Source organism: Achromobacter sp. FW305-C-28 (assembly GCF_058783235.1).
In genome coordinates this window covers 505,707-561,410 of sequence record NZ_JBYSYL010000003.1, presented here as the reverse complement: position 1 = coordinate 561,410, position 55,704 = coordinate 505,707, and the positions used below count along the sequence as shown (strand labels likewise).

Annotated in this window: 54 protein-coding genes (2 of these 54 running past the window's edge); 33 read left to right on the top strand and 21 right to left on the bottom strand. The window is 66.9% G+C overall.

Translation table 11 applies throughout. The annotated features are described in order from the left end of the window. The 6 genes from AC3WMR_RS11410 to AC3WMR_RS11385 form a co-directional block, all read left to right on the top strand. Positions 1-934, top strand: the 3' portion of a protein-coding gene (locus AC3WMR_RS11410) for an amino acid ABC transporter permease (RefSeq protein ID WP_492263181.1). It extends 254 nt beyond the left edge of the window; 934 of the gene's 1,188 nt are visible here — the last part of the coding sequence; its start codon lies off the left edge, out of view; the stop codon is at positions 932-934. A 13-nt stretch (positions 935-947) separates the two neighbouring features. Continuing rightward, a complete protein-coding gene (locus AC3WMR_RS11405) occupies positions 948-2,051 on the top strand; it encodes an amino acid ABC transporter permease (protein WP_492263180.1) in 1,104 nt (367 codons plus the stop codon). A gap of 74 nt (positions 2,052-2,125) precedes the next feature. Further along, a complete protein-coding gene (locus AC3WMR_RS11400; protein WP_492263179.1) occupies positions 2,126-2,866 on the top strand; it encodes an amino acid ABC transporter ATP-binding protein in 741 nt (246 codons plus the stop codon). 252 nt (positions 2,867-3,118) lie between these two features. Continuing rightward, entirely contained in the window at positions 3,119-5,446 is a 2,328-nt protein-coding gene (locus AC3WMR_RS11395; protein ID WP_492263178.1) for a TonB-dependent receptor, read from the top strand. Between the two features lie 168 nt (positions 5,447-5,614). Continuing rightward, entirely contained in the window at positions 5,615-6,058 is a 444-nt protein-coding gene (locus AC3WMR_RS11390; protein ID WP_492263177.1) for a hypothetical protein, read from the top strand. A 99-nt stretch (positions 6,059-6,157) separates the two neighbouring features. Further along, positions 6,158-6,928: a hypothetical protein gene (locus AC3WMR_RS11385; protein ID WP_492263176.1), complete on the top strand. Its 771-nt coding sequence runs from the start codon at positions 6,158-6,160 to the stop codon at positions 6,926-6,928. A 27-nt stretch (positions 6,929-6,955) separates the two neighbouring features. On the opposite strand, the gene AC3WMR_RS11380 is transcribed toward AC3WMR_RS11385, so the two are convergent. Both AC3WMR_RS11380 and AC3WMR_RS11375 read right to left on the bottom strand, forming a co-directional pair. After that, positions 6,956-8,242 carry a sensor histidine kinase gene (locus tag AC3WMR_RS11380; protein WP_492263175.1) on the bottom strand — a complete coding sequence of 429 codons (1,287 nt, stop codon included), beginning with the start codon at positions 8,240-8,242 and terminating at the stop codon, positions 6,956-6,958. Continuing rightward, a complete protein-coding gene (locus AC3WMR_RS11375) occupies positions 8,235-8,915 on the bottom strand; it encodes a response regulator transcription factor (RefSeq protein WP_492263174.1) in 681 nt (226 codons plus the stop codon). Before AC3WMR_RS11375 ends, AC3WMR_RS11380 begins: the two co-directional genes overlap by 8 nt. Positions 8,916-9,126: 211 nt before the next feature. Here AC3WMR_RS11375 and AC3WMR_RS11370 point away from each other — a divergent pair, with 211 nt between their 5' ends. The 5 genes from AC3WMR_RS11370 (at position 9,127) to AC3WMR_RS11350 (ending at position 13,708) form a co-directional block, all read left to right on the top strand. Continuing rightward, entirely contained in the window at positions 9,127-10,251 is a 1,125-nt protein-coding gene (locus AC3WMR_RS11370) for an ABC transporter substrate-binding protein (protein ID WP_492263173.1), read from the top strand. Positions 10,252-10,272: 21 nt separating this feature from the next. Next, positions 10,273-11,352, top strand: a complete 1,080-nt coding sequence (locus tag AC3WMR_RS11365; RefSeq protein WP_492263172.1) for a FecCD family ABC transporter permease — start codon at positions 10,273-10,275, stop codon at positions 11,350-11,352. A 32-nt stretch (positions 11,353-11,384) separates the two neighbouring features. Beyond that, positions 11,385-11,861, top strand: coding sequence for an azurin (gene azu, locus AC3WMR_RS11360; RefSeq protein ID WP_492263171.1), 477 nt, complete (start codon positions 11,385-11,387; stop codon positions 11,859-11,861). 4 nt (positions 11,862-11,865) lie between these two features. Further along, positions 11,866-12,687: an ABC transporter ATP-binding protein gene (locus AC3WMR_RS11355; RefSeq protein ID WP_492263170.1), complete on the top strand. Its 822-nt coding sequence runs from the start codon at positions 11,866-11,868 to the stop codon at positions 12,685-12,687. Between the two features lie 70 nt (positions 12,688-12,757). Next, on the top strand, positions 12,758-13,708 hold the full coding sequence (locus AC3WMR_RS11350) for a hypothetical protein (protein ID WP_492263169.1): 951 nt from the start codon (positions 12,758-12,760) through the stop codon (positions 13,706-13,708). Between the two features lie 68 nt (positions 13,709-13,776). Here AC3WMR_RS11350 and ilvA read toward each other — a convergent pair whose 3' ends face one another. Next, on the bottom strand, positions 13,777-15,357 hold the full coding sequence (gene ilvA / locus AC3WMR_RS11345; protein ID WP_492263168.1) for a threonine ammonia-lyase, biosynthetic: 1,581 nt from the start codon (positions 15,355-15,357) through the stop codon (positions 13,777-13,779). A 236-nt stretch (positions 15,358-15,593) separates the two neighbouring features. Then, positions 15,594-17,141 carry a winged helix-turn-helix domain-containing protein gene (locus tag AC3WMR_RS11340; RefSeq protein ID WP_492263167.1) on the bottom strand — a complete coding sequence of 516 codons (1,548 nt, stop codon included), beginning with the start codon at positions 17,139-17,141 and terminating at the stop codon, positions 15,594-15,596. A gap of 467 nt (positions 17,142-17,608) precedes the next feature. Between AC3WMR_RS11340 and AC3WMR_RS11335 the strand changes: the two genes are divergently transcribed. After that, positions 17,609-19,837, top strand: a complete 2,229-nt coding sequence (locus tag AC3WMR_RS11335; protein ID WP_492263166.1) for an NADP-dependent isocitrate dehydrogenase — start codon at positions 17,609-17,611, stop codon at positions 19,835-19,837. A gap of 89 nt (positions 19,838-19,926) precedes the next feature. On the opposite strand, the gene AC3WMR_RS11330 is transcribed toward AC3WMR_RS11335, so the two are convergent. Both AC3WMR_RS11330 and AC3WMR_RS11325 read right to left on the bottom strand, forming a co-directional pair. Next, positions 19,927-20,649 (bottom strand): LysR family transcriptional regulator, encoded by a 723-nt coding sequence (locus AC3WMR_RS11330; RefSeq protein WP_492263165.1) that lies wholly within the window; start codon positions 20,647-20,649, stop codon positions 19,927-19,929. 7 nt (positions 20,650-20,656) lie between these two features. After that, positions 20,657-21,163, bottom strand: coding sequence for a restriction endonuclease fold toxin 5 domain-containing protein (locus AC3WMR_RS11325; RefSeq protein ID WP_492263314.1), 507 nt, complete (start codon positions 21,161-21,163; stop codon positions 20,657-20,659). Here AC3WMR_RS11325 and AC3WMR_RS11320 point away from each other — a divergent pair. Beyond that, positions 21,113-21,589: a hypothetical protein gene (locus AC3WMR_RS11320; RefSeq protein WP_492263317.1), complete on the top strand. Its 477-nt coding sequence runs from the start codon at positions 21,113-21,115 to the stop codon at positions 21,587-21,589. The two genes, AC3WMR_RS11325 and AC3WMR_RS11320, sit on opposite strands and share 51 nt — an antisense overlap. Before the next feature lie 25 nt (positions 21,590-21,614). On the opposite strand, the gene AC3WMR_RS11315 is transcribed toward AC3WMR_RS11320, so the two are convergent. From AC3WMR_RS11315 to AC3WMR_RS11305, 3 genes are all read right to left on the bottom strand, one after another. Further along, positions 21,615-22,121, bottom strand: coding sequence for a DUF4123 domain-containing protein (locus AC3WMR_RS11315; protein WP_492263164.1), 507 nt, complete (start codon positions 22,119-22,121; stop codon positions 21,615-21,617). Between the two features lie 4 nt (positions 22,122-22,125). Then, positions 22,126-22,509 (bottom strand): PAAR domain-containing protein, encoded by a 384-nt coding sequence (locus tag AC3WMR_RS11310; protein WP_492263163.1) that lies wholly within the window; start codon positions 22,507-22,509, stop codon positions 22,126-22,128. 287 nt (positions 22,510-22,796) lie between these two features. Next, entirely contained in the window at positions 22,797-23,156 is a 360-nt protein-coding gene (locus AC3WMR_RS11305) for a winged helix-turn-helix transcriptional regulator (protein WP_492263162.1), read from the bottom strand. A 119-nt stretch (positions 23,157-23,275) separates the two neighbouring features. Here AC3WMR_RS11305 and AC3WMR_RS11300 point away from each other — a divergent pair, with 119 nt between their 5' ends. Next, the gene (locus AC3WMR_RS11300; protein ID WP_492263161.1) at positions 23,276-24,139 is read left to right on the top strand and encodes an enoyl-CoA hydratase/isomerase family protein; all 864 of its coding nucleotides are present in this window, start codon (positions 23,276-23,278) and stop codon (positions 24,137-24,139) included. A gap of 16 nt (positions 24,140-24,155) precedes the next feature. Here AC3WMR_RS11300 and AC3WMR_RS11295 read toward each other — a convergent pair whose 3' ends face one another. The 3 genes from AC3WMR_RS11295 to AC3WMR_RS11285 all read right to left on the bottom strand — a co-directional run bounded on the left by AC3WMR_RS11295 (position 24,156) and on the right by AC3WMR_RS11285 (position 26,378). Continuing rightward, positions 24,156-24,800 carry a VTT domain-containing protein gene (locus AC3WMR_RS11295; RefSeq protein ID WP_492263160.1) on the bottom strand — a complete coding sequence of 215 codons (645 nt, stop codon included), beginning with the start codon at positions 24,798-24,800 and terminating at the stop codon, positions 24,156-24,158. Positions 24,801-24,972: 172 nt separating this feature from the next. Next, the gene (locus AC3WMR_RS11290) at positions 24,973-25,773 is read right to left on the bottom strand and encodes an ABC transporter permease (protein WP_492263159.1); all 801 of its coding nucleotides are present in this window, start codon (positions 25,771-25,773) and stop codon (positions 24,973-24,975) included. Next, entirely contained in the window at positions 25,764-26,378 is a 615-nt protein-coding gene (locus AC3WMR_RS11285; RefSeq protein ID WP_492263158.1) for an ABC transporter ATP-binding protein, read from the bottom strand. The genes AC3WMR_RS11290 and AC3WMR_RS11285 overlap by 10 nt, the downstream gene beginning before the upstream one ends. Before the next feature lie 394 nt (positions 26,379-26,772). On the opposite strand from AC3WMR_RS11285, the gene AC3WMR_RS11280 reads away from it, so the two are divergent. The 12 genes from AC3WMR_RS11280 to AC3WMR_RS11225 all read left to right on the top strand — a co-directional run bounded on the left by AC3WMR_RS11280 (position 26,773) and on the right by AC3WMR_RS11225 (position 41,468). Continuing rightward, entirely contained in the window at positions 26,773-28,170 is a 1,398-nt protein-coding gene (locus AC3WMR_RS11280; RefSeq protein WP_492263157.1) for a lysine N(6)-hydroxylase/L-ornithine N(5)-oxygenase family protein, read from the top strand. 13 nt (positions 28,171-28,183) lie between these two features. Further along, entirely contained in the window at positions 28,184-28,789 is a 606-nt protein-coding gene (locus tag AC3WMR_RS11275; RefSeq protein WP_492263156.1) for a GNAT family N-acetyltransferase, read from the top strand. Then, on the top strand, positions 28,786-30,639 hold the full coding sequence (locus tag AC3WMR_RS11270) for an IucA/IucC family protein (RefSeq protein ID WP_492263155.1): 1,854 nt from the start codon (positions 28,786-28,788) through the stop codon (positions 30,637-30,639). Before AC3WMR_RS11275 ends, AC3WMR_RS11270 begins: the two co-directional genes overlap by 4 nt. After that, positions 30,636-31,385 (top strand): siderophore ferric iron reductase, encoded by a 750-nt coding sequence (locus tag AC3WMR_RS11265; RefSeq protein ID WP_492263154.1) that lies wholly within the window; start codon positions 30,636-30,638, stop codon positions 31,383-31,385. Before AC3WMR_RS11270 ends, AC3WMR_RS11265 begins: the two co-directional genes overlap by 4 nt. Positions 31,386-31,425: 40 nt before the next feature. Beyond that, complete coding sequence (locus tag AC3WMR_RS11260) at positions 31,426-32,592, top strand: aromatic ring-hydroxylating oxygenase subunit alpha (RefSeq protein WP_492263153.1); 1,167 nt, start codon at positions 31,426-31,428, stop codon at positions 32,590-32,592. 79 nt (positions 32,593-32,671) lie between these two features. Next, positions 32,672-33,712 carry a helix-turn-helix transcriptional regulator gene (locus AC3WMR_RS11255; RefSeq protein WP_492263152.1) on the top strand — a complete coding sequence of 347 codons (1,041 nt, stop codon included), beginning with the start codon at positions 32,672-32,674 and terminating at the stop codon, positions 33,710-33,712. Positions 33,713-33,892: 180 nt separating this feature from the next. Further along, positions 33,893-35,116, top strand: coding sequence for a multidrug effflux MFS transporter (locus tag AC3WMR_RS11250; protein WP_492263313.1), 1,224 nt, complete (start codon positions 33,893-33,895; stop codon positions 35,114-35,116). A 116-nt stretch (positions 35,117-35,232) separates the two neighbouring features. Then, the gene (fauA, locus tag AC3WMR_RS11245) at positions 35,233-37,455 is read left to right on the top strand and encodes a TonB-dependent alcaligin siderophore receptor FauA (RefSeq protein ID WP_492263312.1); all 2,223 of its coding nucleotides are present in this window, start codon (positions 35,233-35,235) and stop codon (positions 37,453-37,455) included. 32 nt (positions 37,456-37,487) lie between these two features. Beyond that, positions 37,488-38,558, top strand: coding sequence for an iron-siderophore ABC transporter substrate-binding protein (locus tag AC3WMR_RS11240; protein ID WP_492263151.1), 1,071 nt, complete (start codon positions 37,488-37,490; stop codon positions 38,556-38,558). Continuing rightward, positions 38,555-39,610, top strand: coding sequence for a FecCD family ABC transporter permease (locus AC3WMR_RS11235; RefSeq protein WP_492263150.1), 1,056 nt, complete (start codon positions 38,555-38,557; stop codon positions 39,608-39,610). The genes AC3WMR_RS11240 and AC3WMR_RS11235 overlap by 4 nt, the downstream gene beginning before the upstream one ends. Then, on the top strand, positions 39,607-40,665 hold the full coding sequence (locus AC3WMR_RS11230; RefSeq protein WP_492263149.1) for a FecCD family ABC transporter permease: 1,059 nt from the start codon (positions 39,607-39,609) through the stop codon (positions 40,663-40,665). Before AC3WMR_RS11235 ends, AC3WMR_RS11230 begins: the two co-directional genes overlap by 4 nt. After that, positions 40,662-41,468 carry an ABC transporter ATP-binding protein gene (locus AC3WMR_RS11225; RefSeq protein ID WP_492263148.1) on the top strand — a complete coding sequence of 269 codons (807 nt, stop codon included), beginning with the start codon at positions 40,662-40,664 and terminating at the stop codon, positions 41,466-41,468. The genes AC3WMR_RS11230 and AC3WMR_RS11225 overlap by 4 nt, the downstream gene beginning before the upstream one ends. Before the next feature lie 13 nt (positions 41,469-41,481). On the opposite strand, the gene AC3WMR_RS11220 is transcribed toward AC3WMR_RS11225, so the two are convergent. The 4 genes from AC3WMR_RS11220 to AC3WMR_RS11205 form a co-directional block, all read right to left on the bottom strand. After that, positions 41,482-42,234 (bottom strand): amino acid ABC transporter ATP-binding protein, encoded by a 753-nt coding sequence (locus AC3WMR_RS11220; protein WP_025136524.1) that lies wholly within the window; start codon positions 42,232-42,234, stop codon positions 41,482-41,484. Between the two features lie 25 nt (positions 42,235-42,259). After that, the gene (locus tag AC3WMR_RS11215; RefSeq protein WP_025136523.1) at positions 42,260-42,913 is read right to left on the bottom strand and encodes an amino acid ABC transporter permease; all 654 of its coding nucleotides are present in this window, start codon (positions 42,911-42,913) and stop codon (positions 42,260-42,262) included. A 70-nt stretch (positions 42,914-42,983) separates the two neighbouring features. Further along, positions 42,984-43,778: an amino acid ABC transporter substrate-binding protein gene (locus AC3WMR_RS11210; RefSeq protein WP_492263147.1), complete on the bottom strand. Its 795-nt coding sequence runs from the start codon at positions 43,776-43,778 to the stop codon at positions 42,984-42,986. 127 nt (positions 43,779-43,905) lie between these two features. After that, the gene (locus AC3WMR_RS11205) at positions 43,906-44,817 is read right to left on the bottom strand and encodes a LysR family transcriptional regulator (protein WP_492263146.1); all 912 of its coding nucleotides are present in this window, start codon (positions 44,815-44,817) and stop codon (positions 43,906-43,908) included. 147 nt (positions 44,818-44,964) lie between these two features. On the opposite strand from AC3WMR_RS11205, the gene AC3WMR_RS11200 reads away from it, so the two are divergent. Genes AC3WMR_RS11200 through AC3WMR_RS11175 form a run of 6 tightly spaced genes read left to right on the top strand, consistent with a single transcriptional unit; the run spans position 44,965 to position 49,351 of the window. Continuing rightward, entirely contained in the window at positions 44,965-45,816 is an 852-nt protein-coding gene (locus AC3WMR_RS11200) for a transporter substrate-binding domain-containing protein (protein WP_492263145.1), read from the top strand. Between the two features lie 13 nt (positions 45,817-45,829). Beyond that, positions 45,830-46,510: an amino acid ABC transporter permease gene (locus tag AC3WMR_RS11195; RefSeq protein ID WP_492263144.1), complete on the top strand. Its 681-nt coding sequence runs from the start codon at positions 45,830-45,832 to the stop codon at positions 46,508-46,510. Next, complete coding sequence (locus tag AC3WMR_RS11190) at positions 46,500-47,162, top strand: amino acid ABC transporter permease (RefSeq protein WP_263915097.1); 663 nt, start codon at positions 46,500-46,502, stop codon at positions 47,160-47,162. Before AC3WMR_RS11195 ends, AC3WMR_RS11190 begins: the two co-directional genes overlap by 11 nt. A 26-nt stretch (positions 47,163-47,188) precedes the next feature. Further along, on the top strand, positions 47,189-48,148 hold the full coding sequence (locus AC3WMR_RS11185) for an agmatinase (RefSeq protein WP_175193704.1): 960 nt from the start codon (positions 47,189-47,191) through the stop codon (positions 48,146-48,148). Positions 48,149-48,162: 14 nt separating this feature from the next. Further along, positions 48,163-48,888 (top strand): amino acid ABC transporter ATP-binding protein, encoded by a 726-nt coding sequence (locus tag AC3WMR_RS11180; protein ID WP_492263311.1) that lies wholly within the window; start codon positions 48,163-48,165, stop codon positions 48,886-48,888. A 40-nt stretch (positions 48,889-48,928) separates the two neighbouring features. Continuing rightward, positions 48,929-49,351, top strand: coding sequence for a RidA family protein (locus tag AC3WMR_RS11175; RefSeq protein ID WP_175193705.1), 423 nt, complete (start codon positions 48,929-48,931; stop codon positions 49,349-49,351). Positions 49,352-49,358: 7 nt separating this feature from the next. Here AC3WMR_RS11175 and AC3WMR_RS11170 read toward each other — a convergent pair whose 3' ends face one another. Next, positions 49,359-50,435, bottom strand: a complete 1,077-nt coding sequence (locus AC3WMR_RS11170; protein WP_492263143.1) for an NAD(P)H-dependent flavin oxidoreductase — start codon at positions 50,433-50,435, stop codon at positions 49,359-49,361. Positions 50,436-50,642: 207 nt separating this feature from the next. On the opposite strand from AC3WMR_RS11170, the gene AC3WMR_RS11165 reads away from it, so the two are divergent. After that, positions 50,643-51,464 (top strand): TlpA family protein disulfide reductase, encoded by an 822-nt coding sequence (locus AC3WMR_RS11165; protein WP_492263142.1) that lies wholly within the window; start codon positions 50,643-50,645, stop codon positions 51,462-51,464. Between the two features lie 157 nt (positions 51,465-51,621). Here AC3WMR_RS11165 and AC3WMR_RS11160 read toward each other — a convergent pair whose 3' ends face one another. The 4 genes in view from AC3WMR_RS11160 to AC3WMR_RS11145 are tightly spaced (at most 21 nt apart) and all read right to left on the bottom strand, a layout consistent with a single transcriptional unit that may run on beyond the window. Next, positions 51,622-51,936 (bottom strand): PhlB family protein, encoded by a 315-nt coding sequence (locus AC3WMR_RS11160; protein WP_492263141.1) that lies wholly within the window; start codon positions 51,934-51,936, stop codon positions 51,622-51,624. Beyond that, a complete protein-coding gene (locus AC3WMR_RS11155; protein ID WP_492263140.1) occupies positions 51,933-53,084 on the bottom strand; it encodes a thiolase family protein in 1,152 nt (383 codons plus the stop codon). Before AC3WMR_RS11155 ends, AC3WMR_RS11160 begins: the two co-directional genes overlap by 4 nt. Next, positions 53,081-54,394: an MFS transporter gene (locus tag AC3WMR_RS11150; protein ID WP_492263139.1), complete on the bottom strand. Its 1,314-nt coding sequence runs from the start codon at positions 54,392-54,394 to the stop codon at positions 53,081-53,083. The genes AC3WMR_RS11155 and AC3WMR_RS11150 overlap by 4 nt, the downstream gene beginning before the upstream one ends. Positions 54,395-54,415: 21 nt before the next feature. Further along, positions 54,416-55,704, bottom strand: the 3' portion of a protein-coding gene (locus AC3WMR_RS11145) for an ATP-dependent acyl-CoA ligase (RefSeq protein ID WP_492263138.1). Its footprint extends 352 nt past the window's final position; the window shows 1,289 of its 1,641 coding nt (coding positions 353-1,641); the start codon falls outside the window, past its right edge; its stop codon occupies positions 54,416-54,418.

Here is a 55,704-nt window from a genome sequence, read left to right as displayed (position 1 = left end):
CCGCGCCATCGCGGTCGGCATTCTGAACACGCTGCGCGTCGGCCTGATCGCCCTGGTCGCCGCCACCGTGCTGGGCGTGCTGATCGGCGTGGGCCGGTTGTCCAGGAACTGGCTGATCGCGCGCCTGGCCTCGATCTACGTCGAAGTGATGCGCAACGTGCCGCTGCTGTTGCAGCTGTTCTTCTGGTACGCGCTCATCACCGAGAACATGCCCGGCCCGCGCCAGGCGCACCATCCGCTGCCGGGCGTATTCATTTCCAACCGCGGCCTGAAGGTGCCAGGGCTGGAAGGCGCCTCGCTGGATTGGGCGCTGGGCGGACTGGGCCTGGCGATTGTCGCCATCCTGTGCCTGGGCCACTGGGGCAAGAAGCGCCAGGAAGCCACCGGCCACGTGTTCCCGCTGGGCCGCGCCGCCCTCGGCCTGTTGATCGGCCTGCCGCTCATGGGCTGGCTGGTCAGCGGCGCCTCGCTGACGCTGGATATGCCCGAATTGAAGGGCTTCAACTTCACCGGCGGACTGACCCTGACGCCGGAATTCGCCGCCCTGCTGCTGGGCCTGGTGATCTACACCGCCGCCTTCATCGCCGAAGTGGTGCGCTCGGGCATCCAGGCAGTCGGCAACGGCCAATGGGAAGCCGCGGGCGCGCTGGGCCTGCGCCGGCCCCTGGCGCTGCGCCTGGTGGTGTTGCCGCAGGCGCTGCGCGTCATCATCCCGCCCATGACCAGCCAGTATCTGAACCTGTTGAAAAACAGTTCCCTGGCGGTGGCCATCGGCTATCCGGACATCGTGTCCGTGGTGAACACCACGCTGAACCAGACCGGCCAGGCCATCGAGGGCATTCTCATCATCATGGGCGCCTACCTGACGGTCAGCCTGTCGATCTCGATATTCATGAACGGGTACAACAAGCGCATCGCGCTGGTGGAGCGTTGATATGAGCAGTCATATGAGCCCCCCCGCGCAACTCCCCACCGAAGGGCTGCCGCCGCCCAAGGCCCACGTCGGTGCGTGGGCCTGGGTGCGCGAGCGCCTGTTTTCCTCGCCCCTGAACATCCTGATCACCGTACTGGTGGCGTGGTTCCTGTTGATGTCGGTGCCGGCGTTGGTGGAGTGGGCCGTTATCCGCGCCAACTACACCGCCGCCAACGCGCAGGAATGCCGGGCATCCGTCGGCGGCGCCTGCTGGGCCTTCATCATCGAGAAGCATCGCCTGATCCTGTTCGGCACGTATCCGTACGACGAGCAATGGCGTCCGCTGATCGCGACCCTGATCCTGATCGCGGTCATCGTCTGCAGCGGCATCCGCCGTTTCTGGAACGGCAAGCTCGCTGTCATCTGGACCGTCGGCCTGACCGCCGTGGCCCTGTTGATGTGGGGCGGCGTGTTCGGCCTGACCTACGTGGAAAACGCACGCTGGGGCGGCCTGCCGCTCACGCTGATCCTGTCCACGTTCGGCATCGCCTTCGCCTTCCCGATCGGCGTGCTGCTGGCCCTGGGCCGGCGCTCGAAGATGCCCGCGATCAAGGCGCTGTGCGTCGTGTACATCGAGCTGATCCGCGGCGTGCCGCTGATCAGCCTGCTGTTCATGTCGTCGGTGATGCTGCCGCTGTTCCTGCCCGAAGGCTTTTCCATCGACAAGCTGTTGCGCGCGCAGATCGCGATCATCATGTTCGCGGCCGCGTATATCGCCGAAACGGTGCGCGGCGGCCTGCAGGCGATTCCCAAGGGGCAGTACGAAGGCGCCGATTCGCTGGGCCTGAACTACTGGCAGCAGATGCGCAAGATCATCCTGCCGCAGGCCCTGAAGATCGTCATCCCGCCGCTGGTCAGCATCTTCATCGCGCTGTTCAAGGACACCTCGCTGGTGGTCATCATCGGCATCTTCGACCTGACGCTGGCAGCCAAGGCGGCGCTGTCCGACGCGGCTTGGCGCGGATTCGGGGTAGAGGCGTACCTGTTCATCTCGCTGATCTACTTCGTCTTCTGCTTCTCCATGTCCAAATACAGCCAGGCACTGGAAAAACGCCTGGCCACGGGTCATGAACGCTAGGGTCAACGGCCCCACACTTTTGCCGCGCGTCCGCCCAAAGCGGGCGCGCACCGCGATACTTAGGGAGTACAGGCATGTCTGATGCCATCATTGAACTGCAGGACGTGAACAAGTGGTACGGCCAGTTCCACGTGCTGCGCAACATCAACCTGGACGTGGCGCCGGGTGAGCGCATCGTGGTGTGCGGGCCGTCCGGTTCGGGCAAGTCCACCATGATCCGCTGCATCAACCGGCTCGAAGAGCACCAGAAAGGCCACATCATCGTGGACGGCACGGACCTCACCAACGACTTGAAGCACATCGAGACCATCCGCAAGGACGTCGGCATGGTGTTCCAGCACTTCAACCTGTTCCCGCACCTGACGGTGCTGGAAAACCTGACGCTGGGCCCCATGTGGGTGCTGAAAAAGCCGCGTGCCGAAGCCGAAGCCACGGCCATGAAGTACCTGGAACGCGTGCGCATTCCGGATCAGGCCAAGAAATTCCCCGGCCAGCTGTCCGGCGGCCAGCAGCAGCGCGTGGCGATTGCCCGGTCGCTGTGCATGAGCCCCAAGATCATGCTGTTCGATGAGCCGACCTCGGCCCTGGACCCGGAAATGGTCAAGGAAGTGCTGGACGTGATGGTCAACCTGGCCCAGGAAAGCGGCATGACGATGCTGTGCGTGACCCACGAAATGGGCTTTGCGCGCAAGGTCGCCAACCGCGTCATCTTCATGGACCGCGGCGAGATCATCGAGCAGAACAGCCCGGACGAGTTCTTCGACAACCCGCAGAACGAACGCACCAAGCTGTTCCTGAGCCAGATCCTGCATTGATCCGAATCGCGGGCGCTGCACCGTCGATCCCAGGCCGCCTTCCCGCGAAGGCGGCTTTTCTTTTGGGCGAGACCTTTTCAACCCCCTTCCCCGTGATCTTCAGGACCTGCGGATCAAGTCGGCGCTCCGGTTCATACCGCCCAAGCGTCACATGCTGGCCCATCCGTTCCCACCCGCGCCTTAACAAGATATTGAGACTCGCCTACCTAGAATCGCCAACGATTCTCATTGGCACTTCTCTTGGAACTTCTCATGGCGCAGTCCTTCTCCCCTCCCCGCGGCGCGTTCGCGCTCAAAACCCTGGGCATCGCGCTAGGCGCCGCCGCCAGCGCCCAGGCCCAGCCGGCCGACACCGCCGTGCAACTGGCCCCCGTCACGGTACAAGGCGACGCGCCCCCCTACAAGGCCGACCGCGTCCAGTCCGGCAAATTCACCGAGCCGCTGCTAGACACCCCGCAAAGCATCACCGTCGTGCCCCGCGCCGTGCTGGAAGAACAGCAGGCCCAGAGCCTGCAGGACGTGCTGCGCAACGTGCCTGGCATCACCTTCAGTTCCGGCGAAGGCAACCTGGGCTGGGGCGACATGTTCACCATCCGCGGGTTCTCGGCCGAACAAAGCATCACCGTCGACGGCATCCGCGACGCCGGCCTGTCCAGCCGCACCGACATATTCAATCTGGAACAGGCCGAAGTCTTCAAGGGCACCGGGTCCATTGAATCCGGCGTGTCCGCCGTGGGCGGCAGCGTCAACCTGGCCAGCAAGCAAGCCCGCCTGGGATCGTTCTACAAGGCCTCGGGCGGCCTGGGCACCGACCACTACCGGCGCATCACCGCAGACCTGAACCAGGAGCTGACCGACAGCTCGGCCCTGCGCATCAACCTGATGCGCCACCACAACGGCGTGGCCGAGCGCGACGTGACCGAGTTCGACCGCTCCGGCATCGCCGCATCGCTGGCCATGGGCTTGGGCACGCCCACCCGCGTCACCTTCAACTACCTGCACCAGGAAGACAACAACATCCCCGACGGCGGTGTGCCCATCCAGCGCGGCACCGGCGGCCAGCGCATGCCCAACGTCGCGCGCAACGCCTGGTATGGCGATCCGTCGCTCTACACCGAGCAGACCCGCACCGACCAGGCCACCCTGAAAGTCGAACACGACTTCAACCAGGGCGTGCGCCTGTCCAACATCAGCCGCTGGCAGCAAACCGACCGCATCGGCGTCCTGTCGCCCGCGCGTTTCAACAGCACGTCACGCACGTCCTACGGCTATGTCGGCGCCGGCCCGCTGGTCACCAGCGCCGATGGCATTGCGTCCTACAGCGGCTACACCGCGCTGGACAACCCCAGCCCCTACGCCCAGCTGCGCGGTAACGACTTCGGCACCTCCAAGCGCTACACCATCCTGGCCAACCAGAGCAACCTGAACCTGGACTTCAAGACGGGCGGCATCAAGCACCAGGTCGTTACCGGCATCGAGTTCTACCAGGAAACCTACGGCGACCACGAACGCACCATCAAGGCCCCGTCCACCAACCCCACCATCGACCTGCGCAACACCGGCGGCGTCGACATGGGCGGGGTCGACACCGTCAAGGGCAACAGCGGCAACGAAGCTCGCGTATTCAATACCGGCCTGTACGTCGCCGACACCCTGACCCTGACGCCCCAATGGCTGGTGCAAGGCGCGCTGCGCTATGACCGCTACCGCGTCACCCAGGTATCCGGATCGGCCGGCAACCACACCACCAACCGCATCGAAGACGGCGCCTGGAGCGGCCGCGTCGGCCTGACCTACAAGCCCGTCGAACAAGCCAGCCTCTACGCCGCCTACAGCCAGGCTGCCCAACCGTCGGCACTGGGCGCCTCGACCAACAACAACATCTACGGCGCCACCGGTGGCGACAGCTACAAACCCGCCGTCTCCAAGACCTGGGAACTGGGCGCCAAATGGGACGCCGCCGGCGGCGACCTGTCGCTGACCAGCGCCCTGTTCCGCACCGAGCTGTCCGATTCCTGGGAATACGGCGACGACGCCACCGACGTCGTGCGCGCCCTGCCCGCCAAGCGCGTCGACGGCATCGAACTGGGCCTGTCCGGCAACATCACCCCGCGCTGGTCCGCCTTTGCCGGCGTCAGCGCCATGAAAAGCCGCATCACCAAAGGCGCCAACAGCGGCGAAGAAGCCAAGAACGTCCCCGACCTGACCTTCAACCTGTGGACCACCTACGCCGCCACCGACCGCCTCTCGCTCAGCTACGGTGCGCAATACGTCGGCAAGCGCCGCTACACCGACAACAAGTATGTCGGCGGCAAGAACAACAACAGCGCCACCGTCGCCGGGCCGTCGGGCACCCATCCAATCTGGGTTCGTGATGATGAGAAGGCCCCGTCGTACTGGCTGCATTCCGTGGCGGCGCGCTATCGCGTGGACAAAGCGCTGACCGTGGGGATGAACGTCGAGAACCTGTTCAATAAGTTCTATTACAGCCGGGTAGGTGCGTCGCTGGATGGGTTCCAGCTGTATGGGGTTCCGGGGGCTGGGCGGACGGTGACGTTTACGGCGGAGTTGTCATTCTAGAAACGTCCTGAAAATTAAGAATCTTCCAATTCTCTTTTGCGTCCGGAATGCGTAGCTTGGGTGCGCATCCCGGATTTTTTCTTTTTACGGATGCCCCTTCGAGCCTCAGCAGACAACCCATCAGAATTGCGTGCCGGCATCTCACTGACAACCATAGACGAGAGAAAAATGAGCGAAGCCGCGATTCAACTTGATTTACTTGAAGAGAATATCGACCTGAAGGCCATCCCTTTTGACGAATCCGCCCTGATCCTGTCCAAGTTTCTCCAGCAACTCGCAACGGAAATGTGCGAGAAACGACAATTTTCGAGGGCGTTCTTGCGGCGGACGACCGAGACGCTGGGGCTGCGACTCACTCTCGGAAAAATTCCTGCCGTGGCCGAGCTACGGCAAGCAAGGGCGAACACGTGGAAGCTGTACCACGCCGAGCCAGAGTCCCCCAAGAAATACTTTCTCAGAGCCGTGATCTGCTGCCTCTACGATAAAGACACCGACAACACCACCGAGCTTGAGACCCCGGAAATGGTTGAGTTGTTCTTCTTTGTGCTCTCGGATGTCGGGTCGGGAATCTGCGAACGGTTTCGGGTGTTCTTTGAGTCGCAGGCCCAATAGCAGGGCATCATCCGGCCCTGTCAAAGTCCCTGTACAAGCGTCGTCCCGGGCGGCCTGTACACTGCCCCTCAAGCCCACCACCCGGAGCGCAAGACCACCATGGAGATCACCCCCGTCGACTACCGCGAGCAGTACGCATTTCAGCCTGTCGACACCCTCAGCCATCGCCGGCTGTCCGGCGCCCTGTCGCTGCAAAAGGTTCTGGACTGCCTGGACGAGTTGCGCCGGGCCGACCCTGGCCACCGGTACTTCTGCACGCTCGACGACATCAACCAGTGTTGCTACACCAGCGGCCACGCGGGCAATGACGATCGCATCGACATGGACTACGGCGACACCGACTTCGACGACCCGGAATCGGTGCACGCCTTCGAGGTGCGCCGCGCGGCTCACGTGGCGGTGCGATTGCAGGACGCGGCGTTGCGTCAGTCCTGGGAAGACGTGTGCGGCACGCTGATGACCACCCAGGAAGACGTGGACGTCCTGGTAGCCACCAACCGCGATCCAGACCGGCTGATCGATAGCGTGGTCTATATCCAGCGCGTCACCGTGCCCGACGACACCTTCATGATCGCCGCCCTGCCGAATGGCTACTTCTCCTGCGACTGGGATGTGTTTCAGAACCATGCGGTGATTCGGCGCATGCATGAGCGGCATGGCTACCGCTTTGTCGGGCTTGGTGCGTCGTGGTTGGGGTTCGCGCGGGATACGCCGCTGCAGCCGGCGGCGGCCGATGCATTGGTGGCGGACCTGGCGGACTTGTATGGCTGCGCCCGCGACGAGCACCAAGCCGCTTGGCGTGAGCTTGCCGGGATTGCGGCTAGCGGGAACGTACTGCTGCTGGGGTACACGGAGAATTTCGCCGAGTAGCGATTCAGGATCGGCCGACGCGCAGCCTCACTGTCGCATGGCGCCTTCAAGTTCCACCCGAAACACGCTCCCCTGCCCCGGCGCCGATTCCAGCGAGACCGTCCACCCCTGGTGCTCGCAAATCCGCTGCACCAGCGACAGGCCCAACCCGAGATTGCCGTTGTCCGGCTGCGTGCCCCGCACGAAGGGGCTGAAGATGGCTTCCTGGCGTTCGGCGGGAATACCGGGGCCGTCGTCGGCGACTCGCAGGTAGCCGCCGCCCGCCTGGATGGTGACGCGTGCCCCCGGGCCGGCGTACTGCAAGGCATTGCGGATCAGGTTGGACAGGACCGCGCGCAGCAATGGGGCGGGAAACGTCGGGCAGGCCTTGGCCGCGCCACGATCCGCATCCCCCTCGAACACCAACGTCATGCCGCGCCGCTGTGCGACGGCGGTCCATGTGGCCAGTTGCTCGCGCGCCGCCTCGGGCGCGCTTTCCCGCACGAATTGCCCGCCTGCGTCGCGGCCGCGGGCCAGCATCAGGTAGGTGTCCAGCCGCTCGCCCATATCCGTTGCGGCAGCGGCAATGCGTTTGACGCGGGCCGCGCCGTCTTCATCCAGCCCCGGCTCTTCCAGCAGCAATTCGCACGAACTGGAAATGACCATGAGCGGCGTGCGCAGCTCGTGGCCGACGTCGGCGGTGAAGAGCTGTTCGCGGCGCAAGGCCTGTTCGAGCTGGTTGTAGGTGGCGTCGAAGGCGGCGGCGAGGCGGCCGATTTCGTCGGGGGGATAGTCTTCGGCCAGGCGGGTCTGGGGCGGTTGCGCGCCGCGCGCGGTGACTTGCGCGGCCAGGCGCGCCAGCGGGCGCAGCATGCGGCGCGTGGCCAGGGTACCCAGCACGAAGGCCAGGACCAGGCTGGCGGCGAGCCCCGTGACGACGGTCCAGTGGGAGGTGGCCTGGTTGCGTTCGTATTCGGTGTAGTCGCGCAGCAGCATGTAGCGCTGGCCGTCTTTGTCGTCGACCATGGCGTGCCACACGCGGCCGTCGCGCTCGATCTTGTGAAAGCCGGGGCCCAGGCGCCGCAGCCAGTCCGGAAACGCCGAGCCTCCAGGGTCGCCATGAAAGAAGCGATGTGGCCGGCCCGGGTCGATGCCGGCCAGGAAGTCGCCGCGCACGCGGTCCACGGCCATGCCCATGTCGATGCGTTGCAGGTGGACTTCGAGCTTGTTGACGCTCCAGATGGACACCCAGGTCAGCGCGCCGCCGACCAGCAGGGCCAGCAGTACGTAGGTCAGCACCAGGTGGCGGGCCAGGCCGCGCCGCGCGCTACGCATCGGCAGCCCGTAGCTGGTAGCCGATGCCGTGCACCGTGACCAGCAAGGGGGTGTCGAACGGCTTGTCGACCACCTGGCGGATCTGGTGGATGTGGGTGCGCAGGCTGTCGCTGTCGGGCGGCGAGTCGCGCCACAGGGCTTCCTCCAGGCGGCCGCGATGCACCACGGCCGGGCTGGCGCGCATCAGCAGCATCAGCAGTTGCAGGGGCGATGGCGGCAGGCGCAGGGGCTGGCCGGCGCGGGTCAGCGCCAGCGTGCCGGTATCCAGCGTCAGGTCGCCCACACGCAGCACGCGCGCAGCGCCCGCGCCGCTGGCCCGGTGCAACAAAGCCTTGGCGCGGGCGGCCAGTTCGGCCAGGGCGAAGGGCTTGACCAGGTAGTCGTCGGCGCCGGCATCAAAGCCGGCCAGCCGGTTGTCCAGGGTGTCGCGCGCGGTGACCATGATGACGGGGGTGTCGCAGGCGGCCTCGGTGCGCAGGCGGCGGCACAGGTCGTAGCCATCCAGCCGGGGCAGCATCAGGTCCAGCACGATCAGGTCGAAGCCGCCGGTGGCCGCCATGGCGTAGCCGCGCAAGCCGTCTTCGGCGCAGTCGACGATGTAGCCGCGGCGCGTGAGGTGGTGCGTGATGTTGGCCAGGATGTCGGGGTCGTCTTCGATGACAAGAACGCGCATGTCGGGCAGTGCCGGAAATGGAAATCAGTCTCATATTGTAAGCGCCGCCTCCGCCCGGCCATCCGCTGGCCTGGCGCTTGCGGCCCCGGCGCCACAGCGGCGACGCGTCTTAACGCTTTCTTGAGACGGGATGGCGGAGACTGCACGGCGATAGGAATGGTTCGCGTTACCCGCATCCCCGCGGCGCACGTCGTGGCCACAGGATCCCTCCATGCGTTTGAAAGCTATGTTCCCCGCGGCGCTGGCCGTCGCCGCTACCCTTTTCGCCGCCGCGCCCACCGCCCAGGCCCGCCAGGTGACCGACCTGGCCGGGCGCGTGGTGACGGTGCCCGACCACCCGCAGCGGGTGCTGCTGGGCGAAGGCCGTTTTGTGTTCGCGATGGCGTTGCTGGACCGCGCCGACCCGGTGGCCCGAGTGGTTGGCTGGCAAGGCGAACTGAAGCAGCAGGACCCGTATTCGTGGCAGCAATTGGTGAAGCGCTTTCCGAAGGCGGCCGACGTGCCGCTGATCGGCAAGACGTCTGAAGCCAGCGTGAGCCCCGAGAAGATCGTGTCGCTCAAGCCGGACGTGGCGGTCTTCAGCCTGAGCGGCCACGGCCCGGGCCGCAACAATCCGATGATTGCGTCGTTGCAGGACGCCGGCATTCCGATCGTGTTCATCGATTTCCGGCAGCATCCGGTGCAGAACACCGTGCCCAGCCTGCGCATCCTGGGTCAGGCGCTGGACCGCCAGGACGCGGCCGAGCGCTATATCGGGTTCTATGAATCGCACATGGCGCGGGTGCGCCAGATCGTGCAGCCGGTGCCGCAGGCCGAGCGGCCGCGCGTGTTCGTGGAAATGCTGGCGGGCGTGTGGCCGGCGTGCTGCCACACCACGGGCAACGGCAGTTTTGGCGACCTGCTGGAAGCGGCGGGCGGCGTGAACGTGGCCGCGCCGGTACTGCCGGGGGCCATTGGCGATGTCAGCATGGAATTCCTGCTGCAGGCCCAGCCCCAGGTGTATATCGCCACGGGCAGCCGGTCCGAACCCGGCCGCGCAGGCCTGTTGGCGGGCCCCGGCGCCGCGGCGGACGTGTCGGCCGCCAGCCTGTCCACGTTGCTCGAGCGTGACGGCATTCGCGACCTGGATGCGGTCAAGAAGGGCCGCGCCTTCGGCCTCTGGCACGCGTTCTACAACTCGCCCTACAACGTGGCGGCGGTGGAAGCGATGGCCAAGTGGCTGTATCCGGAACGCGCCGCCGCGCTGGACCCGCGCGCCACGCTGGACACGCTGTACCGCGACTTCCTGGACGTGGACGGCGCGGGCACCTACTGGACCGCACCGGCGGGCCGCTAGGCACGGCCGGGCACGCTGATCATGTCGCTTTCCGCACTTGCCACGGCGGCCACCGCCGCCGCCCCGCTTGACGCCATTGCCCTGCACCGCCGCACGCAGAAGCGGCGGCTGGCGCTGGCCTTGCTGTTGACGCTGGCCATTGCCGTCAGCCTGTTGGCCGACATTGCCACCGGCCCGGCTGGCCTCGCGCCGGCCGACCTGCTGCGCACGCTGCTGCACCCGGACGCGGCCGATGCCGGCGCGCGCGTCATCGTCTGGCAGTTTCGCCTGCCCTATGCGCTGATGGCCCTGCTGGTGGGCGTGGCGCTGGGTCTGGGCGGCGCCGAGATGCAGACGATGCTGGACAACCCGCTGGCCAGCCCCTACACGCTGGGCGTGTCGGCGGCGGCGGCCTTTGGGGCGTCGCTGGCGATCACGCTGGACTGGCACGTGCCGGCGCTGCCGCCGGGCATGGTGGTGTCGCTGTCGGCCTTTGCCAGCACGCTGGTGTCGGTGCTGATCCTGGAACGGGTGGCGCGCTGGCGCGGCGGGTCGACGCTGGGCGTGGTGCTGTTCGGCATTGCGCTGGTGTATTCGTTTCAGGCGCTGGTGATGCTGCTGCAGTTCGTGGCCAGCGAAGAGGCCCTGCAAGGCATCGTGTTCTGGACCATGGGCAGCCTGGCCCGCGCCACCTGGACGACCGTGGGTGTGATGACCGCTGCGCTGGCGCTGGCCTTGCCGTTTTCGATGCGCGACGCCTGGAAGCTGACCGCCGTGCGGCTGGGCGAAGAACGCGCGGCCAGCTTCGGCATCGACGTCAAGCGCCTGCGCCTGGTGAGCCTGCTGCGCGTTAGCGCCCTGGCGGCGCTGGCCGTGTCGTTCGTGGGCACCATCGGTTTCGTAGGCCTGGTGGCGCCGCACATCGCCCGCCTGCTGCTGGGTGAAGACCACCGCTATTACCTGCCCGGCAGCGCGCTGGCCGGCGCGTTGATCCTGTCGCTGGCCTCGGTCGCATCCAAGACCGTGCTGCCCGGCGCGCTGATTCCGGTGGGCATCGTGACGTCGCTGGTCGGCATTCCCTTTTTTCTCACCATCGTCGTCCGCGCCTTGAAGCGCGCCTGACGCATTTTTCTGAACTTCGGAGACGCTTTCCCATGCAACACCGCTACACGCTTGCCCTGGCCACCCTGTTCGCCGCCGGCGCCGTCCATGCCGCCGAGCCCGCCCCGACGACGCCCGCTGCCGCTTGCACCATCGACGTGCAAGGCCAGCCCGGCAAGAAATTCGAACCCAACCACATCGTGGTGCCCTCGACGTGCAAGGATTTCACGGTGCGCCTGATCCACACCGGCAAGAACAGCAAGGAAAAGGCCGGCCACAACTGGGTGCTGACCAAGACCGAGGACATCGATGCGGTGACGATCGACGGCCTGAAGGCCGGCGCCGAGCACGAGTTCCTGGCGCCCGGCGACGCCCGCATCCTGGCCAAGACCCCGATGCTGGGCGGCGGCGAAACCGCCACCGTGACCTTCCCCGTCAGCCGCCTGGCCGCCGGACAGTCGTACACCTTCTACTGCTCGTTCCCGGCGCACGCCCAGCACATGCGCGGCACGCTGACGCTGCAACCCTGACGCCATGAATCTGCGGGACATTCCCCTGCCTGGCGGCACGAAAACGGCCAACGCGACGCTGGAAATCCGCGGCCTGACGGCCGGCTACGGCAGCCGGCCAGTGCTGCGCAACCTGCACGCCAAGGCCTTGGCCCAGGCCTCGTTGACGGCGCTGCTGGGGCCCAACGGCAGCGGCAAGTCGACCCTGCTCAAGACCCTGGCGGGGCTGAACCCGATGCAGGGCGGCACGCTGCGGCTGGACGGTGCGGATTTCGGGCGCCTGCCACCGGCACAGCGGGCCGCGCAAGCCATGTACATGCCCCAGGCCCTGCCCAAGGGCGTGCACATGACGGTGCTGGAATCCGTCCTGGTGGCCGCCCGCTCGGGCCGCCACGGCCAGGGCGGCGACGCGCTGATGGGCGAAGCCATGCGCGTGCTGACCGAACTGGGCATCGGCCCGCTGGCCAGCCGCTACCTGGATGAACTGTCGGGTGGCCAGAAGCAGCTGGCGTCCCTGGCGCAGGCGCTGGTGCGCCGGCCGCGGCTGCTGCTGCTGGACGAACCGCTGTCGGCGCTGGACCTGAACTACCAGTTCCACGTGATGGACGTGCTGCGCCGCCAGACGGCGCGCCATCGCCTTATCACCTTGGTGGTGCTGCACGATCTGAACATCGCGCTGCGCCACGCCGACCGGGCCTTGCTGCTGCATGGCGGCGCGCTGCTGGCCGAAGGGCCGCCGCAAGACGTCGTGACCGCCGACACGCTGCGCCGCGCCTACGGCGTGCGGGCGCGGGTCGAACGCTGTCCGCAAGGCCAGCCGCAGGTGCATGTGGACGGGTTGGCCTGACGACGGGTTGACCTGACGTTATATAGTCAAGGCTCCGTCGACCGCCGACCTGCTTGCCGAGAGCCGAACGATGAAAGCCCGCCGCGCGCTGACACTGAACCTTTCTTTGCTGGCGTCTTTGCCAGCCGCCCTGCTGGGCACGTCCGTCACTGCCGACACGATCTACAACCGCGATGGCCTGGTGGCCGAGGTCAACAGCGGCAGCCGGCAGGACTGGAACACCGGCCAGCGCCAGCAGACGCGCAGCACCACCATCACCTTCCAGGGCCAGGCCCTGTGCGGCAAAGACGTGACCGACCTGCTGTTTGCCGATGGCAAGGGGCCGCCGCAACGCGCCTTCTATTGCCCCAACGGCGCGCAGGCGCTGGACGGCGGCGTGCTGGCATTCTTCACCAGCGGCAGCGCGAGCACCGTGCTGGCCTACTTGCAGGTGGTGAACGGCGCCCTGCGCGCCCAGCGTATCGATGTCTCGAAAGACCCCAAGCGCAACAGCGTCCAGGTCACGCGCTTTCTGGATGCGCGCCTGCCCGGCTGGACCCGCGTGGAAACCGCCTGGAACGAAACCGTGCTGATCCGCCATGCGCCTTTGCAGGCCATCAACCTGGGCGCCGGCCGGCTGCTCGACGTCGACGGCGACGTGGCCTACCTGGCGGTGCCGGCAGGGTCCAGGGCCATCGAGACCCAGCCCGCCAAACAGGTCAAGGACGCCTACGGCTATATGCAGCTCGTGCCCGCCATCACCGAATTCGTGCCGACCCCCGCGGGCTTTCGCGTGGCGCGGCTGGCCGATGGACGCGAGCTGGCCCGCTGGGACGCCAAAGACACCTGCCAGCAACTGCCGGCCATGCAGTTCGACCCCGGCGCCACGGGCGCCAGCAGCAAGGTCGACATCCGCTACGACGAGCTGCCCGCCTGGCGCGCACGCTCACTGCAATTCACGCCGGGCCCGCCGGGCAAGGCCATGCTGCACCTGAAATCGGGCGTCGACCTGCCGCGCAAGCCCCGCTGCACGCCGGCCTGATCAGGCCCCGCCCAATACCCCTTGCGCGGCCAGCATCCCGCCCCGGCCGGATGCCGGTGCTTGGGCGTTCAGACCAGGAACTGACGGTACGCCTCGTTGTCCGTTTCTTCCCAGTGCGCGTAGCCCAGCTGCGCCAGGAACTTGTCCAGCGCCGCGTCGTCCGCCAGCGGCGCCTGGATGCCCACCAGCACCGAGCTGAAATCGGCGCCCTGGGCGCGGTAATGGAACAGGCTGATGTTCCAGTTGGGCGCCATGGCCGACAAGAACGTCATCAGCGCGCCGGGACGCTCGGGAAACTCGAAGCGGAACAGGCGTTCGCCACCGGCCAGCGGCGAGCGTCCGCCCACCATGTAGCGGATGTGCTGCTTGGATACCTCGTTGTGGCTCAGGTCGCTGACCGCGAAACCCTGTTCCGTCAGCGCCTGCATGATCTCGGCCGCTTCGCCGCGACGCCCGATCTGCACGCTGACGAAGATGCGGGCGGTGCGCGCATCGGCAATGCGGTAGTTGAACTCGGTGACGCTGCGCTGGCCGATCACGCCACAGAACCGGCGAAAGCTGCCGCGTTCTTCGGGCACCGTCACGGCAAAGACCGCTTCGCGTGCTTCGCCGACTTCCGCGCGATCCGCCACGAACCGCAGGCGATCGAAATTCATGTTGGCCCCCGACGTGATGGCCACCAGTCCCTGGTCCTGCGCGCCTTCGCGTTCCACGTACTGCTTCAACCCCGCCACCGCCAGGGCGCCCGCCGGCTCCAGCACGCTGCGGGTATCCAGGAACACGTCTTTGATCGCCGCGCAGACGGCGTCGGTGTCCACCAGCAGCACTTCGTCCAGGAATTCGCGGCACAGGCGGAAGGTTTCCTCGCCCACCAGCTTGACCGCCGTGCCGTCCGAGAACAGCCCCACCTCGGCCAGATTGACGCGTTCGCCTGCCTCGATGGACTGCGCCATCGCGCAGGAATCGGCGATCTGCACGCCGATCACCTTGACCTGCGGCGCCACCGCCTTCAGGTACACCGACACGCCCGCCGCCAGGCTGCCGCCGCCGATGGGCACGAACACCGCGTCCAGTCGCCCCGGGTGCTGACGCAGGATTTCCATGCCGACCGTGCCCTGGCCGGCGATGACGTAGGGGTCATCAAACGCCGGAATGAACGTCAGGTTCTGTTCGGCGGCCAGCGTCTGCGCATGCGCATAGGCGTCGCTGTACGAATCGCCCGCCAGCACCACCTGCACCGTCGGGCCGCCGTGGGCGCGCACCGCATCCACCTTCACCTGGGGCGCGGTCTGCGGCACCACGATGGTGGCGCGCACGCCCAGCTTGGCGGCGGAAATCGCCACGCCCTGGGCGTGGTTGCCGGCCGATGCGGTAATGACGCCGCGGTCCAGCGCCGTTTGCGGCGTGTTGCGCATCTTGTTGTAGGCGCCGCGCACCTTGAAGGAAAACACCGGCTGGTTGTCTTCGCGCTTGAACGACACGCGGTTCCCCAGGCGCCGCGACAGGCCCAGCGCGGGGTCCAGTTCGGTCTCGCGGGCAATGTCGTAGACCCGCGCGGTCAGGATCTGGCGCAGGTATTGCATGGGCGTGGCATGGCCCTGGGCAAAGGTGTCGGTGTCTGTGGCGGTGGCGGCTTGCGGTTGTTGCATGGCGGATCTCTGCGGCAGGGGAAACGGGGAAACCCGGCAGAGGCGGCAACAAAAAACCCGCCTCGTGGGGCGGGTTCGTTTGACTGACTACGGTCGTGCGCTAACCCACCATTCTCGGAATGATGGTAATAATCAGCGAAATGCGGACGGCGCGGGAAGTCATGGGGGTAAAGCTTCCTCCAACCTCGGCGCTTTGTCAAATCGCGGCTGGCCAGCGCTGCGGCCAGCCCCTTGCCCTACAGACCTTCGCCCGCGCCGCCCTCGGCATACATCCGCACCGGCGCCGGCAGGTCATCCAGCGGCCGATGCTGCGCCAGTTGCGCCAGCACGCCCCGGAACATGTTCTTTCGCCCGGCCGCATCCGGCACGCGCCGCACGAACAGGTAATCGAAGTGCAGCAGCAACCGGCGCAAGAGGCCCGCGTCCAGCGACAGCAGGATCTGGCGCAGGTCGTCGGGCAACACCTCGTCGGGCGACGTCAGGAACAGGCCCATCTGCATGCGCGTCAGCGGCTTGGTGCGATACAGCGTCTCGCAAGCCGCCAAGCAGGCCTGGCGGTCGTCCAGCGCCAGCAGCGTGGTGCACTTGAGCACCATCAGGAACACCTGGAATTCCGAACCGGGTTCGGCCAGCTCGATGCCCTGGTCGAAGTAATCGATGGCTTCGGGCAGGCGGCCGCGGTTCAGGCGCAACTGGCCCAGCACGGCAAAGGCCGACGCGAACGCGGTGCTTTGGGCGAAGGCGTCTTCGGCCAGGGCCTCGGCCAGTTCCAGGTGATCTCGGCTGACAAAGCACAGCAGCTTGGCCGCGGCCAGCGCCAGCATGGGGTTGCCGCGGGCGTGCGGCAATGCCTGGAACACCAGCGCCTCTATCTGCGGTTCAAGCTGGGCGGGGTCGCTGGCCAGGTCCAGCACCAGGCGGGAATACAGGTGCGAGGCCCACATCAACGCGGTCTGGGGATCGTCCGGGTCCTCGGCGCGCAACTTTTGCAGTTCGGCCTCGGATTCCAGCCAGGTCTGCGGCGTGCGCGACAGCAAGACCGCGGCGCGATGCAGCCGCAGTTCAATAGGTTCATCGGTGGGGCCGGCCAGGCCGCCGGCGGTGGCCAGGTGGCGCCAGATTTCGCTTTTGATGGCCGCGGCAAAGGCCGTGGCGGCGGTGCGGGCGGCGCCGGCCAGATCGTCGGGCGCGATGGTCCAGCGTTCGGCCCGCAGCGCGGCGCCGCTGGCGGCCGCGCGCAGCACCACCGCGCAATGCACGCCGGCCGCATCCTGCCGCAGCCCGACCTCGACGCGATACGGCGCATCGGCGCCCTCGCCCGCCTTGGGGGCCAGCAACCGCACGCCGCGTTCGCTGGGCAGGCGCGCACGCAAGGCGTCGGCCAGATCGTCCAGGAACGCCCGCACGCGCGGCTCGATGCGCAGCGCCTGCGGGCCGGCCGCCGGGCCGATGGCCACGTAGACGTCTTCGCCCGGTTCGGGCGCGGACGCAGCGATCCAGCTGTAGCCTTCGCCGTAGCTGGTCGCGATGAAACGCGGGGTGCGGGCCGAGTCGCCCAGTTTGGTGCGCAGGCGATTCACCAACAGGTCGACGCTGCGTTCCAGCGCATCGACTTCGCCGCGCTGGGTGGCGTCCAGCAGGCGATGGCGCGGCAGGATCTGGCCCGCGTGGGCGGTCAGGAGGGACAACGCCGCGCTTTCGACCGGGGTGAAGTGAATCGTCTTGCCATCGTTACGGCTGGCGTAGCGGAACATCGGATCGAACTTCAGGTTGCCAAACCGCATTGCCTCTCCCTCGCGCCGGGGCTGTACAACGCCCATCGTCATCCGGCGCCCAGGTGCCTGCCGCGCGCCTGGGCGCCGGCAGATGCCGAATATTAGCCAATACTTGCACGCCGAAGCCAGCAGATTGATGCGATTTGGCGCCATTCCTGGGCGCAAAACGCGGCCTGTCGACGAAAAACCCTGCCCATGCGACCGCCCTTCGGGCGTTTGGCGCCTATTTCTGTGCACGGCAGGCGGGGCGCGGTATTACAATGTTCGGTTCGTGGCAGTCGTACCTACCGGGTGGCCCAGATCTGGGCACACAAAAAAGGACGGACGGCGCCATGTTGGGCTGATCAAGGCCGGGCTGGCGACAGCGCGGCTTTCATCAGCCCATACGAACCCACTCTCGACAACATCTACCGGCTGACGCCGCATAGCATGTTCGGGTTTGCGCCTAGCGCCACAGCCGAACAGATTCAAGGATCATGTCTCTTACTCCGAAGATTATCTATACCCTCACCGACGAAGCTCCGGCGCTTGCAACCCGTTCGCTGCTGCCCATCGTCCAGACCTTCGCGAAGTCCGCTGGTATCACGGTCGAGACCCGCGACATCTCTTTGGCAGGCCGCATCATCGCCCTGTTCCCGGACTACCTGGACGACGGCCAGAAGCTGGGCGACGCCCTGGCCGAGCTGGGCGCCCTGGCCGTCACGCCGCAAGCCAACATCATCAAGCTGCCGAACATCAGCGCCTCGATGCCCCAACTGAAGGCGGCCATCAAGGAACTGCAGGAACAAGGCTACAAGCTGCCCGACTACCCGGACGCCCCGGCCAACGACACCGAGCGTGACGTCAAGTCCCGCTACGACAAGGTCAAGGGCAGCGCCGTGAACCCCGTGCTGCGCGAAGGCAACTCCGACCGCCGCGCGCCGCTGTCGGTCAAGAACTACGCCCGCAAGCACCCGCACAAGATGGGCGCCTGGACGGCAGATTCGAAGTCGCATGTGGCCCACATGGACGGCGGCGATTTCTACGGCACCGAAAAGTCGGCCCTGATCGCCGACGCCGGCGACGTCAAGATCACCCTGGTCGCTGCCGATGGCACCCAGACCGTGCTCAAGGAAAAGACCCCGGTCAAGGCCGGCGAGATCATCGACGCCGCCGTGCTGTCGACCACCAAGCTCAAGGCTTTCCTGCAGGCCCAGATCGACGACGCGCGCGCCCAGGGCGTGCTGTTCTCGGTGCACCTGAAGGCCACCATGATGAAGGTCTCGGACCCCGTCATCTTCGGCCACGTGGTGTCCGTGTTCTACAAAGACGTGCTGGCCAAGCACGCCGCCGTCCTGAAGTCGGTCGGCTTCGATCCCAACAACGGCATTGGCGACCTGTACGCCAAGATTCAGTCGCTGCCCGCTGACCAGCAAGCCGCGATCACCGCCGACATCGACGCCGCCTACAAGACGCTGCCGCAGCTGGCCATGGTGAATTCCGACAAGGGCATCACCAACCTGCACGTGCCCAGCGACGTCATCGTCGACGCGTCCATGCCCGCCATGATCCGCGACTCGGGCAAGATGTGGAACGCCGAAGGCAAGCTGCAAGACACCAAGGCCGTCATTCCCGACCGCAGCTACGCCGGTGTCTACCAGGCCGTCATCGAAGACTGCAAGAAGAACGGCGCCTTCAATCCGGTCACGATGGGCAGCGTGCCCAACGTCGGCCTGATGGCCCAGGCCGCTGAAGAATACGGTTCGCACAACAAGACCTTCATCGTGCCGGCCGCCGGCACCGTGCGCGTCACCGACGCGTCGGGCAAGGTCCTGCTGGAACAAGCCGTTGAAGCCGGCGACCTCTGGCGCATGTGCCAGACCAAGGACGCCGCGATCCAGGACTGGGTCAAGCTGGCCGTCACCCGCGCCCGCGTCAGCAAGACGCCGGCCGTGTTCTGGCTGGACGAAAACCGCGCCCACGACGCCCAGGTCATCGCCAAGGTCAAGCAGTACCTGAACGACCACGACACCAGCGGCCTGGACCTGCGCATTCTCGACCCGGTCGAAGCCACCAAGTTCTCGGTCAAGCGCATCCGCGAAGGCCTGGACACCATCTCGGTCACCGGCAACGTGCTGCGCGACTACCTGACCGACCTGTTCCCCATCATGGAACTGGGCACCAGCGCCAAGATGCTGTCGATCGTGCCGCTGGTCGCCGGTGGCGGGCTGTTCGAAACCGGTGCCGGCGGTTCGGCGCCCAAGCACGTGCAGCAGTTCCTGGAAGAAGGCTTCCTGCGCTGGGATTCGCTGGGCGAATTCATGGCGCTGGCCGCCTCGCTGGATCACCTGGGCCGCGCGTACAACAACGCCCGCGCCCAAGTGCTGGGCAGCACGCTGGACCTGGCCACCGCCAAGTTCCTGGACGAAAACAAGTCGCCCGACCGCAAGGTCGGCGGCCTGGACAACCGCGGCAGCCACTTCTACCTGGCCACGTACTGGGCCCAAGCCCTGGCCGACCAGAACGAAGACGCCGCCCTGGCCAAGCTGTTCGCGCCGGCCGCGGCCGCTTTCGTCAAGAACGAAGCCAAGATCCTGGAAGAACTGAAGGCGGCCCAAGGCCAGCCGGTCGACATCGGCGGCTACTACCAGCCGAACGAAGACAAGGCCAGCCGCGCCATGCGCCCCAGCGCCACGCTGAACCAGGTGCTGGCCGACATCGGCTAAGCCCTGCCCCGCCCCGGACCGCCAGGCCCGGACGCGACAAAGCCGGCGGTCCCTTGCGGGGCCGCCGGCTTTTTTTGCGGGCTCGTCAATTACAGATCCGCGTAACGCGGCAGCAAGTCCTGGTCCACCAGGCGCATTTCAATCAGGTTCGCCAATTCCACATGCCGTGGCTTGTCCAGCGAGAAAACCTCGTTCGCCACGCTGACGATGATCGTACCGGTCTGCTTCTTTCCGGCAACGGGAACGGGAATCAGCGCCTGGGCTTCCGGAACTTGTTTGGCGGTGATCACTCGGGGCAGATACAGCATCCAGCCCACACCGGGCTTGTCCGTGAAAACTCGCTGGGGGAAATACCCCTCAGGAAACACTTCAATGAAGAAAGGGCGAAATTCCTCAATGACGACTCTTATCGTGTCCACCATATCTTTTGGTCTGCTGTAGCACGCGGGGTCACCGATCCGAAGCGCTATCCTGTCAGGAAGAACCTTTGGCCCGACGTGGCAGACCATTGACCCCCCTTCGCCTCCTGCCTCTTGGCCATTCCAAATTGCTACGAACGAAAACGTGCCCTTTTCCCCGCGGAACTCCTCATTCAGAACTGCCAGAGCAGCGGGCGTAGCTTTGCCATCTATGTCGAACACCTTATAGAGGTTCGCTTCCTCTATGCTATCTCCCTTGAGCAGCCAATTGTTCGTAGCCATGGAAGGACTTTGGGTTGCGAGTGTTGACACGATTTTGAACTCGCGCTCCAGGACCGCCTCGAAATTTCTCGAAGCAAGCATCTCATCGCGGAACATTGCAGAGATATGCATGACTGCCTTACGGTTTGGTTTCCGACAAAACGCCCAATTGTGCTAGCAAGAAAGACATCCTCTGGTGGGTGAGACCAGTTTGAAAATACCACTTTAGCTTAGCTGGTGGATGCGTCCGCACTCGAGTCCCTTGCAAGATCGCTTGCCGTTCCATGGAGTCAAAACCTTTGAAAAAATCCTCTGATCCCGGAATGGATCCGTCCAAGAATTGGTCATAATTTCCCTTGGTCTCCTGGAGTAAGCACTCAGCTGACACGAATCCGTCAAAGTCAGTGTTCTCCCAGCTCCATTCATCACTCCACTGACAATATTCAGTGTCGTAGGCAAATCCCGTTACCCTGGCCTGGTATTCGTAGGCGTTCCAGTTCACGCCGTGCCTGCGCCTGACCATCAAGCCCCGATCTGGCGGGCATTTCTTGCAAGGCTCCCCCGTTCTGGGTAAAGCGCGGTCAGTGGGCTTGGCTTGACTATCCTCGCGTGGCGTATCACCCGGCAAGGTGGCGACGCCACCCAGTACCGCGCCCGCTGCGGCCCCTGCGGCAGCTCGGGCGAATGCCGCCGCTATAGCTTCCGCGATCCAGCCGGCTATGGGAATTGCCAACGGTCCGGGCATATCGCTCTACTCCGCTTGTTGTATGTCCGCATCCTGACGCGATTGCCACCGCATCACCTGCATGAAGTCATGAAATCGCTGATCGGCCGGACGCCCGGATTTTTCCATCCAACGACACAGCCCCGGTTGCTTGTAAAAACCCGGCACGAGCGCTTCGGCTCTGAGGAAGTCAACCAGGTTCGCATCTTCATCAATTCCCATGGCGCGCGCGTGCGCCAAGGCGCAGGCAAGCCGCTCGGGCAACCCGCCTCGGGAAAGGCCTGGGTAGTCTCGCGCGATATCTTGCTCGACGGCCTGAACAAAGCCTTTTGCGTCAATCGCGCATAGGCATGCGACTTGCTGCTGCGTGAGCTCAAGCGCCATGGGTTGGGTAAATCCTGGTGAGTTGTCCATCCCGTTGGGTCAGCCAATCCTGGACGGGTGCGAAAAACGCAGCTCGTTGGGCTGGGTCCAAGAGCGCGGCAATGTCGCCCGTGATTCTCGCATCGTAGTAACGCAATAGCGCGGTCGTGCCGTTGGGCATGCGCACATCCAATCGCGCACGCAACGCCGCCGCCAAGTCCTGCGGCGCATAGCTGCTGACAATCCAGATGCATCCCAACGCGCTGTCGCCCATCCGTTGCAGCGCAGGCATATGACCATCTCGATCGGCCAAGCAATCCAGTAGCCAAGGACCGCCATTGGCCAGCGCTTCATCGGCCGTGCCGTCGAATAGCGCAATGCAAGATGAGGACCGGGACAAGGGAACTTCGGCTACACCTTCTGCGTATAGCAACCCATCCACCAAACCATATAGCCGCAGGGGATAGGCCATTTGCTGTTGACGCACGCTCAGGTATTGCTCGACTTGAGCCGTCACTGCGCTACCCTCGCGCCACGGTCGTTGCGGCAGTGCGTGCCGCAGATTCCAAGCATTCCTGGCAAAGGGTGTCAGTTTGCGGCGTCGCCTGACTCGCGGGGCCGGACAAGCCTTCGGCGTCACCGACCCGCGCCACCATCTGCGAAGCAATCAATACTGCTCCGCATGCGGTGCGCATTCCCTCCACGGCGGTGTCGTTGTCCATGAAGGAATGATTGCGCCCTGGGTCGGGAAGAATGGGAAAAATCCCCTTGCATCGCGGGCATGCAACTTTGTGGCCGACCAGCGCGATTTCGCGGCCGAACAACATTGCGGCGGGATGGCCTTGCACCACGACCCCACCATGGGAGGTGCGATCCCCTTTTCGGACAATGGCTCGTTCAGGCATGGCGGCTCCGTTACGCAGGGCCATCGGCTGATATCCCGTGCCCATCACTTTTAGACGCCTCACCCGATCCAGGAATATTGGAACATTCTTAAAGTAACGTAATGCTGCTGCCTCGCGCGACGTTTTCGCACAGCGCCCACGTCATATAGGCACCACGGATCGGGCTCCACGAAATGGCGTCTTCCCAATACGCGTTGCCGCTGACCGCACAGGCAACACACATCGACGCGATCCACGGCTGGCTGCAAAGCCACAATCTTTGACGCCGCTGCGGCACGCGGCATCGGTCACTGCTGATCGTAACGCGCCTGGCAGGCCTGGATGACGTCCATGTTGTCGACCGTCCAGCCGTATAGCGCAGCGAATGGCGCTTCGAGCGATGTGCCCAGGGGCGTCAAGGCGTACTCGACCCCAAGCGTTTTTCCATCGATCACGGTGCGCGTCACCATGCCGTTGCGTTCCAGCTTGCGCAGGGTTTGCGTCAGCACGCGTTGGGTAATGCCGTCCAGACGCCGCTTGATGGCGTTGAAGCGACGCGGTTCGCGCAGCACCATCAAGACCAGCATCGACCATTTGTCGGCGATTTGGTCGAGGATGGCGCGGCTGGGGCAATCGGCGCGATAGACGGGGTCGAGATCAGCGTGCATAGGTATGTTCCGGCATACTTGGGATGCTCAAGGTGCGTAATTGACACTAGGTATGCATTAGATACCATGATTGCACAGGCCGGGAAACCCTGGCCGCGCAATCCCTGACAAGGTGTCTCATGAACCATTCGACGTATTCCAGGCTTCACATCGAGCATGAACAAGGCGTAGCGACCGTCACGCTCGACAATCCCCCCGTCAACGTGCTGGATGTCGCGCTGATGCACGACCTGCGCCGCTTTCTCACGGCAACGCGCGACGATCCCCGGACGCGCGTGATCGTGTTTCAAAGCGCCGATCCCGAGTTCTTCATCGCGCACGTGGACATGACGCTGATCGACGAGCCCCATGCCTTCGACGAGATCGCCAAAGACGCGCCGGATGGCTTGAACCCGTTCCAGGCGTTGGGCGAAATGATCCGCGCGCAACCGCAAGTCACGATCGTCAAGCTCGAAGGCCTGGCGCGTGGCGGTGGCGCGGAATTCGTGGCGGCCGCCGACATGACGTTCGCGGCCATCGGCCGGGCGGGCCGGGCGCAATGCGAGGCCTTGATGGGCATCATCCCCGGCGGCGGCGCCACGCAATACCTGTCACAGCGCATGACGCGCGGGCGTGCTCTTGAAGTGATTCTGGGCGCCGACCTGGCCGATGCGCAGACGGCCGAGCGCTATGGCTGGGTGAACCGCGCCCTGCCGGCGGACGAGCTGGAGGCCTTTGTGCGCCGGCTTGCCCGCAATATCGCGGCACTACCGCCGGGCGTCATCGCTGCCGCGAAAAAGGCCATTCCGCCAACGGATCTGCGATCAGGCTTGCACCGCGAACATGAAGCCTGGGCAGATCTGTTTGCGCTTGCCGCCGCCGAAAAGCGGATTCGTGGCGGCTTGCAGGCCGGCGCGCAGACCAAGGCTGGCGAGCGGAATCTGGAACGGCTGCTGCGTGATCTGGATGCCCAGGCAGACAGACCGGCTCAGCACCATGACTGAAAGGCCGGCCTGACCTTTACGACTGCTGCGCCAGCTTGCGCGCCCGGCGCAGATGCAGCCACTGCCACACGACCGGAATCAACGACAGTCCGATGATGATGACGGATACCCAGTGCAGGTTGGTGCGGACCCAGGCGATGGAGCCCAGCCAGTAGCCGGCCAGGATCATCGAACCGACCCAGACGATGCCGCCGATGACGTTGTAGGCAAAGAACGTGCGGCGCGGCATCTGCGAGAGGCCGGCCACGAACGGCGCCACGGTGCGCACGATAGGCACGAAACGCGCCACGGTGATGGTCATGGCGCCGTAGCGGGCGAAGTAGGAACGTGCGCGTTCCAGGTGGTCGGGCTTGACCCATCGACTGTGGGCCAGTTTCTGGCCCCACCTTGATGAGGCAATGGCGTAGTTGAGCGCGTCGCCCGCGATGGCGGCCGCGGTGATGGCGGCGATGGAAACGATGGGGTCGATGCCAGCGAGGCCCAGGAAGGCGCCGGCAGCGAACAGCAGTGAATCACCGGGCAGAAACGGCATGACCACGAAGCCGGTCTCGATGAAGATGATGGCGGCGATGATGCAGGTGCCCAGCACCCAGTTCTGCGCCAAGAGGGCCATCAGGCCCTGTTCGCTGGTGAGCCAGGCGAACATCTCGGTAATACTCATTCGGATTCCTGTGCGGGGGCCGGCGGACCCGGCGTTGATATCAAGGCCGCATTATGCAGGATGCCCCGTTGATATTTCATCAAATCGGCCAACATTGCCGCCCGACCGTGCCCCGCGGCATCCGAGCCGCGATGCGATTGCGCCCGGCGGCCGATCCGACCTGCCCAGGCGTTCAATGGTCCGCGTTCAGGCGGTCCAGCCGCAGCCGGCCGCGGTCGTCCGTCAGGCGCCGCATGGCGCCGTAGGCCGCGCCCATGGCGGCCATGCCGCTGGCGCCGCACAGCAGGAACATCAGCAGGATCTGGTACTTGGCGGCGTCGATGGGGTCCATGCCGGCGATGATCTGGCCGGTCATGATGCCGGGCAGCGTGATGATGCCGGCCGCCGACATCTGGTTGATGCTGGGCACGATGCCGCGGCGCACGGATTCGCGCAGCAGCGAGGCGAAGGCCTGGTGCGCGGTGGCGCCCAGCGACAGGCGCGCCTCGATGGCGAGCTTTTCGCGGCGCACGCCGGACAGCACGCCGTCCAGCGCCAGGCTGGCGGCGTTGAGCACGCTGCCCAGCACGATGCCGACCAGCGCGATGGTGTAGCGGGGGTCGTACCAGGGCTCGGGCCGCAGCGCGGTCGACAGGATGAAGAGCGCGGTGATGACGGTGGTGGCGACGACGGCCATGGCACCCACGTAGCCGTTGCCGTGGCCGGCCAGGCGCGCCTTGGGCCGGGCGGCGACCTCGCGGGCGGCCAGCGCCATCATCACGGCCACCACCAGCGCGGTCAGCCAGGGCGCCGCGTGCGCGAACACGATGCGCAGGATGTGGCCCACCAGCAGCAGTTGCACCACGGTGCGCAGCGCCGCCCACAGCACCTGTTTTTGCAGGTTCAGGCGCAGCACAAACGAAATGCCGGCCGACAGCACTACCAGCAGCGAGGCAATGATCAGGTCGGTGGCCTGCAGTTTGATCACGTCCATTGCGGCTCCAGCTTGCCCTGCTCCATGCGCCAGCCGCGATGGGCCATGCGCCGGGCCTGGTCGGGGTTGTGCGTGACCATCAGGATGGCCGCGCCGCCGTCCAGATAGCGGCGCAATTCGGTTTCCACCCATTCGGTGGCAGCGGGATCGAGCGCGGCGGTGGGTTCGTCCAGCAGCAGCGCACGCGGCGACAGCGACAGGGCGCGCGCCAGGGCGGCCCGTTGGCGTTCGCCGGTGGACAGTTCCTGCACCAGCGCATCCATTTTCTCGGCGGCCAGGCCCATGCGTTGCAGCAGCTCGGTGGCGCGTGCACGGTCGGTGAAGTGCGGGGCAACATAGTCGTCCCACCAGCCGGCCTCGGCCTGGCAGTAGATCACCTGGCGGCGCCACTGGTAGCCGCGCATGGCCGAGCGCGGCGCGCCGTCGAGCTCGATTTCGCCGTGGCCGGGGTCCAGGTCGGCGACCTGGCGCAACAGCAGCGATTTGCCCGACCCGGAGGGGCCGGTGATGGCGGCGCATTCGCCCGCCGCGAGATCCAGGCTGACGGGCGACAAGCGCTCGCTGTAGACGCCGCGCAGCCTGAGCACGGGACGTTTATCTGACATGGCGGCAAGCATAACCCGCGCGGGTTCATGCGGCACTCGCGCGCGCTGCCCTGTCCTGGTGCGGGGTCGCTTTCACCGCATAACCCTATGCCCGCCGACCGTGTCCCTATGCGCGTTGCCACCCTGCATATGAGCGCCGCCTGCATGGCGCTGGCGATGCATCACGCCCAAAAACCATTTGCTAGAGTGTCTATATTGCAAATGAAAATCATACCTAAACAGATGTTCAATTCATGCAATACCGGCGATGGAAATGCTTTGTGCTTGCAGTGGACCGACGGCCCAACGAGTCGGTCGCGTCCCGTTCCGCCTGATTAGCCGGCCCTGTTCCGAGTATGCCCTGCCCCGGGCATCGTCCGTGCAACGAGAGACTCCGCAAAAAGGCGTAACCACCATGAACCGTGAAATCTATGACTTTGTCGCGATCGGCCTAGGCCCCTTCAATCTCAGCCTGGCGTGCCTGTCGGCGCCGCTGCCCGACGTGCGCGCCCTGTTCCTGGACAAGAAGCCGGGCTTCGATTGGCATCCGGGCATGCTGATCGAGGCGTCGACCCTGCAGAACCCGTTTCTGGCAGACCTGGTCAGTCTGGCCGATCCGCGCAGCGAATACAGCTATCTGAACTACTGCAAGCAGACCGGCCGCATCTATTCGTACTACATGCGCGAGAACCACTACCTGACGCGCGCCGAATACAACCGCTACTGCAAATGGGTGGCGGCCCGCCTGCCCAACCTGCGCTTCAATAGCGACGTGCAAAGCGTGCTGCACGACCCGGAAACCGACACCTACCTGGTGACCGGCCAGCATGCGGTCAATGGCGAACGCTTCATGGTCCGCTGCCGCAAGCTGGTGCTGGGGCTGGGCTCGCACCCCGTGCTGCCGGGCTGCTGCGACCGGCGCGAGGCGCCGTACATCCATAGCGCCGACTACCTGCGCCACAAGGCCCAGTTGCAGCGGCGCGCATCGATCACCGTGATCGGCAGCGGCCAGAGCGCGGCCGAGGTGTTTCATGACCTGCTGCGCGACAGCGACGAACACGACTACAGCCTGGCGTGGATCACGCGGTCGCCACGGTTCTTCCAGATGGAGAACACCAAGCTCACGCTGGAACTGATTTCGCCGGACTACACCAACTACTTCTACGACCTGCCGGAAACGCGCCGCCGCGAGATCCTGGCCGAGCAGAGCAGCCTGTACAAGGGCATCAACGCGTCGCTGATCAACCAGATCTATGACCTGCTGGACGAGAAGATCCACAACGGCGACCGGCGCTACACGCTCTTGACCAACGCCGAGCTGCGCGCCAGCCGCCACGACCGCGCCAGCGGCCGCTACCAGCTGGAATTTCGCCACGTCGACACCGGCCAGCCGTTTTCGCACGCGACCGACGGGCTGGTGCTGGCCACCGGCTACGCCCGCAGCATACCGGCGTGCGTCAACCCGATCCACGACCGCATTGCGTGGGCCGAAGACGGCGGCTACCAGATCGCGCGCAACTACACGATCGACCACGGCGGCAACGAGATCTTCGTGCAGAACAGCGGCCTGCTCAGCCACGGCGTGACCAACCCCGACCTGGGATTCTGCTGCTACCGCAATTCGCAGATCCTGCGCGAGCTGACGGGCCACGAGCACTACGCGATTGAACCGCGCACGGCCTTGCAGGAATTCCGCCCGCCCGCCAATGGCGTACTGGGCCACCGCGCGCCGCAGGCCGCACCCGCCTGCCGCGGCAGCGTCGCCCCCGAACTGATGCCCATGCTGGACGGGCATCGCGCCGCCACCGTCTGACCCCGGAGCCGCCATGATCACCATGACATCCGCCTTTCTTGGCGAAATCGACCGCCAGGCGCGCAGCCATTACGACGAGGGCCAGGGCCTGGCGCTGCGCCCGCTGGACCCGGCCAAGGACGCCGCCCTGCTGCGCCAATGGTTCTCGATGGACTACGCCCGCTTCTGGTCGATGCAGGAATTTTCCGACGCCCAGGTGCGCGAATTCTACGAAACGCTGCAAGGCAGCGGCCATGCCGGCGCCTGGCTGGGCAGCCACGACGGACGCCCGACGTTTCTGGTGGAGTGCTACGACCCGGCCCACGACCAGGTGGGTGAGCATTACCCGGTCCGCGAAGGCGACCTGGGCATGCACATCTTCATCGGTCCGCCTCAGGTCCGCATTCCCCACTTCAGCCGCAACGTGCTGGCCTTTGTGATGCGCTTCATGTTCGAGCGCCTGCAAGCCCGCCGCGTGGTGGTCGAACCCGACAGCAACAACAGCAAGATCCATGCGCTGAACCTGGCCATGGGTTTTGTGTACGCCGGCCAGGCGCGTTTTCGCGAGAAGACCGCCAGCATCGCCTTCTGCACCCGGCAACAGTTTGAACAGGCCCAACTCCAGGAGTCCACCGTATGAGCACCCTGCCCCACCCCGCCCAGATCGCCAGCCACCTTGCCCCCGAGGTCTGGGAAAAAGCGAACCGCCTGCTGGTGAAGAAGGCCATTTCGGAATACGCCCACGAATGGCTGCTGGAACCCGAGCGCCTGGGGCCGTCAGACGCCCCCGGCTTTGACCGCTACCGCCTGGTGCTGGCCGACGGCCATGCCGAATACCAGTTCGATGCCCAGCTGATGGCGATGCGCCACTGGCGCATTCCGGCCGAGTCGATCAGCAAGACCATGGCCGGCACGCCCGCGCCGCTGGACGCGTTGCAGTTCGTGATCGAAATCCGCGACAAGCTCGGCATGCCCGAAGACCGGCTGCCGATCTACCTGGACGAGATCACCAGCACGCTGCACGGCAGCGCCTACAAGCACACCCGCGCGGCGCTGCCGGCAGCCGAACTGGCGCTGGCCGATTACCAGACCATCGAAACGTCGATGATCGAAGGCCATCCCAGCTTCGTGGCCAACAATGGCCGGCTGGGCTTTGACGCCGAGGACTATCACGTCTATGCCCCCGAATGCGCCAGGCCGATCCGCGTGATGTGGCTGGCGGTGCACAAAGACAACGCGCATTTCGCGTGCCTGTCGACGATGGACTACGACAGCCTGCTGCAAGACGAGCTGGGCGCGGCCACCGTGGCCCGCTACACCCAGGCGCTGCGCGACCAGGGGCTGGACCCGGCCGACTACTTCTTCATGCCGTCGCACCCGTGGCAGTGGTTCAACAAACTGTCGCTGGCGTTCGCACCCTATGTGGCCACCCGCAAGATCGTGTGCCTGGGCTATGGCGACGACGAATACCTGGCGCAGCAGTCCATCCGTACCTTCTTCAACATCAGCCAGCCGGGCAAGCACTACGTGAAGACGTCGCTGTCGATCCTGAACATGGGCTTCATGCGCGGGCTGTCGCCGTATTACATGTCGGGCACGCCGGCCATCAACGAATACCTGCACGGCCTGATCGCGTCCGACCCGTGGTTGCGCGAGAACGGCTTCACCATCCTGCGTGAAGCGGCGTCGCTGGGCTTTCGCAATTACTACTACGAAGCGGCCATTTCCGTGGATACGCCGTACAAGAAGATGTTTTCGGCGCTGTGGCGCGAGAACCCCACGGAATTGATCGGACCGGAGCAGCGCCTGATGACCATGGCGGCGCTGCTGCACGTGGACCCGGACGGCCGCGCGCTGCTGCCGGCGCTGATCCGCGCCTCGGGCCTGGACGCCGCCGCGTGGCTGGAACGCTATGTGGACGCCTACCTGACACCGCTGGTGCATTGCTTCTATGCGCACGACCTGGTGTTCATGCCACACGGCGAAAACGTGATCCTGGTGATCGAAGACCACGTACCCGTGCGCGCCTTCATGAAGGACATCGCCGAGGAATCGTCGATCCTGAACCCGAACGCCGTGCTGCCCGAGAACGCGCGCCGCCTGGCCGCCGACGTGCCCGAGGAATTCAAGCTTCTGACCATCTTCGTGGATGTGTTCGAAGGCTATTTCCGCCACCTGTCGCAGGTGCTGGCCGACAGCGGCGTGATGCAGGAAGACGCCTTCTGGAAGCTGGTGGCCGGCCGCGTGATCGCCTACCAGGAAGCGCACCCCGAATTGCGGGACAAGTACCGCCAGTACGATCTGTTCGCGCCCGAGATGATCCATTCGTGCCTGAACCGCCTGCAGCTGGCCAACAACCTGCAGATGGTCAACCTGGCCGACCCCATCGGCAGCTTCCAGATGGCGCCCAACCTGGCCAACCCCATCGCCCCCTACCGGCCCGAGTGGCTGGGCCAGGGCGTGGCCGATACCGCACGGGCGCTTGCGTGAACCGCGACCTGGACGATCTGCTGGACCTGACCGACCGCCTGGTGCCCGGGCTGTCGGGCCAGGTCGCGCCGCCGACGGCCCCGGGCATTCGCCCGGGCGCCGACAACGGCGCGCTGATCGCGCAACTGCGCGACTGCTGGCAGCGCCGCTACCCCGAAGCCGGCCCGCACTACCTGGCGCTGCGCTGCTGGGGGCTGCTGATCTGGCAGCCGGTGTACCTGAGCGTGTTCGCCGCGCACCGCAGCCCGATCGTGCCCGACCTGTCCAGCATGAACCAGCCGGTTCCGCCAGACGGCTTTGTCATCGGCTACACGCTGGACCCGCATGAACCGCTGCGCGGCAGTCTGCTCGAACGCATGCAGGCCGCCGCCGCGCAGCTGCGCAATATCTGCGCCACCTTCTATCGCGAGCTGACCCAGGTGCTGCGGGTCAGTCCGCGCGCCGCCGAGAGCATGCAGGCCGATTGTGTGCTGTACGCCCTGCTGGCCGCGCGCCAGGGCGACTGCGCCGCGGCCAATGCCTGGGCCCAGGAACAGGCCGCCCGTTGGCTGGGCCTGTTGGGCATCGACGGACGCAGCGGCTACCTGACCTACGAGCGCGCATCGCTGCCGGTCATCGCCGTTGACCGGCAGGTCTGCTGCCACTACTTCCGCAGGCGCGACGGCGACTATTGCAGCACCTGCCCCAAATTGGATCTTGCCGAACGCATTGCCCGGATCGACGCCGAGAGCGCCGTGCCCGCCTGAGGGGCGGCCGGGGCGCGGCGCTCGGCACAAGGAGTCGGATATGACGGACATTGGCCGCCTGGAGCACGTGCAGCAGGCGTTGAGCCCGCTGCACGTTCGGGCCTATTTCGACGAAGCCCTGTTCGCCCGCGAACAGGAAATGATATTCAAGCAGTCGGCCCTGTACGTGGGCCACGAGAAAGGCGTGCCCGAGCCGGGCGACTGGCGCCGCCTGCCCAACGAGGAAGGCGGCCGGGTGCTGGTGCGCAATGCGCACGGCGTGGAACTGGTGTCCAACGTGTGCCGCCATCGCCAGGCATTGATCCTGGGCGGCGAGACGGGCGCGGTGACCGGCCCGGCCAATCCGGCGGGCAACCTGTCGGCCACCGGGGGCAACATCGTCTGCCCGCTGCACCGCTGGACCTACGACAACCAGGGGCAGATCCTGGGCGCGCCGCTGTTTCCCAGCACGCCGTGCCTGAACCTGCCGCGCTTTGCGCTGAAGAACTGCCACGGCCTGCTGTTCGAAGGCCCGCGCGACCCGCAGCGCGACCTGGGCAGTCTGTTCACCCGGCCCGAGTTCGATTTTTCGGACTACGTGCTGGACCACGTCGAGGTGCACCAGTGCAACTACAACTGGAAGACCTTCATCGAGGTGTACCTGGAGGACTACCACGTGGGGCCGTTCCACCCCGGCCTGGGGCGCTTCGTGACCTGCGACGACCTCAGCTGGGAATTCGGCCAGCAGTACAGCCTGCAACGCGTGGGCGTGCACGACGCGCTGGAAAAGCCGGGGTCGGACGTCTATGCCGACTGGCACGACACGCTGATGCGCTACCGCGGCGGCTCGGCGCCCGATTTCGGCGCCATCTGGGTCACCTACTTTCCCACCCACATGATCGAGCTGTACCCGCACGTGCTGGTGCTGTCGACGCTCTACCCCAAGAGCCCGCAGGAAACCATCAACATCGCGGAGTTTTATTACCCCGAAGACATCGCGCTGTTCGAACGCGAGTTCGTCGAGGCCCAGCGCGCGGCCTACATGGAAACCGCCATCGAGGACGACGAGATCGGCGAACGCATGGACGCCGGCCGGCTGGCGCTGCTGCGCCGAGGCGTGTCGGAAAGCGGGCCGTACCAGTCGCCGATGGAAGACGGCATGCAGCACTTTCACGAGTGGTACCGGGACATCATGGGGGACCAGCTGGGCGACTGCGCGGCGCCTTGAAACCGGGCCGGGAGGCAGGCGGCGGCCCGTACGGCGGTGCCGGAACGATGTGGGAAATTTCCGGCAACAATGCGAATATATGTTATTCTCATTTGCACATTTGGCGGTGGTTTCCGCGCCGCCAAGGGCTCATCCCGTAACGCGAGTGACGATCTTGAACCCATCTGCCTCCTCCGCCCAATTCACCGTCGCCGACTTCAACCGCATGGGCGACCAGAGCGGTTTCCGCTACCGGCTGCCGCAGCTGGACCGTGCGGTGCGTGGCGACCCCGACCACCTCTGCATTGCCGAGGGCCGCGTCGAGAAGTGCGCCATCCGCCCGGGCCTGACCCTGGTGCTGTCCGACGTGCGCGTGCATCAGCACTACGAAGCCACGTCGATGATGTCGCCGCGGTTCTCGGCCATCGTCATGCTGCAGGGCCACGCCCGCACCCGCATCGACCACCACGACGAAGTTCGCCTGGCCGCGCATGGCGGCGTCAGCGCGCTGTATGGCGATACCGTCGCCATGACCGGCATCCACGAAGCTGGCCAGCGCCTGCGCAGCGTCAACCTGTCGCTGTCGGACCCCGACGGCGCGGGCGATGACCAGACCAGCGAAATGATCTGGAAGGCGCTGCGCTCGCCCGCCCTGCGACTGCGCCGCTGGCAGGTGCAGGGCCACCTGCTGCAGGCCATCGAACACCTGCTGGACTGCGCCTGGGACGGGCCGCTGCAGAACATGCTGCGCGAAGGCGTGGCGACGCAGCTGCTGGCCCATGCCCTGGCGTCGCTGGAACCCGGCGCGCCTGCCGAGAGCGCCGTGTCCGAACGCGACCGCCTGCTGCTGGAACGGGTGCGCGAACGCCTGCACAACGCGCCTGGCGAAGAACACACGCTGGACGACCTGGCGCGGCTGGCCTGCATGAGCCCCAGCACCTTGCGCGCCAAGTTCCAGGCCACCTACCAGCGGTCGGTGTTCAACTGGCTGCGCGAACGCCGGCTGGAAGTGGCGCGCGAACAATTGGCCCAGGGCTGCAGCGTGCAGCAGGCGGCGCATTTCGTGGGCTACCGCCACGCCACCAACTTCGCCACGGCGTTCCGCGAACGCTACGGCATCGCGCCCAGCGAGCTGAACTGAGCGGCTCGGCCGTGGGCGGGTCGGTCCTCGGGTCTGGCGGCAGACAGGTCACCCGGCCCGGTGGCGCCTTACGGCGCTGCCCATTGCTCTTGCAGCGTTCCCCATTCATCGCCAGACGCCAGGCAGGCGACCATGCGGCAGCGCTTCCCATTCCGGGAGGCCCCCGCCATGGATGCCGTCGTGCCGCGCCCCGAATCCCCGCCGTCTTTTCCCGTCATGGTGCTGATGCTGGGCCTGTTGGCCTGCGTCGCGCCCGCCACCATCGACGCCTACCTGCCCGCCTTCGGGGCGCTGGGCCGGGAATTCTCCGTGTCCCAGGAAACCGTGCAGCTGACGCTGGGGGTCTACATGGCCGGCTATGCGTCCATGCTGCTGCTGCACGGCACGCTGTCCGATTCCCTGGGCCGGCGGCGCATCGTGATGACGGCGCTGGGGGTGTACATCTGCGGTGCGCTGATGGCGGCGCTGGCACCCAGTTTCGGCTGGCTGCTGGCCGGGCGCGCCGTGCAGGGGCTGTCGGCCGGCGCGGGCATCGTGGTGGGCCAGGCCATCATCCGCGACTGTTACGACGGGGTGCCGGCGCGCCGGGCGATGTCCTACCTGATCCTGGTGTTCAACCTGTCGCCCGCGCTGGCGCCCATCATCGGCGGCTACCTGGCGGCGCACCAGGGCTGGCGGTCGATCTTCCTGCTGCTGACGGCGCTGGCGGGCGCGGCCTGGCTGCTGTGCGCGCGGCGCCTGCCCGAAACGCTGCCGCCCGCGCAGCGCCAGCCGCTGGCCTGGCGCACGCTGGGCGCCAACTACGCCCGGGTGCTGGGCGAGCGGCGCTATATGTCGCTGGGCCTGGCCTTCAGCCTGTTGTTCGCGGCCCAGGGCTTTCTGATTGGCGCGGCGCCCGACTTCATCGCCAACGTGCTGGGGCTGCCGGAAACGGATTTCGCCTACCTGTTCGTGCCCCTGGTGGTGGGCGCCATGGCCGGCGCCCTGTTCGCGGCACGCAAGGCCGGCAAGTGGCCCGATTCGCGCATCATGCTGCTGGCCTACCTGCTGATGAGCGGCAGCTGCCTGGCCAACGTGCTGTACGTGGCCGCCGTGGACACGCCGCGCCTGCCCTGGGCCGTGCTGCTGCCGGGCATATTCACCTGCGGGCTGGCCATGTCGGTGCCGGCAATGACCCTGCGCATCCTGGCGCGGGTGCCCGACCTGTCCGGCACGGCGGCGTCGGTGCTGGGCTTTTTGCAGATGCTGACCTTTTCCGTGGTCAGCGGCTGGTGCGTGCCGCTGGTCTATGGGCAGCCGTTGCGGCTGGCGGTGGCGATGCTGGCCTGCGTGGCGGCCAGCGCGGCGGGCTGGGCCTGGCTGCATCGATGCGACATGGCGCTGACCAAAGCGCAGGCGGGATAGGCCGGCGGCGTTTGCCATATGCATCGCATCGTCCGGCATACAAAAGCGGAGCGGTAAAAATCAATAATTCTCATTACCAAACATTTCCGCTGGAGCTCGCCCTCATGCCGTCCGTTCTGCCCTCGCCCGCCGCCCGTTCGCGCCGGGTGCGTCCTCTTGTCTACGCGATCCAGACGGCTTTGTTCTGCTCCGCCCTGACCCATCAACAAGCCAGCGCCCAAAGCGCGGCCGCACCGGCCTCGTCGTCTTCCGAATCGTCGTCCGGCGTGGCCCAGCTGCCCGCCGTGACCGTCAGCGGCGCCGGCATTCCCGGCACCACCGAAGGCACGCATGCCTACAATACCGACGCGATGAACACGGCCACCGGCCTGACCCTGTCGCCCCGCGAAACCCCGCAATCGGTCAGCGTGGTGACGCGCCAGCAGATCGAAGATCAGGGCTTGCAGGATACCGGCTCGATCCTGGCCAGCGCGCCCGGCATCTCGGTCACGCGCAGCGACAGCAACCGGCTGTCGTTCTCGTCACGCGGCTTCTCGATCGACAATTTCCAGTTCGACGGCCTGAACACGCCCATCCTGAGCCAGTGGAACTACGGCGCGACCGACATGGACGCGGCCATCTACGACCGGGTCGAGATCGTGCGCGGCGCCACCGGCCTGATGACCGGCTCGGGCAACCCGTCGGCCGCGGTGAACTTCATCCGCAAGAAGCCGCTGCACGAATTCGCGCTGTCAGGCAGCGCCAGCGCGGGCAGCTGGGACAACATCCGCGGCGACCTGGACCTGTCGCTGCCCATTACCGAAAACGGCCGCATCCGTTCGCGCTTCGTGGCCGCCTACAGCCAGGGCGACAGCTACGTGAGCTTCCTGGATACGCGCAAGCGCACGTTCTACGGCGTGGTCAGCGCCGACCTGACGCCCGACACCGTGCTGACGGCCGGCGTGGAATACCAGCGCAACCTGAGCAACGGCTTCGGCAGCGGCTTTCCGCTGTTCTACAGCGACGGCTCACGCACCGATTTCAACCGCTCGGCGTCCAACAACACGCCGTGGGCCCGCATCGATACCGAAACCACCACCACGTTCGTGGACCTGACGCACCGCTTCGCCAACGACTGGAAGGTGCGCGCCGCCTACAGCCACAACGATGGCGAATACCGCATGAAGCAGCTGTACCGCGGCGGCTACCCCAACCGCGTGACCGGCGCCGGCATGACCAGTTCGTTCAACAACTACGATGGCGACCGCTCGCGCGACGACATCCACCTGACGGTGTCGGGCCCGTTCCAGCTGCTGGGCCGCAAGCACGAGCTGGCGCTGGGCTGGATGAGCGTGAACGACCACAGCAACATCGGCCAGTACCTGATGACCGGCGCCAAGCCGGCCATCGGCAGCTACTTCGACTGGCGCCAGGACCATATCGCCGAGCCGACCTGGTCCAGCACCAAGACGGCGGCCGACGACATGCGGGTCAAGCAGACCGGCGCCTACGCGGTGGGCCGTTTCTCGCTGGCCGATCCGCTGCACCTGATCGTGGGCGGGCGCTGGAGCAACTGGGAAACCAACCAGACCTACTTCGGCAGCAAGCGCGAATACAAGATCAACGACCAGTTCACGCCCTACGCCGGCCTGATCTACGACATCAACAGCACCTACACGGCCTACGCCAGCTATACCGAGATCTTCCAGCCGCAGAACGCGCGCACGCCCAGCGGTTCGATCCTGCCGCCCATCGACGGCAAGAGCTATGAAGTCGGCCTGAAGGCCGCCTACCTGGACGGCCTCTTGAACGCCGCGGTATCGCTGTACCAGACCCGCCAGAACAACCTGGCCCAGGCCATTGCCGGCGAATCGGTGATCGGCATGCCGGGCACGCAGGCGTACCGCGCGGTCAGCGGGGCCAAGGTCGAAGGCTTCGAGCTGGAAACCAACGGCCAGCTCGCGGCCGGCTGGAACATCGGCGCCAGCTACACCCACTTCACCGCCAAGGACGCCGACGGCAAGCCGATCAACACCAGCCATCCGCGCAGCCTGTTCAAGCTGTACACCACCTACCGGTTGCCGGGCGACCTGCACCGCCTGACGGTGGGCGGCGGCATCGACTGGCAAAGCCGCATGTTCCAGTCCGCGGCCAGCCCGCGCGGCAATGTGGACGTCGAACAAGGCAGCTACGCGCTGGTCAACCTGATGACACGCTTCGATTTTTCCAAGCAGGTGTCGGCCACGCTGAACCTGAACAACGTCTTCGACAAGAAGTACTACGACCAGATCGGCTTTTTCAGCCAGGGGTGGTACGGGGCGCCCCGCAACGTCATGCTGACGGTGCGCGCGCAGTATTGATGCGAGACCACGCCAAGGAGCAAAGCGGCACGATGCGTTTGAATCTGGTGAATACGGCGCCATGGCGCCGGAGCGCCGCGGCTCTTGCCGCGGCGTTGGTGCTGGGGCTTGCGGGGTGCGATCGGGCGCCGCCCGCGCCGAACGCGGGATCGGTTTCGTCCGAGGCCCGCACAACCGGCTTTCCGGTCACGATCGACAGCGCCCTGGGCCAGGCCGTGATTGCCGCGCCGCCGCAGCGCGTGGTGACGCTGGGGTTGGGCGCCGACGACCTGGCGCTGGCGCTGGGCGTGGTGCCGGTCGGCACCAGCCGGGCCGACTGGGGCGGCGACGCCGACCATTACTGGCCCTGGGTGCGCGCGGCCATCCAGGCCCGGGGGCAACCACTGCCCGAGCGCATCACGGTCTATCCCGAGCTGGATATCGAAAAGATCATCGCCCTGCGGCCCGACGTGGTGCTGGCACCGTTTTCGGGCGTGAGCCGCGAGGCCTATGCGCAGTTGTCGCGGCTGGTGCCGGTGGTGGCCTACCCCGACCAGCCTTTCCTGACGCCGGTGGACACGCAGATCGACCTGATCGCCACGGCGCTGGGCAAACGCACCGAAGCCGATGCCCTCAAGGCCCGCATCCACGACGCCCTGGCGCAGGCGGCCCGCCAGTATCCCGAGCTGGCGGGCAAGACCTTTGCCTACGTCCGCGCCGACCTGGGCTCGGGTAATTTCGCCGCCTACGTGGCCGGCGACCCGCGCGTGGACACGCTCAGCGCGATGGGGCTGACGCTGGCGCCGTCGGTGCGCGGCCTGCGCGCCAGCGCGGGCCACTTTGCGCATTACCTGGGGTTCGAGCATGCCGACGCACTGGGCGACGCCGACATCCTGGTGTCGTGGTTCTACACGCCTGAAGAACGCGACCGCACCGCCGCCCTGCCGTTATACGCCTCGATTCCCGCCGTGCGCCGCGGCGCCTATGTGGCGTTGAGCGATCCGGCACTGGTGATGGCGTCGTCGTCCGGCACGCCGCTGGCGGTGGCCTGGATGCTGGACCGGCTGGCGCCGCAGTTGGCACAGGCGGCGCAGCGGGCGCAGGCCGACCGGACCGGCCAATGACGCGCGGCCCGCACCTGCCGGCATCGGCGGCGCCACGGCCCGCCCCACCGGCATCGCCAGGGCCGGCGTCGCGCCTGCGCGCGCCGGTGCTGCTGGCCGCCTGTATCGGGCTGGCCGCGGCGGCGCTGGCCAGCCTGTGGCTGGGCTCGCGCGGGCTGTCGGCCGGCGCCGTGTGGCAGGCCCTGGCGCGGCCCGACGACAGCTATGCCGCGCTGGTGGTGGCCTCGCGTATTCCCCGCACCCTGCTGGCCTTGCTGACCGGCGCGGCGCTGGCCGTGGCCGGCGCGCTGATCCAGGCGCTGACCCGCAACCCGCTGGCCGAGCCGGGCCTGCTGGGGGTCAACGCGGGCGCGGCGGCCTCGATCGTGACAGTGGCCTTGATGGCGGGCGGCCTGCCCGCCCACCCTTTCTGGGCCGCCCTGCCCGGCGCGCTGGCCGCCGCGGGCGCGGTGTACCTGATCGGTGCCGGCGGGCGCGGCCTGCAACCGGTGCGGCTGATCCTGGCCGGCGCTGCCGTGAATGCCGTGCTGTTCGCCTATGTGCAGGCCGTGGCGCTGCTGCGCAGCGATATCTTCGATGCCTACCGCTTCTGGGCAGTGGGGTCGCTGGCCGGCCAAAGCCTGGACGCCGCACTGCGCGCCGCGCCCTATATCGGCGCCGGTCTGCTGCTGGCCGCCGCCTTGGCCCGGCCGCTCAATCTGCTGGCCCTGGGCCAGGCGCTGGCGCAGGCGTTGGGCTTGCGCGCCGGCCTGTATCGCTTGTTGGGACTGCTGTGCGTGGCCATCCTGGCCGCTGCGGCCACGGCCGCCGCTGGCCCGATTGCCTTCGTTGGCCTGGCCGTGCCGCACATTGCACGCCGCTACGCCGGCCCGGACCTGCGCTGGCTGCTGGCCTATTGCGTGGTGCTGGGGCCGCTGCTGATGCTGGTGGCGGACATCCTGGCGCGGCTGCTGCGCGCCCCGGCGGAACTGTTGACGGGCGTGGTCGTGGCCTTCATCGGCGCGCCCTTCCTGCTGGCCGCGCTGCGCAGCCGTGGCCGGAGCCTGGCATGACACGGCATCCCCCGGCCCCGGTTCGTCCGCCTGCGCCCATGCTGCGCGCCGGGTCCTGGCTGGCCTGGCCGCTGGCACCGCGCGCGCTGGTCTATGGCGCAAGCCTGTTGGTCATGGCAGCCGCCTTGCTCGCCGCCACCCTGCGCACGGGCGACCCCGGCCTGCCTTGGGCCACGCTATGGCAGGCGCTGCTGGGCGGCGGCAGCGCGGTCGAGCAATGGCTGGTGCATACCGTGCGATTGCCGCGCGCCTTGTCGGCGTTGGGCGCCGGGGCCGCGCTGGGCCTGTCGGGCGCGCTGTTCCAAAGCCTCACCCGCAATCCGCTGGGCAGCCCCGACGTCATCGGCCTGACCGCCGGCGCCTCCGCGGGCGCGGTGGCCGTGGCCATGGTGTGGCCCGGCCTGATGCCGGTGGCCTGGGGCGCCGCGACCGGCGCGCTGCTGGCCACCGCCGGCGTCTGGTTCGGGTCGGGCGCAGGCTTTGCCGCGCCGCAGCGCATGGTCATCGCCGGCATCGCGGTGGGCGCGATCGCCTTTGCGTTCGTGCAATACGGGCTGTCCAACCTGCGGCGCGAACAGGCCTATATGGCGGCCACCTGGTTAAACGGCAACCTGGCGGGCAAGACCTGGCACGACGTGGCGCTGATCAGCGTGGCCTGCGCCGTGTTGCTGCCGCTGGGCCTGGCCCTGTGCGCCCGGCTGCGCCTGCTGGAAATGGGCGATGACCTGGCGCAGGCGCTGGGCGCATCGCCGGCGCGCAGCCGCCTGGCCGCGACGCTGGTGGCCGTACTGGCCGCCGCGGCCGCCGTGACGGTGGCCGGCCCCATCGCGTTCATCGCCCTGGCCGCGCCGCAGATCGCGCGCCGCTGCGTACGCGCCAGCGGCCCGCAACCGCTGCTGGCCGCCCTGACCGGCGCGGTGCTACTGGCCGCGGCCGATCTCCTGACCCGCGCCGCCGGCCCCAACGGCCTGCCCGTGGGCGTCCTGACCGCCGGCATCGGCGGCGTTTATCTGGCTTTCCTGCTGGTGCTTGAATGGCGCAAGGCTTCGACGTGAAAGACACTTTCCCCGGCGCATCCGCGCTGCAACTGCAGAATGTGGATCTGGCGTATGGCGATACCGCCGTACTGCAGGGCCTGTCGCTGGCCGTCGAACCCGGCGCGTTCACGGCGGTGGTGGGGCCCAATGGCTGCGGCAAGTCCACCTTGTTGCGGGTGCTGGGCGGCGCGCTGGCGCCCACTCGGGGCCAGGCGTGGCTGGACGGCGCGAACATGGCCACGCTGCGCCGCAAGGCGGTAGCCCGGCGCCTGGCCTATCTGCCGCAGAATCCGGTGGCTCCCGAAATGATCAGCGTGCGCGACCTGGTGGCGCGCGGCCGCTATCCGCACCAGACCTTGCTGCGGCAGTGGTCGCCCGCCGATGCCCAGGCCGTCGACGCGGCGCTGGCCGATACGGACCTGACGGACCTGGCCGACCATCCCGTGCACACCCTGTCGGGCGGCCAGCGTCAACGCGCCTGGCTCGCGCTGGTGCTGGCGCAGGATGCGGGCATCATGCTGCTGGACGAACCCACCACGTTCCTGGATATCCGCCACCAGATCGACCTGCTGGAATTGTGTGCGCGCCTGCACCAGGCGGGCCGCACGCTGGTGGTGGTGCTGCACGACCTGAACCTGGCGTTCCGCTATGCCGATCGCGTGGTCATGATGCGGTCTGGCCGCATCGCCGCGCAGGGCGAGGTGCGGCAGGTGGTGACCGAAGCCGCGATGCAACAGGTGTTTGACCTGGATTGCCGGGTGCTGCCCGATCCGGAAACCGGCAGCCCGATGATCGTGCCCCGGCGCGGCGGCCGGGACTGACCACCCCATCGCCTTACAGCATGTGCGCCAGGAATTCCCGGCTGCGCGGATGCTGCGGCGCGCGGAAGAATTCCGCCGACGGCGCTTCTTCGACGATGCGGCCTTCGTCCATGAAGATCACGCGATGCGCGACTTCGCGGGCGAACCCCATTTCGTGCGTCACGACCAGCATGGTCATGTGTTCGTCGGCCAGCTGGCGCATGGTGCGCAGCACTTCGCCGGTCAGCTCGGGGTCCAACGCCGACGTCGGTTCGTCGAACAGCATGATGTCCGGCTCCATCGCCAGCGCGCGGGCAATCGCCACGCGCTGCTTCTGGCCGCCGGACAGGCGCGTGGGATAGTTGTCGCGCTTGTTCGAGAGGCCGACCTTGCGCAGCAGTTCCTCGGCCTTGGGCACGATCGCCGCGCGCGGCATGCCCTTGACGATCATGGGCGCCTCGATGATGTTCTGCAGCACCGTCATGTGCGGGAACAGGTTGAACGACTGGAACACCATGCCCATCTTGCGGCAGATGCGACGCACGTCGGCGTCGCTGGCGTACTGGCTGCGCCCGCCGGGCACGGCGCTGGCCAGGGCCTCGCCTTCGACGTCGATGGCGCCTTCGTCAATGGTTTCCAGGTGGTTCAGGCAGCGCAGGAAGGTGCTCTTGCCCGAGCCCGACGGCCCGATCACGGCCACCACTTCGCCCTTGCCCAATTCCAGCGACACCTGGTCCAGCACGCGATTGGCGCCGAACGACTTGACGATGCCGCGGGCCGAGATCATGGCGCGGCGCTCGCCCGTGGACGGATTACTGGTCGTATTTGGCATAGCGCTTTTCCATATGCTGGAAGAACCACGTCAACACCAGCGTCATGATGAGATAGAAGGCGGCCGCCACCAGGAATGGCGTGGTCGTGAAGTCGCGCTGCACGATGCCGCGAGCGGTGCGCAGGATGTCGTTGAGCGCCAGCACGTAGATCAGGGACGTGTCCTTGACCAGGGTGATGGTTTCGTTGCTCATGGGCGGCAACACCCGCTGCACCATCTGCGGCAGCACGATGCGGCGCAGCGTCTGCAGATAGGTCATGCCCAGCACCTTGCTGCCTTCGTACTGACCTCGGTCCACCGACTGGATGCCGGCGCGGAAGATCTCGGCGAAGTACGCGGCGTAGTTCAGCGCAAACGCCACGACGGCCGCCGGGAAATCGGGCAGGCGCACGCCCACCACCGGCACGAACGGCAAGGCGAAATAGATGAACAGCATTTGCAGCATCAGCGGCGTGCCGCGCATGAGCCAGATGTAGCCATTGACCAGCCGGCTGACCAGCGTCCATTTCGAGATGCGCAGCAGCGCCAGCACCAGGCCCAGCGGAACCGCCAGCGCCAGCGTGATGAAGAACAGCGTCAAGGTCACCTTGGCGCCTTGCGCCAGGGGGCCCAGAAGGGAAATTACATAGTCCATGCGGGAAGGTTCGCGCCGTAGAACTGCAAAACGCCCGGACCGCGGCGCGGCCCGGGCGTTTCAAGGGGGATTACTTGATGATGTTGGCGCCGAACCACTGGGTGGCGATGCGGCCGGCGGTGCCGTCCTGCTTCATCGAATCCAGCGTCTTGTCCAGCTTGGCCAGCAGGTCGGTGTCGTCCTTGCGCACGCCGACGCCGTAGTCTTCGGTGCCGAAGTTCTCGTCCAGCACACGGTATTCGCCTGCACGCTTGCTGATCAGGTAGCGGCCCACCACTTCGTCGACCACGATGGCATCCAGGCGGCCGGCGGCCAGGTCCATCAGGGCCGTGACGTTGTCGCCGAACTTCTTGACTTCCTTGATGCTGCCGGCGACCGGGTCCTTGGCGATGGCGTCGGTGGCGCTGCTGCCATCCTGCGCGCCGACGACCTTGCCGGCCAGGTCGGCCTTGACCTTCACGGGCGAGGCATTGCCGACGATGATGATCTGGTGGTTGGCCATGTACGGCGCGGTGAAACTGATGTTCTTCTTGCGTTCTTCGGTGATGGTCAGGCCGTTCCAGAGCACGTCGACGCGCTTGCCGTTCAGTTCGGCTTCCTTGGCGCTCCAGTCGATGGGCTTGAATTCGACTTCCAGCCCCAAGCGCTTGCTGGCTTCTTTGGCCATGTCGATGTCAAAGCCGACGATCTGGTTGCTGGCGTCGCGGAAACCCATGGGCGGAAAGTTGTCGTCCAGGCCGACCACGACCTTGCGGGCGGCGGCCGGGGCTTGCGCGCCGGCGGCGGCGGGCGCGTTGTCGGACGGGCCGCAGGCGGTCAGCATCGTGGTTGCGGACACGAGAAGAACAGCAGTCAGTTTTTTCATATTTATGGGCGCGCGAGGCGCAGGGATGAAGAATGCCGGGAGGCTCGCCGTCCGGATCGACAGAAGCCGCGAGCCGGTATTTTAGCCTTCCCGGCGAACGACGCCAGCCAGGGGGCCACGCGCCCCGCTACGGCGCGGGATGAAAGCGCTCGAGCAGGCGCAGAAACAGTTCTACGGCCCGCGAGGCCGGCCGCGATGCTTCGGTGATGGCGCTGATGGTGTTTTCGTACACCGGCCCGCCTGGCACCCGCGTCAGGGCAAAGCGGCGCGATATCGAATCCGCGTAGTGCTGCGGCAGTAGGCCCACGTAGTGGCCCGAGGACACCAGCATGGCAATGGCTTCCAGGCCCGAGGCCTCTGGCCCGCGGGTAAACCCATATTCGCCCAGCGCATCGTGCACGAACGGGTGCGAGCGATACACCAGCGGCAGCGTGCGGGCCTGGCGGGCGCTGCGCCGCGCGACGAACATGCGGTGCCGCTCGACGTACAGGCGTTGGTAATTGAAGGCGTTCTCGCGCCGGTACATGCCGCGAATGGCGATCTGCACCCGGCGTTCACGCAGCGCCTGGTCCAGATCGTTGAAGGTCATCACGGTGATCTCGACCTTGACGTCGGGCGCCTCTTCCAGCATGGCCGCCAGCGCGGTCGGGATATGGCAATCGGCGTCGGTGATGACGTGCTCGACCATGCCGATGGACAAGGTGCCGGACAGCACCCCGCGCACCGCGTCGATTTCGGGACGGATGCGTTCCAGCGCCTTGAGCGCCTCGCGTGCCAGGTCCAGCGCGACCTTGCCGGCCTGGGTCAGTTCAAAGCCGGACGGCCCGCGGTCGCACAGCCGCACGCCCAGGGTTTCCTCGACCTCGCGCACGTGCCGGCTGATGGACGCCTTGGACATGTGCAGCTGCTTTTCCGCCGCCGCAAAGCCGTTGGCCTGCGCCACGGCGCAGAACACCCGCAATGAACGCAGGTCGCGCTCGGTGAACTCGGGACGGGACAAAGTCGTTTCTTTTTGAAAGGTATCGATTTTTGAAACCATACCACTAAAAAAATCATTTTTCACGACCGTGTCCGCGCAATACAGTGGGTCCAGCAGTGGCAGCACGGGGCACAGACCCCGGCGCCCGCTCCCGCGGCGGCTACCGGCCCCGCGCGGCCAACGATCACGACATACAAGGGAAAAATCATGCGCAACCTGTCCAGAAGGCGCTTTGTCGCCACTACGCTCGCCGCCGGGGCGGCGCTGGCGCTGCCGGGCCTGGCCTTCGCCGAAGGCGGCTCGCTGGCCGACATCAAGAAACGCGGCAAGCTCACGGTGGGCACGGAAGCCGCCTACGAACCGTTTGAATTCGTCGAGAACGGCCAGGTGGTCGGCTACGGCCATGACCTGCTGCAATTGATGGCAGCCAAGCTGGGCGTGCAGCTGGAACAGATGAACCTGCCCTTCCAGGGCCTGCTGCCGGGGCTGATGTCGCGCAAATTCGACCTGGTGGCCACCAGCGTCGGCATCACGCCCGAGCGTGCCCGGCGCTTTGCCTTCACCCAGCCCGTGGGCGTGGTCAAGTCCGTGCTGCTGGTGCGGGTGGACGACGCGACCATCAAGCAGAGCATGGACCTGGCCGGCAAGATCATCGGCACCCAGATGGGGTCGTCGTCGCAGCCGGTGGCCGAGGAATTCGAGAAGCGGCTGAAGGCCCAGGCCGGCAAGGGCTATGCCGACACCAAGCTGTTCCAGGCCTACCCGGATGTGTCCAACGCCCTGGCCAACAAGACGGTGGACGTGGCGCTGATGCCGTCCAACATCGCCGCGGTGCAGATGCGCAAGCAGCCGAATGCCTTCCGTATTGCCGGAGAAATCGGCGACGCCAAGCTGCTGGCGTGGGTGGCCAACCCGAAAGACCTGGAAATCCGCCAGTTCGTCAACGACACGCTGGACGAACTGCGCGCCAATGGCCAATTGCTGACCTTGCAGCAAAAGTGGTTCGGCGGCCCGATGGACACCCCGCGCGCGGGCTACCTGCCTGACGGCGCAGTCTGAGCGAGGCAGTCCCATGCTGGATTGGTTGAACCAGAACGGCGCGCTGGCGCCGTTCCTGCACGGTGTCGTCTCGGGCACGGCGATCACGCTGGCCGCCTCGGTGGCGGCGTTCGTGATCGGCATCGCGCTGGGGGTGGCGCTGCTGCTGGCGCGCCTGTCGCCCTACGCCCCGGTGCGCGGCCTGGTCATGCTGTGGGTCAGCGCCATCCGCGGCACGCCCGCGCTGATCCACCTGCTGCTGGCCTACTACGTGGTGCCACCGCTGCTGGACATCTCGGTGTCGCCCCTGGCAGCCGGCATCGGCGCGCTGGCCTGTAATACCAGCGCCTACATCGTGGAGATCCTGCGCGGGGCGCTGGGCACGCTGTCGGCCGGCCAGGTAGCCGCGGCGCGGGCGCTGGGCATGCGCCACCGGCAGATCTGGCGCTACGTGCTGCTGCCGCAGGTGTTCTACCGCGCGATTCCGCCGCTGACCAGCGAACTCACCATCCTGCTCAAGGCCTCGTCGCTGATGTCCATCATTGCCGTGCCGGAGCTGGCCACCGTGGCGCGCAACGCCACCCTGCAAAGCGACCTGCCGCTGCAAGTGTTCACGGTGACGGCCTGCGTGTACTTCATCATTCTTTTCTGCCTGTCGGCTGCCTCGCGCCTGTGCGAGCGTCGCGTCTCGAGGATGCTGCCCCATGCCCATTGATTTCTCTCTTGTCGGGCAGGCCATTCCCGTGCTGCTCAAGGGCTTGCGGATCACGGCCCTGGTCAGCCTGATCGGCATTCCGCTGGGCATGCTGATCGGCACGGCTGCCGCCTATGCCGCGCAGTCGCGCACGCCGCTGCGGCCGCTGGCGCTGGCCTACGTGGAACTGGTGCGCAACATTCCGTACCTGATCCTCGTCTACCTGGCGTTTTTCGGCCTGCCCAAGCTGGGCGTGCCGGCCTCAGCGATGTCGGTGGCCATCGGCTGCACCGCCTTCTATACGGGCGGCTACTTCTGCGAAGTGCTGCGCGCCGCGCTGCAAAGCGTGCCGCGCGGGCAGACCGGCGCCGCCCTGTCACTGGGCATGACCTATTGGCAGACGCAGCGCCACATCGTCGTGCCGCAGTTGTTCGGCTATCTCATCCCGCCCACCACCAGCCTGGTCATCATGATGTTCAAGGACTCGGCGATCTTCTCGGTGATGAGCCTGCCGGAAATGACCTACCAGAGCAACCTGCTCACCGCCAACACCTTTGCCTACCTGGAAGTCCTGGGCACCACCGCCCTGATCTATTGGCTGTGCAGCGTGGCGATGGCCGGCGCGGGCCGCCGCCTGGAGACCCTGGCGCGCCGCCGCGCGGGCCAGGCCTGACCCACTCATTCCACAAGGAAACCCTCATGACCTCGTACACCGTTGCGCCCAAAACCGGCCACCCCACCCTGCTCTATTCGACCCTGGCGCTGGACCTGGACAACCTGCAGGCCGATATCGCCGTGCTGGGCATGCCCTACGGCTCGCCCTATTCCGCGGCGGATTTCAGCAATGACCAGACCAATGCCCCCACTGCGATCCGCCAGGCCACCGACCGCGTGGTGCGCCGCCCGGGCCACTACGACTTCGACATCGACGGCCCCTTGCTGCAAGGCCGCGACGACATCCGCTTCGTGGACTGCGGCGACATCATTCCCGACCTGTCGCAGCCGCGCGGCGAACATTACGCGCGGGCCGAAGCCGCCGTGCGGCGCATCGCCGCGGCCGGCGCCGTGCCCATCGTGCTGGGCGGCGACCACGGCATCACCACGCCCATCCTGCGCGGCCTGGACCAGAAAGGCCCGATCACACTGGTGCACATCGACGCCCACCTGGACTGGCGCGATGACGTCAACGGCGTGCGCGACGGCCTGTCCAGTCCGATCCGCCGGGCCTCTGAAATGGCGCACGTGGACCGCATCATCCAGATCGGCCTGCGCGCCCAGGGCAGCGGCCGCCCCGAAGAACTGGTGGCCGCCCGCGCCTACGGCGCCGAGCTGGTCACAGCTTACGAGCTGCACGACATCGGCATGGACGCGGTACTGGCGCGTATTCCGGACGGCGGCAACTATTACCTCACCATCGACGCCGACGGCATGGACCCGGCCACGATGCCCGCGGTGGCCGGGCCGGCGCCGGGCGGCGTCACCTTCGTGCAGGCGCGCAAGCTGATCCACGGCCTGGTGGCCAAGGGCCGCGTGGTGGGCATGGACATCGTCGAGATCCAGCCCGAAAAAGACCTGAACCAGATCTCGTGCATCACTGCCGGCCGCCTGATCCTGAACCTGATCGGCGCGTCGATCCGTGCGGGGCATTACGACAAATGAACGCTACCGCACCCATCATCGAGATCCGCGGGGTGGACAAATACTACGGCAGCCACCACGTGCTCAAGCAATGCTCGACCCGCGTGGACAAGGGCGAGATCGTGGTGGTCTGCGGGCCGTCCGGCTCCGGCAAGTCCACACTGATCAAGACGGTCAACGCACTGGAACCGATCCAGGGCGGCGACATCCTGATCGACGGCGCCTCGGTCACCGCCGCCACCGACCTGCCCAAGCTGCGTACCAAGGTCGGGATGGTGTTCCAGCATTTCGAGCTGTTCCCGCACCTGGACATCCTGCGCAACCTGACCCTGGCGCAGCAGATCGTGCTGGGGCGCGGCCTCGATACGGCCCGTGCCAAGGCCGGCGCGCTGCTCGAACGCGTGGGCCTGTCGGCGCACGCGGGCAAGCATCCGGGCCAGTTGTCCGGCGGCCAGCAGCAGCGCGTGGCGATCGCCCGCGCGCTGTCGATGGACCCGATGGCGATGCTGTTCGACGAACCCACGTCCGCACTGGACCCCGAAATGGTCAACGAAGTGCTGGACGTGATGGTGGAACTGGCCGAGGAAGGCATGACCATGATGGTCGTGACCCACGAGATGGGCTTTGCCCGCCGGGTGGCCAATCGCGTGGTCTTCATGGAAGACGGCGCGATTGTCGAAGACTGCGCCACCGACCAGTTCTTTCGCGACGCGGCCAGCCCGCAGGCGCGCCGCTTCCTGTCCAAGATCCTGCCCCATTGACCCGCCGCCCGGCCTGCCGCGCGCATTCCACCACGCTGCCATGACGCAACCTCACGCCCATACCCGCATCCGCAAGTTCAATACCCGCCAGACCTATCCCGAACAGCAGCTGGACAATGACCTTTGCCAGGCCGTGGTGGCCGGCAAGACGGTCTATCTGCGCGGCCAGATCGGACAGGACCTGGACACCCGCGCCTCCGTCGGCGTGGGCGATGCCGCCGCCCAGGCGGAAAAAGCCATGGCCAATGTGGCGATGCTGCTGCGCGAATGCGGCAGCGACCTGTCGCACATCTGCAAGGTCACCGTGTACCTGGTGGACGTGCGCTACCGCGAGGCGGTCTACAACGTGATGGGCCGGTGGCTCAAGGGCGTGTTTCCCGTGTCCACCGGCCTGGTGGTATCGGCGCTGGCGCGGCCGGAATGGCTGGTCGAGATCGACGTGATCGCCGTCATTCCCGACTGACCGGCCGCTAGCGGTGCGCCCGGGCCGCCATGCCCGCGCGCAGGCCCGCCGCGCAATCCAATGCGTCGTCCCACAGCTGACGGGTCAATGCTTCGGCGTCGGTTTCCTGCGCCAGCGCAGCGGCTTCGCCCGACCACAGCAGCGAAAAATCGTCGCTGCCGGTCTTTTCGACGGTTGCGCGCAGCGGGTCGACCGCGCCGGTGGCCAGCGGAAAAGCCGGGGCTACGGCGCTCATCGGCCCTTGTTCGCGCATGAACCGGGTCAGCAGGCCGCGTGCCGGGCGGCCGGTGTACAGATTGGTCAAACGCGTGGTGTCGTCGCGCGCCTGGCGCACCGCCTGGCGGTGGATCGCCGAGCGTTCCGCCTGCGGCGTCAGCAGATACGCGGTACCCAGTTGCGCGGCGGCGGCGCCCAACGCGAAGGCCGCGGCAATGCCGCGTCCGTCAGCGATGCCGCCGGCGGCAATCACGGGCACGCCCACCGCGTCCACTACCTGCGGCAGCAAGGCGTACAGGCCGGGCTGCGCGCCAATGTCGTCGGTCAGGAACATGCCGCGGTGGCCGCCGGCCTCGACCCCTTGGGCGATGATGGCATCCACGCCGCGGGCGTCCAGCCACCGCGCTTCCTCGACCGTGGTGGCCGACGACAGGATCAAAGCGCCCGTACGGCGCACGCGCTCCAGCAGCGCCTCGTCCGGCAGCCCGAAATGGAAACTGACCACCGCGGGGCGCAGGTCTTCGACGACCTGGCACATGGCGTCGTCGAACGGCGCGCGGCCCGGGCCGCTGCCTGCGGCGGACAGGTCCAGCCCGGCTTCGCGGTAGTACGGCGCCAGCGTGTCGCGCCAGCGCGCCTGGGCCGCCTCGTCCGGCTGGGGCGGCGTGTGGCTGAAGAAATTCAGGTTGAACGGCGCGTCGGTCTCGGCGCGAATCGCGGCGATCTGCTCGCGCAGCGCATCCGCACTGAGCGCGGCGCAAGCCAACGACCCCAGCGCGCCCGCGCGGCAGGCGGCGATGGTCAAGGGGCTGAACGAACCGACCATCGGGGCTTGGATCAGGGGCAACAACGAGGGCAGCGATTTCATGGGCGCGGACGGCGATAAGCGAAGGAGCTCAAGCATATCCCAAGGCCTGCCGGCCAAGCCGCTGCGACCCGCTTGCGCGCAAGGGCTTTGCGGCCGCCGCCGGACGTCACGGTTCGCTCCAGCCGGTCATGCTAGGCTTTGGCGCATGACACGACGCAGCCCCCCTCCGATTGCCAGCATCCCGGCCACGCGCCTGGAGCTCGCCGCATGAGCCCCGCCATCCGCCTGGGGCCCCTGGTCTTTCCCACCGAGCTTGTCGTGCTGATCGTGGCCGGCGCCGTCGGTCTGCTGGCCGCGCGCCTGTTCGGCGGCAAGCGTGCACCGGACATCAGCGCGGTGCTGTGGCGCGCCTTGCTGATCGGCCTGGTCGCCGCGCGCCTGGGTTTCCTGTGGCAGACCCGCGACCATATTCTGCAAGACCCGATCCAGGCGCTGGATATACGCGACGGCGGCTGGACGGGCATGGTCGGGCTGGCGGCCGCCTGCGCCTATGTGGCCTACGCCGCACTGCGGGCCATGGCGCCCCGGCCGGCGCTGCTGGGCGCGCTGGCGCTGGCCGCGGCCACCTGGCTGATCGGCAGCCATCTGCTGGCGCCCACGCCACAGCCCCAGCCCGCGCTGACCGCGGTGGCCTTGCAGGACCTGGACGGCAAGCCCGCCGCCCTGGCCGCCTTCCAGGGCAAGCCCACCGTAGTCAATCTGTGGGCCAGCTGGTGTCCGCCATGCCGCCGCGAGATGCCGGCCTTCGAACGCGCCCAGGCCGCCAACCCCGACATTCACTTCGTCTTCCTGAACCAGGGCGAAACGCCCGACGCGGTGCGGCAATACCTGGATCAGCATGCGCCGTCGCTGGCCAACGCCTTGCTGGACCCGGCTGGCGAGGCCTCGCGCAAGATGAGCAATCGCGGCCTGCCGGCCACCCTCTTTCTGGATGCCGACGGACGGTTGATGGATGTGCGGGTCGGTGAATTGTCCAGCGCCACGCTGGCGCAGCGGCTGGATGCGATCCGCCCGGCGACGGCCCGCTGACCCGGGCAAAGGCTCGTCAAGAAACCCCGGAATCATCACGCGACGATCTGCGATGGCCCTCTTCTGCTTGTCGCGTTGACGGTGTTGACCTGGACGGCGGCACCTCGGGCCCAGCCCGTCCAAGATCTCCGACGCGGCCGCAAGGCGCGTTCGAGGGCTATTCTGAAATCGGCTCGGCCCATGGCAGGGCCACGCCTTGCTCGACCTGTGTCAGCAGCCGCAGGCGTTGCCCCACGCACCCAGTCTCGGCCGCCAATCGCACGACCAGCACCGGCCCATGCGGCAACGCCCGAGCGGTGGCGATGATACGGCTGTCTTCGCCCGCCGGCCCCGTCACGCGCGTCCACGCCAGCAATTCGGCCTCGGCCACCTCGGCCTGATTCGCCTGATCATGCCCACAGGCCGGGCACCAGAGCCTGGCGGGATACACCCGGTGCGCACATCGCGCGCAAGCCATCACCGTGAAACTCATGCGTCCTCCCTGGCCAGCACGGCGGCGTTGGCGCACATGCCGTAACGCAGTTGCACCATGCCATAGCCGGTGGCCACGCCATGGCGCGCGCCCGCTACCTGCCGCGCGCCGGCCCGGCCGAGCAGTTGTCGCGCCACTTCCACAAGCCCGTGCATGCCGCCCGCCGTGCCCGCCTGCCCCGCCGACAACTGTCCGCCCGCGGTGTTGACCGGCAGCGCGCGGGTGGCAATGCGGCGCGCGATGAAGCCTGGCAAGTCGTCGGCCGGCGCCAGGCCCAGATCACACAGCTGCGCCACGGCCATCGCCGGGTAGTCGTCGTACACGCCCACCACATCCATATCGTCTGGGTCCAAACCCGCGTCGGCCCACAGCGCGGGCGCGAATTCGGCGATGCCGGTGACCAGGCCATCGCCTTCCTGCTGGTCGCCGTTGTAGCGCGCCCCGCTGGCCCGCAGCGTGACATGCACGCCGTTTGGATGCGCCTGCAACACCAGCGCGCAGGCGCCGCTGACGACCGGCACGCAGTCCAGGCGCCCCAGCGGCGCGGCCACCATTGGCGCGTCCAGGTATTGCGCCAGCGTCAGTGGCTGGCGATAGGCGGCGTTGGGATTGTCGGCCGCCCATGCACGCTGCGCCACGCACAGCGCGCCGTAGTCTTCGCGCCGCAAACCGGTCTGCGCCATCTGCCGCTGCGTCAACATGGCGAACAGCGGATTCGGGCCGGCGCAGCCCAACGGGCTCAGGTAGTCTTGCGCGCTGCGGTTGTAGCCGCGCACCAGCGCTGCAAAATCGGCGCCAGTGAAATGGTCGCCTGCCGCCAGGACAATGGTGCGCGCCTGCCCCGCCTGCAAGGCCAGCCAGGCGTGGCGCAGCATATTGATGGCGCTGGCGCCGCCCATTTCGTCCTGCATGCACCAGCCCAGCGTCAGCCCCAGCCGCCAGGCCAGGTCGATGGCGCGGTCGGGCCGCAAGGTGAACGAGGCCACGCCCAGGCCGTCGACGTCCGCTGGCCGCAGTCCGGCGTCGTCCAGCGCCAGGCGCACGGCCTGCGCGATCAGCCCGGCCGTGCTGCAATCCGGCCCGGGGTGGCGCAGCGCGGGGGTTTCACCCACGCCGACGATGCCCGGGCTTGCCGGCTTGCCGCTCATGCCGAATCCTCGCGCGGCGGTTCACGCGTCAGCAGCAGGGTGACGACGGTGATGACCGCCATGCCGACCAGGAACCACGCCACCGGCGTGGCCGATTCGTACTTGCGCAGCAGCGCCATGGCGATCAGCGGCGACAGGCCGCCGGCAAACACCGACGCCAGTTCGTGGCCCAGCGCCAGGCCGGTGTAGCGGACTTCGGGCGGGAACAGTTCGGCAAAATACGCCGGCTGGGTGCCGATCATGGCAGCATGGCACACCGTGTTGCCCATGAAGAACGCCAGGAAAATCCAGACCGGCTCTTTGGTCTGCACCAGCCAGAAGAACGGAAACGCCGCCAGTGCCAGCCCGGCCGAGCCGATCAGGTAGACCGTGCGCCGCCCGATGCGGTCAGACAGGTGGCCGAACCACACCAGCGTGCCCAGCTCGATGAACATCGACGCCAGGACGCCGCCCAGCATCACATCGTTGGGAATGCCCAGGAACTTGCCGTAGGCCAGCGCGAACGCCAGGAAAATGTACGAACCGCCGTTTTCCGCCACCCGCAGCCCCATCGCCGTGAACACCTGGCGCGGATAGCGGCGAAATACTTCGACGGCCGGCATGCCGCGCTTGGCGGTCTTGGTGGCCTGCACGAATTCCTCGCTTTCCGGAATGTGCTTGCGGATGTAGAGGCCCACGCCGAAGATCAGCACGCTCAGCAGGAACGGCAGGCGCCAGCCCCAGCGCATGAAGTCATCCTGCGGCAGCTGCTGGGCCAGCATGAAGACGCCCGACGACAGCACGAAGCCGCCCGCCACGCCCAGCTGGCTGAACGACGAGAAATAGCCACGGCGCTTGCCGCCCACGGCCTCGCTGATCAGCAGCACGCCGCCGCCCCATTCGCCGCCCGCCGCCGCGCCTTGCAGGATGCGCAGCAGCACCATCGCGGCCGGCGCCCACAGGCCCACCTGTTCATAGGTGGGCAACAGCCCGATCAGGAACGTGGCCGCGCCCATGATGCCCAGCGTCCATTCCAGCGCCAGCTTGCGGCCGTAGCGGTCGCCGATATGGCCGAACACCACGCCGCCCAGCGGCCGTGCCAGGAAACCCACCGCGAAGCCTGCGAAGGCGCCCATGGTGCCCAGCAGCGGATCGGTGCCCTTGGGAAAGAACAGCTCGCCGAACACCAGCGCCGCCGCCGTGCCGTAGATAAAAAAGTCGTACCACTCCATCGCGTTGCCGGCCACGGACGCCATCACCACCTTGCGCGTACGTTTTCTGCGGGCCTGCTCTTCGGCGCTACGCGCCGACCCCTGGTATGCCAACGTCATGCTGTTTCCCCTTGTTGTGGTCTACCTCGCCACGCGATAGCCGGCGGCGTCGCGGTCCCACGTGTCGGCGGTGATGCCGTCGTCGCGCAGGCGGAATTTGCGGACCTTGCCGTTTTCGGTGCGCGGCAGGTCTTCCAGCACCCGCAGATAGCGCGGCACCGCGAAGTACGGCATGCGCGGCTGGCAGAAATCCAGCAACGCCTCGGGCGCCAGCGCGCAGCCGGGCTTGTAGACCAGCGCCGCCATGACCTCGTCTTCGGCGAGTTCCGAACGCACCGCGTACACGGCCGCGACGGCCACCGACGGATGCGCCAGCAGCACTTGTTCGACCTCGTACGAAGAAATGTTCTCGCCGCGCCGCCGGATCGCGTCTTTCATGCGGTCCAGGAAGCGGAAATAGCCGTCTGCGTCGCGCACCACCCGGTCGCCGGTGTGGAACCACAGGTTGCGCCAGGCCTCGACCGTCTTGTCGGCCATGCCGAAATAGCCGGTGGCGATGGCGAACGGCGGACGCGCGCGCAGCAGCAGTTCGCCGGCCTGGCCGTCGGGTAGCGGCGCATCGTGTTCGTCCGCAACGATGGCATCGAACTCGGGCGCCACGCGGCCCATCGTGCCGGCGCGCTGCTGGGCCAGCGGGCCGCCCAGCGCGAAATTGGTTTCGGTCGAGCCGTAGCCTTCGAGCAGCGCGATGCCGGTGCGGCCGGTGAATGCGGCATGAAAACGTTCGGGCACGCCCGGGGCCAAGGCGATGCGGGTGCGATGGCCGCTTTCGGCGGCCGACGCCTCACGCGCCAGCAACATGGGCACCATGGCGCCCAGCAGATAGGTGACCGTGGCCTGGCTGGCCGCCAGCCGTTCGAAATACCGGCTGACCGAGAAGCGCGCATCGCAGATGATCGATGCGCCGGTCACCAGCGCCTGGAAACAGGCGTTGAGCGCATTGGTGTGGAACAGCGGCAGGCAGGTGTGCAGCACGTCGTCCGCGGTGATTTCCAGGTTGCGCGCGGCGATGACGCCCCACCAGTAGAACTGCGCGTGCGGGCAGCACACGCCCTTGGACAGGCCCGACGTGCCCGAGGTGTACAGAATGGCCAGCATGTCGCCCGGCCCCAGGTCAGCGGCGGGCGCCAGGGCATCGGGCAAGGCGGGCAAGGGTTCGGCGGGTGCGGGCAAGTCGGCCACGGCGACGACCGGCGCGGCCGGTGTTTGCGCCGCTTCGCCAGCGGCAGCCAATGCCGCATCGTCCAGCAGCCAGATGCGGCGCAGCGCCAGGGCGTCGGGGTGCTGCCCTGCCCCGTCCATGGCCGCCA

What these genes read in the sequence shown, in the direction of transcription:
- AC3WMR_RS11405 (WP_492263180.1), top strand. Translation starts at nt 948, where the DNA reads ATGAGCCCCCCCGCGCAACTCCCCACCGAAGGGCTGCCGCCGCCCAAG.
- AC3WMR_RS11400 (WP_492263179.1), top strand. Translation starts at nt 2,126, where the DNA reads ATGTCTGATGCCATCATTGAACTGCAGGACGTGAACAAGTGGTACGGC.
- AC3WMR_RS11395 (WP_492263178.1), top strand. Translation starts at nt 3,119, where the DNA reads ATGGCGCAGTCCTTCTCCCCTCCCCGCGGCGCGTTCGCGCTCAAAACC.
- AC3WMR_RS11390 (WP_492263177.1), top strand. Translation starts at nt 5,615, where the DNA reads ATGAGCGAAGCCGCGATTCAACTTGATTTACTTGAAGAGAATATCGAC.
- AC3WMR_RS11385 (WP_492263176.1), top strand. Translation starts at nt 6,158, where the DNA reads ATGGAGATCACCCCCGTCGACTACCGCGAGCAGTACGCATTTCAGCCT.
- AC3WMR_RS11380 (WP_492263175.1), bottom strand. Translation starts at nt 8,242, where the DNA reads ATGCGTAGCGCGCGGCGCGGCCTGGCCCGCCACCTGGTGCTGACCTAC.
- AC3WMR_RS11375 (WP_492263174.1), bottom strand. Translation starts at nt 8,915, where the DNA reads ATGCGCGTTCTTGTCATCGAAGACGACCCCGACATCCTGGCCAACATC.
- AC3WMR_RS11370 (WP_492263173.1), top strand. Translation starts at nt 9,127, where the DNA reads ATGCGTTTGAAAGCTATGTTCCCCGCGGCGCTGGCCGTCGCCGCTACC.
- AC3WMR_RS11365 (WP_492263172.1), top strand. Translation starts at nt 10,273, where the DNA reads ATGTCGCTTTCCGCACTTGCCACGGCGGCCACCGCCGCCGCCCCGCTT.
- azu (WP_492263171.1), top strand. Translation starts at nt 11,385, where the DNA reads ATGCAACACCGCTACACGCTTGCCCTGGCCACCCTGTTCGCCGCCGGC.
- AC3WMR_RS11355 (WP_492263170.1), top strand. Translation starts at nt 11,866, where the DNA reads ATGAATCTGCGGGACATTCCCCTGCCTGGCGGCACGAAAACGGCCAAC.
- AC3WMR_RS11350 (WP_492263169.1), top strand. Translation starts at nt 12,758, where the DNA reads ATGAAAGCCCGCCGCGCGCTGACACTGAACCTTTCTTTGCTGGCGTCT.
- ilvA (WP_492263168.1), bottom strand. Translation starts at nt 15,357, where the DNA reads ATGCAACAACCGCAAGCCGCCACCGCCACAGACACCGACACCTTTGCC.
- AC3WMR_RS11340 (WP_492263167.1), bottom strand. Translation starts at nt 17,141, where the DNA reads ATGCGGTTTGGCAACCTGAAGTTCGATCCGATGTTCCGCTACGCCAGC.
- AC3WMR_RS11335 (WP_492263166.1), top strand. Translation starts at nt 17,609, where the DNA reads ATGTCTCTTACTCCGAAGATTATCTATACCCTCACCGACGAAGCTCCG.
- AC3WMR_RS11330 (WP_492263165.1), bottom strand. Translation starts at nt 20,649, where the DNA reads ATGCATATCTCTGCAATGTTCCGCGATGAGATGCTTGCTTCGAGAAAT.
- AC3WMR_RS11310 (WP_492263163.1), bottom strand. Translation starts at nt 22,509, where the DNA reads ATGCCTGAACGAGCCATTGTCCGAAAAGGGGATCGCACCTCCCATGGT.
- AC3WMR_RS11305 (WP_492263162.1), bottom strand. Translation starts at nt 23,156, where the DNA reads ATGCACGCTGATCTCGACCCCGTCTATCGCGCCGATTGCCCCAGCCGC.
- AC3WMR_RS11300 (WP_492263161.1), top strand. Translation starts at nt 23,276, where the DNA reads ATGAACCATTCGACGTATTCCAGGCTTCACATCGAGCATGAACAAGGC.
- AC3WMR_RS11295 (WP_492263160.1), bottom strand. Translation starts at nt 24,800, where the DNA reads ATGAGTATTACCGAGATGTTCGCCTGGCTCACCAGCGAACAGGGCCTG.
- AC3WMR_RS11290 (WP_492263159.1), bottom strand. Translation starts at nt 25,773, where the DNA reads ATGGACGTGATCAAACTGCAGGCCACCGACCTGATCATTGCCTCGCTG.
- AC3WMR_RS11285 (WP_492263158.1), bottom strand. Translation starts at nt 26,378, where the DNA reads ATGTCAGATAAACGTCCCGTGCTCAGGCTGCGCGGCGTCTACAGCGAG.
- AC3WMR_RS11280 (WP_492263157.1), top strand. Translation starts at nt 26,773, where the DNA reads ATGAACCGTGAAATCTATGACTTTGTCGCGATCGGCCTAGGCCCCTTC.
- AC3WMR_RS11275 (WP_492263156.1), top strand. Translation starts at nt 28,184, where the DNA reads ATGATCACCATGACATCCGCCTTTCTTGGCGAAATCGACCGCCAGGCG.
- AC3WMR_RS11270 (WP_492263155.1), top strand. Translation starts at nt 28,786, where the DNA reads ATGAGCACCCTGCCCCACCCCGCCCAGATCGCCAGCCACCTTGCCCCC.
- AC3WMR_RS11260 (WP_492263153.1), top strand. Translation starts at nt 31,426, where the DNA reads ATGACGGACATTGGCCGCCTGGAGCACGTGCAGCAGGCGTTGAGCCCG.
- AC3WMR_RS11255 (WP_492263152.1), top strand. Translation starts at nt 32,672, where the DNA reads ATGTTATTCTCATTTGCACATTTGGCGGTGGTTTCCGCGCCGCCAAGG.
- AC3WMR_RS11240 (WP_492263151.1), top strand. Translation starts at nt 37,488, where the DNA reads ATGCGTTTGAATCTGGTGAATACGGCGCCATGGCGCCGGAGCGCCGCG.
- AC3WMR_RS11235 (WP_492263150.1), top strand. Translation starts at nt 38,555, where the DNA reads ATGACGCGCGGCCCGCACCTGCCGGCATCGGCGGCGCCACGGCCCGCC.
- AC3WMR_RS11230 (WP_492263149.1), top strand. Translation starts at nt 39,607, where the DNA reads ATGACACGGCATCCCCCGGCCCCGGTTCGTCCGCCTGCGCCCATGCTG.
- AC3WMR_RS11220 (WP_025136524.1), bottom strand. Translation starts at nt 42,234, where the DNA reads ATGATCTCGGCCCGCGGCATCGTCAAGTCGTTCGGCGCCAATCGCGTG.
- AC3WMR_RS11215 (WP_025136523.1), bottom strand. Translation starts at nt 42,913, where the DNA reads ATGGACTATGTAATTTCCCTTCTGGGCCCCCTGGCGCAAGGCGCCAAG.
- AC3WMR_RS11210 (WP_492263147.1), bottom strand. Translation starts at nt 43,778, where the DNA reads ATGAAAAAACTGACTGCTGTTCTTCTCGTGTCCGCAACCACGATGCTG.
- AC3WMR_RS11205 (WP_492263146.1), bottom strand. Translation starts at nt 44,817, where the DNA reads ATGGTTTCAAAAATCGATACCTTTCAAAAAGAAACGACTTTGTCCCGT.
- AC3WMR_RS11200 (WP_492263145.1), top strand. Translation starts at nt 44,965, where the DNA reads ATGCGCAACCTGTCCAGAAGGCGCTTTGTCGCCACTACGCTCGCCGCC.
- AC3WMR_RS11195 (WP_492263144.1), top strand. Translation starts at nt 45,830, where the DNA reads ATGCTGGATTGGTTGAACCAGAACGGCGCGCTGGCGCCGTTCCTGCAC.
- AC3WMR_RS11190 (WP_263915097.1), top strand. Translation starts at nt 46,500, where the DNA reads ATGCCCATTGATTTCTCTCTTGTCGGGCAGGCCATTCCCGTGCTGCTC.
- AC3WMR_RS11185 (WP_175193704.1), top strand. Translation starts at nt 47,189, where the DNA reads ATGACCTCGTACACCGTTGCGCCCAAAACCGGCCACCCCACCCTGCTC.
- AC3WMR_RS11175 (WP_175193705.1), top strand. Translation starts at nt 48,929, where the DNA reads ATGACGCAACCTCACGCCCATACCCGCATCCGCAAGTTCAATACCCGC.
- AC3WMR_RS11170 (WP_492263143.1), bottom strand. Translation starts at nt 50,435, where the DNA reads ATGAAATCGCTGCCCTCGTTGTTGCCCCTGATCCAAGCCCCGATGGTC.
- AC3WMR_RS11165 (WP_492263142.1), top strand. Translation starts at nt 50,643, where the DNA reads ATGAGCCCCGCCATCCGCCTGGGGCCCCTGGTCTTTCCCACCGAGCTT.
- AC3WMR_RS11160 (WP_492263141.1), bottom strand. Translation starts at nt 51,936, where the DNA reads ATGAGTTTCACGGTGATGGCTTGCGCGCGATGTGCGCACCGGGTGTAT.
- AC3WMR_RS11155 (WP_492263140.1), bottom strand. Translation starts at nt 53,084, where the DNA reads ATGAGCGGCAAGCCGGCAAGCCCGGGCATCGTCGGCGTGGGTGAAACC.
- AC3WMR_RS11150 (WP_492263139.1), bottom strand. Translation starts at nt 54,394, where the DNA reads ATGACGTTGGCATACCAGGGGTCGGCGCGTAGCGCCGAAGAGCAGGCC.